51 protein-coding genes, 1 tRNA gene and 1 pseudogene (1 of these 53 running past the window's edge) are annotated in these 57671 nt (G+C 51.3%); 41 read left to right on the forward strand and 12 right to left on the reverse strand.

Translation table 11 applies throughout. The features are described from left to right. Positions 1-278 precede the first annotated feature (278 nt). The 15 genes from OSC10802_RS0125390 to OSC10802_RS0125455 all read left to right on the forward strand — a co-directional run bounded on the left by OSC10802_RS0125390 (position 279) and on the right by OSC10802_RS0125455 (position 16420). Positions 279-1163 (forward strand): alpha/beta fold hydrolase, encoded by an 885-nt coding sequence (locus tag OSC10802_RS0125390; protein ID WP_017719587.1) that lies wholly within the window; start codon positions 279-281, stop codon positions 1161-1163. 2 nt (positions 1164-1165) lie between these two features. Continuing rightward, complete coding sequence (locus OSC10802_RS55850) at positions 1166-1297, forward strand: hypothetical protein (protein ID WP_255349173.1); 132 nt, start codon at positions 1166-1168, stop codon at positions 1295-1297. A gap of 427 nt (positions 1298-1724) precedes the next feature. Then, on the forward strand, positions 1725-3971 hold the full coding sequence (locus tag OSC10802_RS0125395) for a GumC family protein (RefSeq protein ID WP_017719588.1): 2247 nt from the start codon (positions 1725-1727) through the stop codon (positions 3969-3971). Between the two features lie 62 nt (positions 3972-4033). Continuing rightward, complete coding sequence (locus OSC10802_RS0125400) at positions 4034-4996, forward strand: GDP-mannose 4,6-dehydratase (protein ID WP_017719589.1); 963 nt, start codon at positions 4034-4036, stop codon at positions 4994-4996. Between the two features lie 157 nt (positions 4997-5153). Continuing rightward, positions 5154-5939 (forward strand): glucose-1-phosphate cytidylyltransferase, encoded by a 786-nt coding sequence (gene rfbF / locus OSC10802_RS0125405; protein WP_198525300.1) that lies wholly within the window; start codon positions 5154-5156, stop codon positions 5937-5939. Continuing rightward, positions 5936-6940, forward strand: coding sequence for a GDP-mannose 4,6-dehydratase (locus tag OSC10802_RS0125410; protein ID WP_017719591.1), 1005 nt, complete (start codon positions 5936-5938; stop codon positions 6938-6940). The genes rfbF and OSC10802_RS0125410 overlap by 4 nt, the downstream gene beginning before the upstream one ends. A gap of 25 nt (positions 6941-6965) precedes the next feature. Continuing rightward, the gene (gene rfbH, locus OSC10802_RS0125415) at positions 6966-8318 is read left to right on the forward strand and encodes a lipopolysaccharide biosynthesis protein RfbH (protein ID WP_026098796.1); all 1353 of its coding nucleotides are present in this window, start codon (positions 6966-6968) and stop codon (positions 8316-8318) included. Between the two features lie 19 nt (positions 8319-8337). Further along, positions 8338-8880, forward strand: a complete 543-nt coding sequence (gene rfbC, locus OSC10802_RS0125420; RefSeq protein WP_017719593.1) for a dTDP-4-dehydrorhamnose 3,5-epimerase — start codon at positions 8338-8340, stop codon at positions 8878-8880. Positions 8881-8883: 3 nt separating this feature from the next. Next, positions 8884-9765 carry an SDR family oxidoreductase gene (locus OSC10802_RS0125425; protein WP_017719594.1) on the forward strand — a complete coding sequence of 294 codons (882 nt, stop codon included), beginning with the start codon at positions 8884-8886 and terminating at the stop codon, positions 9763-9765. Then, entirely contained in the window at positions 9752-11320 is a 1569-nt protein-coding gene (locus tag OSC10802_RS0125430; protein WP_017719595.1) for a lipopolysaccharide biosynthesis protein, read from the forward strand. The genes OSC10802_RS0125425 and OSC10802_RS0125430 overlap by 14 nt, the downstream gene beginning before the upstream one ends. Continuing rightward, positions 11317-12438: a glycosyltransferase family 2 protein gene (locus OSC10802_RS44820; protein ID WP_071593352.1), complete on the forward strand. Its 1122-nt coding sequence runs from the start codon at positions 11317-11319 to the stop codon at positions 12436-12438. The genes OSC10802_RS0125430 and OSC10802_RS44820 overlap by 4 nt, the downstream gene beginning before the upstream one ends. Further along, a complete protein-coding gene (locus OSC10802_RS0125440; protein WP_017719597.1) occupies positions 12431-13522 on the forward strand; it encodes a glycosyltransferase family 2 protein in 1092 nt (363 codons plus the stop codon). Before OSC10802_RS44820 ends, OSC10802_RS0125440 begins: the two co-directional genes overlap by 8 nt. A gap of 349 nt (positions 13523-13871) precedes the next feature. Continuing rightward, positions 13872-14828 (forward strand): NAD-dependent epimerase/dehydratase family protein, encoded by a 957-nt coding sequence (locus OSC10802_RS0125445; RefSeq protein ID WP_017719598.1) that lies wholly within the window; start codon positions 13872-13874, stop codon positions 14826-14828. Further along, positions 14821-16029, forward strand: a complete 1209-nt coding sequence (locus OSC10802_RS0125450) for a glycosyltransferase family 4 protein (protein ID WP_017719599.1) — start codon at positions 14821-14823, stop codon at positions 16027-16029. The genes OSC10802_RS0125445 and OSC10802_RS0125450 overlap by 8 nt, the downstream gene beginning before the upstream one ends. A 7-nt stretch (positions 16030-16036) precedes the next feature. Next, positions 16037-16420 (forward strand): hypothetical protein, encoded by a 384-nt coding sequence (locus OSC10802_RS0125455; protein ID WP_017719600.1) that lies wholly within the window; start codon positions 16037-16039, stop codon positions 16418-16420. Between the two features lie 176 nt (positions 16421-16596). Here OSC10802_RS0125455 and OSC10802_RS47920 read toward each other — a convergent pair. Continuing rightward, positions 16597-17304: pseudogene (locus OSC10802_RS47920) on the reverse strand (IS1 family transposase). A gap of 1186 nt (positions 17305-18490) precedes the next feature. On the opposite strand from OSC10802_RS47920, the gene OSC10802_RS0125470 reads away from it, so the two are divergent. From OSC10802_RS0125470 to OSC10802_RS0125510, 9 genes are all read left to right on the forward strand, one after another. Then, complete coding sequence (locus OSC10802_RS0125470) at positions 18491-19483, forward strand: hypothetical protein (protein WP_017719603.1); 993 nt, start codon at positions 18491-18493, stop codon at positions 19481-19483. Between the two features lie 27 nt (positions 19484-19510). Then, positions 19511-20884 (forward strand): glycosyltransferase family 4 protein, encoded by a 1374-nt coding sequence (locus OSC10802_RS0125475; protein WP_017719604.1) that lies wholly within the window; start codon positions 19511-19513, stop codon positions 20882-20884. Positions 20885-20905: 21 nt separating this feature from the next. Then, positions 20906-22003 (forward strand): glycosyltransferase family 4 protein, encoded by a 1098-nt coding sequence (locus OSC10802_RS44825; RefSeq protein ID WP_017719605.1) that lies wholly within the window; start codon positions 20906-20908, stop codon positions 22001-22003. A gap of 17 nt (positions 22004-22020) precedes the next feature. Next, the gene (locus OSC10802_RS0125485) at positions 22021-23160 is read left to right on the forward strand and encodes a glycosyltransferase family 4 protein (protein ID WP_017719606.1); all 1140 of its coding nucleotides are present in this window, start codon (positions 22021-22023) and stop codon (positions 23158-23160) included. Between the two features lie 196 nt (positions 23161-23356). After that, positions 23357-24604, forward strand: a complete 1248-nt coding sequence (locus tag OSC10802_RS41770) for a hypothetical protein (protein ID WP_017719607.1) — start codon at positions 23357-23359, stop codon at positions 24602-24604. Positions 24605-24611: 7 nt separating this feature from the next. Further along, positions 24612-25742, forward strand: a complete 1131-nt coding sequence (locus tag OSC10802_RS0125495) for a glycosyltransferase (protein WP_017719608.1) — start codon at positions 24612-24614, stop codon at positions 25740-25742. Between the two features lie 7 nt (positions 25743-25749). Next, on the forward strand, positions 25750-26934 hold the full coding sequence (locus OSC10802_RS0125500) for a glycosyltransferase (RefSeq protein WP_044171559.1): 1185 nt from the start codon (positions 25750-25752) through the stop codon (positions 26932-26934). A 3-nt stretch (positions 26935-26937) separates the two neighbouring features. Further along, positions 26938-27591 carry a class I SAM-dependent methyltransferase gene (locus tag OSC10802_RS0125505; protein ID WP_017719610.1) on the forward strand — a complete coding sequence of 218 codons (654 nt, stop codon included), beginning with the start codon at positions 26938-26940 and terminating at the stop codon, positions 27589-27591. Positions 27592-27607: 16 nt separating this feature from the next. Next, positions 27608-28387, forward strand: coding sequence for a glycosyltransferase family 2 protein (locus tag OSC10802_RS0125510; RefSeq protein WP_017719611.1), 780 nt, complete (start codon positions 27608-27610; stop codon positions 28385-28387). Positions 28388-28430: 43 nt separating this feature from the next. Here the strand turns inward: OSC10802_RS0125510 and OSC10802_RS0125515 are convergent, their stop codons facing one another. Further along, positions 28431-29165: a Uma2 family endonuclease gene (locus tag OSC10802_RS0125515; protein WP_017719612.1), complete on the reverse strand. Its 735-nt coding sequence runs from the start codon at positions 29163-29165 to the stop codon at positions 28431-28433. Between the two features lie 191 nt (positions 29166-29356). On the opposite strand from OSC10802_RS0125515, the gene OSC10802_RS0125520 reads away from it, so the two are divergent. The 3 genes from OSC10802_RS0125520 to OSC10802_RS51035 all read left to right on the forward strand — a co-directional run bounded on the left by OSC10802_RS0125520 (position 29357) and on the right by OSC10802_RS51035 (position 31727). After that, complete coding sequence (locus tag OSC10802_RS0125520) at positions 29357-29989, forward strand: WcaF family extracellular polysaccharide biosynthesis acetyltransferase (RefSeq protein WP_232731753.1); 633 nt, start codon at positions 29357-29359, stop codon at positions 29987-29989. Between the two features lie 166 nt (positions 29990-30155). Next, positions 30156-31484, forward strand: coding sequence for a glycosyltransferase family 4 protein (locus OSC10802_RS0125525; protein WP_044171562.1), 1329 nt, complete (start codon positions 30156-30158; stop codon positions 31482-31484). A 99-nt stretch (positions 31485-31583) separates the two neighbouring features. Continuing rightward, the gene (locus OSC10802_RS51035) at positions 31584-31727 is read left to right on the forward strand and encodes a hypothetical protein (RefSeq protein WP_155968371.1); all 144 of its coding nucleotides are present in this window, start codon (positions 31584-31586) and stop codon (positions 31725-31727) included. 161 nt (positions 31728-31888) lie between these two features. Here OSC10802_RS51035 and OSC10802_RS0125535 read toward each other — a convergent pair whose 3' ends face one another. Then, positions 31889-32080, reverse strand: a complete 192-nt coding sequence (locus OSC10802_RS0125535; RefSeq protein WP_017719616.1) for a hypothetical protein — start codon at positions 32078-32080, stop codon at positions 31889-31891. On the opposite strand from OSC10802_RS0125535, the gene OSC10802_RS0125540 reads away from it, so the two are divergent. Continuing rightward, entirely contained in the window at positions 32079-32495 is a 417-nt protein-coding gene (locus OSC10802_RS0125540) for a thiol-disulfide oxidoreductase DCC family protein (protein WP_017719617.1), read from the forward strand. The genes OSC10802_RS0125535 and OSC10802_RS0125540 overlap by 2 nt on opposite strands. A gap of 130 nt (positions 32496-32625) precedes the next feature. On the opposite strand, the gene OSC10802_RS0125545 is transcribed toward OSC10802_RS0125540, so the two are convergent. Beyond that, positions 32626-33045 (reverse strand): Tery_1686 family protein, encoded by a 420-nt coding sequence (locus OSC10802_RS0125545; RefSeq protein WP_017719618.1) that lies wholly within the window; start codon positions 33043-33045, stop codon positions 32626-32628. Positions 33046-33181: 136 nt separating this feature from the next. On the opposite strand from OSC10802_RS0125545, the gene OSC10802_RS0125550 reads away from it, so the two are divergent. Continuing rightward, a complete protein-coding gene (locus OSC10802_RS0125550) occupies positions 33182-33568 on the forward strand; it encodes a hypothetical protein (protein ID WP_026098798.1) in 387 nt (128 codons plus the stop codon). Positions 33569-33875: 307 nt separating this feature from the next. Here OSC10802_RS0125550 and OSC10802_RS41775 read toward each other — a convergent pair whose 3' ends face one another. Continuing rightward, positions 33876-35030: a hypothetical protein gene (locus tag OSC10802_RS41775; RefSeq protein ID WP_017719620.1), complete on the reverse strand. Its 1155-nt coding sequence runs from the start codon at positions 35028-35030 to the stop codon at positions 33876-33878. A gap of 734 nt (positions 35031-35764) precedes the next feature. On the opposite strand from OSC10802_RS41775, the gene ffh reads away from it, so the two are divergent. The 3 genes from ffh (at position 35765) to OSC10802_RS46655 (ending at position 38042) form a co-directional block, all read left to right on the forward strand. Then, entirely contained in the window at positions 35765-37207 is a 1443-nt protein-coding gene (ffh, locus tag OSC10802_RS0125560; protein WP_017719621.1) for a signal recognition particle protein, read from the forward strand. A gap of 174 nt (positions 37208-37381) precedes the next feature. Beyond that, positions 37382-37630, forward strand: coding sequence for a 30S ribosomal protein S16 (gene rpsP / locus OSC10802_RS0125565; protein ID WP_017719623.1), 249 nt, complete (start codon positions 37382-37384; stop codon positions 37628-37630). Beyond that, the gene (locus OSC10802_RS46655) at positions 37623-38042 is read left to right on the forward strand and encodes a KH domain-containing protein (protein WP_071593353.1); all 420 of its coding nucleotides are present in this window, start codon (positions 37623-37625) and stop codon (positions 38040-38042) included. The genes rpsP and OSC10802_RS46655 overlap by 8 nt, the downstream gene beginning before the upstream one ends. Before the next feature lie 367 nt (positions 38043-38409). Here the strand turns inward: OSC10802_RS46655 and OSC10802_RS0125570 are convergent, their stop codons facing one another. Then, the gene (locus tag OSC10802_RS0125570; protein WP_017719624.1) at positions 38410-38658 is read right to left on the reverse strand and encodes a CVNH domain-containing protein; all 249 of its coding nucleotides are present in this window, start codon (positions 38656-38658) and stop codon (positions 38410-38412) included. Positions 38659-38877: 219 nt separating this feature from the next. Between OSC10802_RS0125570 and OSC10802_RS0125575 the strand changes: the two genes are divergently transcribed. From OSC10802_RS0125575 to OSC10802_RS0125585, 3 genes are all read left to right on the forward strand, one after another. Beyond that, a complete protein-coding gene (locus OSC10802_RS0125575; RefSeq protein ID WP_017719625.1) occupies positions 38878-39831 on the forward strand; it encodes a PhoH family protein in 954 nt (317 codons plus the stop codon). Positions 39832-40065: 234 nt separating this feature from the next. After that, complete coding sequence (locus tag OSC10802_RS0125580) at positions 40066-40497, forward strand: ChuX/HutX family heme-like substrate-binding protein (RefSeq protein WP_071593354.1); 432 nt, start codon at positions 40066-40068, stop codon at positions 40495-40497. Positions 40498-40561: 64 nt separating this feature from the next. Beyond that, on the forward strand, positions 40562-41425 hold the full coding sequence (locus OSC10802_RS0125585; RefSeq protein WP_017719627.1) for a DUF6816 family protein: 864 nt from the start codon (positions 40562-40564) through the stop codon (positions 41423-41425). Between the two features lie 217 nt (positions 41426-41642). On the opposite strand, the gene OSC10802_RS0125590 is transcribed toward OSC10802_RS0125585, so the two are convergent. Together OSC10802_RS0125590 and OSC10802_RS0125595 are read right to left on the reverse strand one after the other, a co-directional pair. After that, positions 41643-43790, reverse strand: a complete 2148-nt coding sequence (locus OSC10802_RS0125590; protein WP_017719628.1) for an MASE1 domain-containing protein — start codon at positions 43788-43790, stop codon at positions 41643-41645. A gap of 233 nt (positions 43791-44023) precedes the next feature. Further along, positions 44024-44737 (reverse strand): pentapeptide repeat-containing protein, encoded by a 714-nt coding sequence (locus OSC10802_RS0125595; RefSeq protein ID WP_017719629.1) that lies wholly within the window; start codon positions 44735-44737, stop codon positions 44024-44026. A gap of 501 nt (positions 44738-45238) precedes the next feature. On the opposite strand from OSC10802_RS0125595, the gene OSC10802_RS55855 reads away from it, so the two are divergent. The 3 genes from OSC10802_RS55855 to OSC10802_RS0125620 all read left to right on the forward strand — a co-directional run bounded on the left by OSC10802_RS55855 (position 45239) and on the right by OSC10802_RS0125620 (position 48777). Further along, the gene (locus OSC10802_RS55855; RefSeq protein ID WP_255349174.1) at positions 45239-45367 is read left to right on the forward strand and encodes a hypothetical protein; all 129 of its coding nucleotides are present in this window, start codon (positions 45239-45241) and stop codon (positions 45365-45367) included. A gap of 100 nt (positions 45368-45467) precedes the next feature. Then, complete coding sequence (locus OSC10802_RS54825; protein ID WP_026098800.1) at positions 45468-45692, forward strand: hypothetical protein; 225 nt, start codon at positions 45468-45470, stop codon at positions 45690-45692. A 1693-nt stretch (positions 45693-47385) separates the two neighbouring features. Further along, positions 47386-48777, forward strand: a complete 1392-nt coding sequence (locus OSC10802_RS0125620) for an NAD-dependent malic enzyme (protein ID WP_017719634.1) — start codon at positions 47386-47388, stop codon at positions 48775-48777. Between the two features lie 328 nt (positions 48778-49105). Here OSC10802_RS0125620 and OSC10802_RS0125625 read toward each other — a convergent pair whose 3' ends face one another. Continuing rightward, positions 49106-49762: an MBL fold metallo-hydrolase gene (locus tag OSC10802_RS0125625; RefSeq protein ID WP_017719635.1), complete on the reverse strand. Its 657-nt coding sequence runs from the start codon at positions 49760-49762 to the stop codon at positions 49106-49108. A gap of 3 nt (positions 49763-49765) precedes the next feature. Here OSC10802_RS0125625 and OSC10802_RS0125630 point away from each other — a divergent pair, with 3 nt between their 5' ends. After that, complete coding sequence (locus OSC10802_RS0125630; RefSeq protein WP_017719636.1) at positions 49766-51265, forward strand: site-2 protease family protein; 1500 nt, start codon at positions 49766-49768, stop codon at positions 51263-51265. A gap of 90 nt (positions 51266-51355) precedes the next feature. Continuing rightward, positions 51356-52696, forward strand: a complete 1341-nt coding sequence (gene trmFO / locus OSC10802_RS0125635) for an FADH(2)-oxidizing methylenetetrahydrofolate--tRNA-(uracil(54)-C(5))-methyltransferase TrmFO (protein WP_017719637.1) — start codon at positions 51356-51358, stop codon at positions 52694-52696. A 484-nt stretch (positions 52697-53180) separates the two neighbouring features. On the opposite strand, the gene OSC10802_RS0125640 is transcribed toward trmFO, so the two are convergent. Both OSC10802_RS0125640 and OSC10802_RS0125645 read right to left on the reverse strand, forming a co-directional pair. Beyond that, complete coding sequence (locus OSC10802_RS0125640; protein WP_017719638.1) at positions 53181-54554, reverse strand: protein kinase domain-containing protein; 1374 nt, start codon at positions 54552-54554, stop codon at positions 53181-53183. A 142-nt stretch (positions 54555-54696) separates the two neighbouring features. Next, complete coding sequence (locus OSC10802_RS0125645) at positions 54697-56448, reverse strand: bifunctional serine/threonine-protein kinase/formylglycine-generating enzyme family protein (RefSeq protein WP_017719639.1); 1752 nt, start codon at positions 56446-56448, stop codon at positions 54697-54699. A 636-nt stretch (positions 56449-57084) separates the two neighbouring features. Here OSC10802_RS0125645 and OSC10802_RS0125650 point away from each other — a divergent pair. Continuing rightward, positions 57085-57157, forward strand: a tRNA-Arg gene (locus tag OSC10802_RS0125650). 195 nt (positions 57158-57352) lie between these two features. Here the strand turns inward: OSC10802_RS0125650 and kaiC are convergent. Beyond that, positions 57353-57671, reverse strand: the final stretch of a protein-coding gene (gene kaiC / locus OSC10802_RS0125655; protein ID WP_017719640.1) for a circadian clock protein KaiC. The gene runs 1250 nt beyond the window's last position; the window shows 319 of its 1569 coding nt (coding positions 1251-1569); its start codon lies beyond the right edge, outside the window; it ends in the stop codon at positions 57353-57355.

The raw sequence follows: 57671 nt of genomic DNA on the forward strand, positions 1-57671 counted from the left end.
CAGTTCTGAGATTAACAGACGGTTGGACTCTGGCCTCAAAGATAGAGCAGAGTCTGCTTTAGATATTTTAACATCAGTTTAGCCTGGTGTGGAAATGTTAAATATGTTGAGCGATGTCCTGAGGGTGGTGCTGCTTTGTCTGCGGACGGCGCAGACAAGGGAGCGACTTGCCCCCACTGGCCGGGTTTCCCGCCCAAAGCACAGCCCGCTACCCTCTTTCCCAGTTTACCAGAGAACCTCTAAAATGAATAAAGTTTAAAAATCTTCATAAAAGGATCGTGCTCACACAACAGCTGACACCGGCAACAACCTTTGAAAAGCTCACCTGGACTTGGCGTGGGCACAAGATTCAGTACACCGTCAAGGGAACCGGTCGCCCTCTGGTGCTGATTCACGGCTTCGGGGCCTCCATTGGCCACTGGCGCAAGAACATTCCCGTGCTAGCTGCCGGTGGCTACCGAGTGTTTGCCCTGGATCTCCTGGGATTCGGTGCCTCGGACAAGCCTCCGCTGGATTACTCCCTCGAACTGTGGCAGGAACTTCTCAAGGATTTCTGGGAGTCACACATTCAGGAACCAGCTGTGTTCGCCGGCAATTCCATTGGAGCTCTGCTGAGCTTGATGGTGGTAGCCGATTATCCCGAAATGGCAGCCGGCGGCATCCTGATCAACTGTGCCGGCGGGCTCAATCACCGGCCCGAGGAGCTGAATCTGCCCCTGCGGATGGTGATGGGTCTGTTTACCCAGATGGTCAGTTTGCCGGTTGTGGGGGCGTTCGTATTTGAGCGCATCCGCCAGAAACACCGTATCCGAAACACCCTGCGGCAAGTGTACCGCAACCGTGAGGCCATCACCGACGAACTGGTGGATCTGCTCTATGAACCTTCCTGTGACCCCGGTGCCCAGCAGGTGTTTGCCTCAATTCTCACAGCGCCTGCAGGTCCATCAATAGCACAGTTGCTGCCAAAAGTCAAGCGTCCGCTGCAGGTGATTTGGGGAGCCGATGACCCGTGGACGCCGATTGCCGGTGGGCGGATTTTCCAGCAGATGGGTGAGGATCGACTCATCGAGTTCATATCGATTCCCAACACCGGCCACTGTCCCCATGACGAGCGACCGGAGGAGGTCAATCCGCTGATTCTGGACTGGCTGGCAAAACTCTGAGGATGCCGGTTGATTGCACTCGTTCCCAGCAAAGCCTGGGAACGAGTCCCTCTGGCAGCAGTCTAGGAAGGAGTCCCGACGATCCCAAGCCGGCGATCGCCCACCGACTCTCAGGACAGGTGCGTGCGATGTGAAAAGAGGTAATTTTAAGCAGCTTTACGGCCTAATAACTGAATGATTTTATATTGATACATAGCCGACAGCGCTGTAGTAAAATCGGCTCTTAATGGCAATGGCAATATCCTCGGACAGGGGGACGGTTAGCCGGCTTGATGAGTTTTGGGCTACTGGCGTTGCTAGTCATGTGTTAGGAACAAACGAAGCGCCCCGCCTTCAGAGTCTTAATCAAAGATTAAAGCGGTAGTTGATGCCAAAAGTGTCCGGATGGACTAGGAGAGGCGGGTATTAAGGGGTAGCGCGTCGGAAGTGAGCCAATTCAGGTTCGCCCTCGTCAGCGTGTGGGAGAGGAGTTGACAAACCCTGGCTGAGACTGGGGTAGCTGTCTTTTCTAGTCGTTTGTTGAACAGTTATGCGTTCTAGTCAGGGAATGACTTTTAGCTGATGAGAGACGATTTCGTTAAGCTTGACACGCTCAGTCCTCCTGCCGGCGGAACTGACCTATCTGACTTGATGCGGACGCTGCGCAAACGCTGGCTCGTAGTGGTTGCAGTGGGGGCGACGGTTTTTGGCGGGGTCGCTTTCTCGACGCTGACAACGATCCCCAAATACCAATCGGAAACTTTAATTCTGCTGGACAATAAGACGGCTGTGCCGGTTGTTCCCACAATAGTCCCACAAGATGTTGCTACTGGCAAGGATCTTTCGACGGAAATTCAGATTCTGCAGAGCCATTCTTTAGTGGCTAAAGCGATTAGCGAACTTCAAGTCCCCTACAAAAATGTCTCTGTGCCAGAAGTAGCAGAAAACTTATCTATCCGTCAGGCGGGGCAGGCGGATGTTCTAATTGTGTCATACACCGATACAGACCCGAAAAGAGCCAAGGCTGTCCTGGAGGCTTTAGGTTCTATTTATGTGGATTATAGCTTAGAGAGGCAGCGCTCGCAAGCGACCAATGCGATCAAGTTTATTCAGGAACAGCTGCCGGCAGCCCAAAAGGCGCTCAACGAAGTAACCGAAACCATCCGAACCTTTCGCCAGCGCTATGGCATTGTTGACCCTGACTCCTACGCGGCGGAAGTGGTTCAGAGCAAGCAATCGCTACAGCAAGAAACTCAAGCCTTAGAGGCGGCTATCAGCAAAACCCAACGGCAGTATCAAGAGCTGCAGCGCCAAATGGTGGCAGTTGGCCAAAATCCTCAAACCGCTCTGGCAAATGCCCTGCTCAGCCAAGATTCTGTCTATCAGAAACTAGCCAGCGATATCAAAGAGATAGAAACCAAATACATGCAAGAAAGCAGCAGGTTCACGGAAGATCATCCTGTGCTGGTCAACCTGAGAAAGCAGCGAGATAGCCTGCTGAGGTTGCTGCAGTACCGCACAGGGCATGTGCTTGGCAATGCCGCCGCCAAAGCTGAGACTAGCGATGTTTCTGGATATGGAGGCACTCAGCAGAAGCTTGCCGAGCAGTTGCTGCAAGTGCAGACGGAGTTGACGTCCCAGATGAGTCAGTTAGAGAGTGTGCAGCGTTCGGCTAAAGAAACTGCAGTTCGGTTTGAGCAAATTCCTCAGCTGCAGCAGACTTACGCCGAGCTGCAGCGTGAGTTCAAGGTTAAATCGGAGGCGGTCAATAACTTTTTGGCAAAGCTGCAAGAGTTGCGGATTTCTGAGGCGCAAGAAACAGCTCCCTGGAAAATTATCGAGCAAGCCTATTTGCCAGAGACGCCAGTCTCGCCGAATGTGCGGAGGAATTTGTTACTGGGTTTGATTGCCGGTGGGTTGCTGGGTGTGGGGGCTGCGGTTTTGCTGGAACGCACAGACCAGCGCCTGAAGCGGGTGGAAGAGGCGAAGGAACTGACTGGACTGGCCTCTCTGGGCACGGTTCCCCAGGTTGAGCTGCCGATTTTGGTGACTCACTCTCGGGAGAATGGCCGGTTGCAGAGTTATAGCGATTCCCGATTTACGGAAGCTATCCGCTCGCTGGCACTGAATTTGCGCTATCTGGGTGCCAATGGCCAGGTAAAGACTCTGGCGTTCACCTCATCGACTCCCTCGGAAGGGAAGAGCACGCTGGCCTACAACATAGGACGGGTGCTAGGCGAATTAGGCCATCGGGTGCTGCTTGTCGATGCTGATATGCGCAAACCGACGATTCATCAATTTTTGAAAAGGCCGAATATGTTCGGACTCAGCAGTGCGATCGCAACCGACACACCCTGGCGTCAGCTGGTCTATTCAGCTGACGGTGGGCATCTGGATGTGATTACCTCTGGCCCAACGCCGCCGAATCCGGTGGCTTTGCTCGACTCGGCCAAAATGACCCAGTTGCTCAGTGAATGGCGTCAGGCTTATGATTATGTGCTAGTAGATACCACACCGCTATTAGGGGTCACAGATGCCCAAAGCCTTGCACCCAAGGCAGATGCAGTGATTTTAGTTGCGGCTCTCGAGCGCTCGACCCGCTCATCTCTGGCTCACACGATGGAGGTGCTGCAGAGAAGCCGGTGTAATGTGGCTGGATTGGTGGCCAACTTCGTGGAGCAAGAAGAGGACGGCTCCTACTATCCCTATTACTATTCGTACTACACTAAAACGGAGCTTAACGGCAATGGCAATGAGCCCGATGGAGACGGTGACGGACCTGCTTCCGGAGAGCGAGGGATTTTGGGCAAATTCCTCGGTCGTCGCTAATGTAAGGTTATCTGCCGTGGGTTGAGAGTGGTCAGAGGGAGACTGTCTGGAGTGTGAAAAGCATGAAAAAAGCGCTCATTTGTGGGATATCTGGTCAGGATGGGGCCTATCTGGCGCAGTTATTGCTGAACAAGGGCTACACGGTCTGCGGGACTTCACGGGACGCTCAGATGTCCTCTTTCGGGAATTTGGTGCGTTTGGGCATCCGGGACCAGGTAAAGTTAGAATCTATGTCCCTGACGGATTTTCGCAGTGTGTTGCAGGTGCTGGCGAAAATTCAGCCGGATGAGGTGTACAACTTGGCTGGGCAGAGTTCGGTGGGCCTGTCTTTTGAGCAGCCGGTGGAAACTCTGGAAAGCATCGCCACCGGCACCGTGAATTTACTGGAGGCGATTCGGTTCACCGGCGCACCCATCAAACTTTACAATGCCGGTTCGAGTGAGTGCTTTGGGGACACTCGCGAGGGATCGGCGAGCGAAACTACGCCATTCCGCCCCAGAAGTCCCTACGCCGTGGCCAAAGCGGCGGCGTTTTGGGAAGTGGCCAACTACCGGGAGGCTTACGGTCTGTTTGCCTGTTCCGGTATCCTGTACAACCATGAGTCTCCCCTGCGACCGGAAAGGTTTGTGACGCAAAAGATTGTGGCAGCTGCCTGCCGAATTGGCCAAGGCAGCCAAGAGAAGCTGCTTTTGGGGAATATTTCTGTGAAGCGGGACTGGGGTTGGGCACCGGAGTATGTTGAGGCGATGTATTTGATGTTGCAGCAGGATAAGCCGGATGATTATGTGATTGCGACTGGGGAGAGCAATAAGTTAGAAGACTTTGTGGCCACGGCTTTTTCCTGTGTGGGCCTGGACTGGCGCGAGCATGTGGTGACAGATGCCGGTTTGTACAGACCTACGGATATTGCCGTGGGCAGAGGGCACCCAGCTAAGGCCAGGGAACAGTTGGGCTGGCAGGCGAAATATAAGATGCGGGATGTGGTGCGGATGATGGTGGAAGCGAGGATGGCAAAATCTGCTTAAGCATCAGAGTAGGGGCAGGCCAGGGAACCAGCCCCCAATTTTTTATAGAAGTGAGGGCGAGAACCTGCGCTATTTATCCTGATGTCAGCTAACAGGGCTGTATTTAGACAACAGTAAGTTCTCTGAGTAGGAATGTATGCCTTGCGAACAGTCAAAGATTCCAGTTGCTATCCTCTGTGGTGGTAAAGGGACTCGACTCCGCGAAGAAACAGAATTCCGGCCTAAGCCCATGATTATGGTGGGCGACCGTCCGATGATTTGGCACATCATGAAGACCTATGCTCACTACGGGTTTACAAACTTCTTGTTGTGCCTTGGCTACAAAGGCGAGGCGATCCGCGAGTATTTTTTCAACTACGACTGGAATCACAGCGATGTCCTGCTAGAGTTGGGAAGTAAGCGAGTCACAAAGCTGCACAACGGGCATGGAGAAGAAAACTGGCAAGTCGCATTGATTAATACCGGCCAAGAAACGCTGACTGGCGGTCGTCTAAAACGCATCGCCCCCTATTTGGAGCAGATGGAAAGCGATTTATTTTTTGCGACCTATGGGGATGGCGTAGCGAATGTAAACATTTCAGATTTGCTGGCATACCACTACAGCCACGGCAAATTAGCAACAGTGACAGCTGTGCGACCGCCGTCCCGATTTGGGGAGCTGATTATCCAAGACAACCTGGTGAGCAGTTTTAAGGAAAAGCCACAAACCAGTGAGGGCTGGATTAACGGAGGTTATTTTGTTTTACATCGCAAAGTTTTAGATATCATTGAAAGTGACAGCACCATATTTGAAGCTGAACCGCTCAGGACTTTATCAGACATGGGTGAGTTAGCGGTCTACCAGCACAATGGCTTCTGGCAGTGCATGGACACTTACCGAGAATTAGAACTATTGAATGAGTTGTATAACTCTGGAAAAGCTCTTTGGCAGGTGTGGGAATGAGTTCATTTTGGCAAGATCGGTCGGTTTTAGTCACTGGATGTACCGGCCTGTTGGGCAGCTGGATGACCCAAGAGTTGGTAAAGCGCGGTGCCAAGGTAGTTGGATTGGTTCGAGATTGGGTGCCGCAGTCCCGCCTATTTACTGAAGGTTTATCTAAAAAAATTACAACTGTCTGCGGTCGTCTTGAAGATTTGGCCACCTTAGAGCGAGCCATTAATGAGCATGAGGTCGATACGGTCTTTCATTTAGCCGCTCAGACGATTGTCGGGCTGGCCAATCGGGAACCCCTAGCCACATTTGAAGCCAATATAAAAGGAACCTGGAATATTCTAGAAGCTTGCCGGCGGGTAGGTGGTGTCAGCCGGATTGTTGTGGCGTCGAGTGATAAAGCTTATGGCGATCAGGAGATTTTGCCTTATGACGAGACGACCCCTCTGCAAGGAGAGCATCCCTACGACGTTTCTAAAAGCTGTGCGGATTTAATTTGTCGCACTTACTTTGTTACCTATGGGTTGCCGGTCTGCGTGACTCGCTGCGGCAATTTTTACGGCGGTGGCGACCTTAACTTTAACCGGATTGTGCCGGGTACGATTCGCTCTATCCTGCGAGGGGAACGCCCGGTCATTCGCAGCGATGGCAGCTATATCCGGGATTATTTTTACGTCAAAGATGGGGTTTTGGCGTACCTTCATCTGGCAGAACAGATGAGTCGGAGTGAGATTTTGGGAGAGGCGTTTAATTTTAGCAATGAGCTGCAAATCTCCGCTCTAGAGATGGTGCGAAAGATTTTGTACCTGATGGACAAGACTGATTTAGAGCCGGTGATTCTCAATCAAGCGAGTAATGAAATTAAGCACCAATATCTTTCCGCCCAGAAGGCTCGCACGGTTTTGAATTGGCAATCCCAATACTCCCTCGACGCCGCTCTGATAGAGACGATTGAGTGGTATCGGAATTTTTTGATGCCTGCGCCAGTGCCGGTTTTGACTCGCACTCGTTAAAAACTGTAGAATTTTCCTGAGGACAATGACACAATCTATCCCGATGCATCGCCCAGCTGGTGCTTCTGACCAGGAGCGAGAACTGCGAGCGCAAGTCTTCACTGCCGTTGAAACTTACTACGAATTCAAATTTAAAACTAGGCAATTTATACCTGGCGATACCTATATCCCTGTTTCCGGAAAGGTTTTTGATGACCGGGAATTGGTGCAGCTGGTTGATTCCTCCCTGGATTTTTGGCTAACCACCGGCAGATATGCCGCTGAGTTCGAGCAGCGATTTGCTGATTGGGTGGGGGTCAAGCACTGTCTGCTGGTCAATTCTGGTTCTTCGGCGAATTTGCTGGCACTGACGGCGCTGACTTCGCCCAAACTGGGAGATAAGCGGCTGCAACCGGGAGATGAGGTGATTACGGTAGCGGCTGGGTTTCCTACCACGGTGAACCCCATCTTTCAAAATCAGCTGGTGCCGGTATTTGTGGATGTCCAGTTTCCTACCTATGACATCGATACTGACCAGCTGGAAGCGGCTTTGTCTGAAAAGACGCGAGCCATCATGATTGCTCATACGCTCGGCAATCCCTTTAATTTAGAGGCAGTGGTGGCTTTCGCTCAAAAACATGACCTCTGGGTAATTGAGGATAACTGCGATGCGGTGGGAAGTCTTTATGCTGGCAAGAAAACCGGCACATTTGGGCACTTGGCTACCGTCAGCTTTTATCCGGCGCACCACATGACGATGGGTGAGGGGGGAGCGGTACTCACCAGCGATACTCGTCTGAAGAAGATTGTGGAGTCATTCCGAGACTGGGGACGAGATTGCTGGTGCGCTCCTGGTGTGGATAACACATGCAATAAGCGGTTTGGCTGGCAGCTAGGAGATTTGCCTTTTGGCTACGATCACAAGTACACCTACTCCCACGTTGGTTACAATTTGAAAATGACCGATATGCAGGCGGCGGTGGGCTGCGCCCAGCTGGATAAGTTGCCTGAATTTGTGGCGAAGCGCCGGCATAATTTTGAGTTTTTGCACCGGCAGCTGCAAGATTTGCAGGATGTGTTAGTGTTGCCGGTGGCGACTCCCAATTCCGAACCCAGCTGGTTTGGCTTCCCCATATTTGTCCGGGAAGACGCTCCCTTTACCCGCAATGAGCTAGTTCGGCATCTGGAGGAGAAACGCATCGGCACCCGACTGTTGTTTGCGGGGAATTTGGTGCGGCAACCGGCTTACAAAGGATTGAACTATCGCGTGGTGGGGGATCTCACTAATTCTGACAGGGTAATGCAAGGCGTCTTCTGGGTTGGGGTGTTTCCTGGCTTGACAGAAGAGATGTTGGCCTATACGGCGTCCACGATTCGAGAGTTTTGTCGCAGTTTTTAGTCGCGGGATAGAACCAGGAATGCAAATCCGTGAGACAAAGATTCCTGGGTGTTACGAAATTACCCCGGATGTCTTCAAAGACGAACGGGGCAGTTTCGTAAAAACCTTTCACCAGGATATCTTCAAGACCCATCAACTTGAAACCAAGTTTGCAGAGGAATACTATTCTGTCTCTCACCGCAATGTTTTGAGAGGTTTGCACTTCCAACTGCCGCCCGAAGCACACACCAAGATGGTATACTGTGTTCAAGGTCAAGTTATTGATGCGGTGGTTGATTTGCGGGTTGGCTCTCCGACTTTCGGCCAGTTCGCTCTGTTCGATTTGAGTGCGGAGAAAGCCAATACGCTCTACATACCGCCCGGGGTGGCGCATGGGTTTTATGTGACCGGCGAAACGGCTATTATGATGTACAAGGTTTCTACGGTTTATTCGCCGGAACACGATACGGGGATTCACTGGGATTCAGTGGGGATACCCTGGCCTTGTACAGAGCCAATCGTCTCGAAGAGGGACAGCAGCTTCGCAGCTTTGTCCGAGTTCAAGAGTCCATTTATTTATTAAGTGATGAAAGCACTGATAATTGGAGCGTCGGGGCTGGTTGGTTCCCATCTCATGCAAGCTTGTCACCGGCGCGGTTGGGACATGGTGGGAACTTATCACAATTTTTCTCAATCTGGATTGATGCGATTGCAACTGACGGATGCTGCCGGTGTGCAGTCGCTCGTGCGGCAGTCTCAGCCAGAGGTGGTGTTCCTGCCGGCTTTTCGCTCAAATGTGGATTACTGCGAGCAACACCCAGATGAGACTTACCAGATTAATGTCGCCGGCAGTTTAAATGTGGCCACAGCGGCTGGTGATGCCGGCGCTCAGCTGGTGTTTTATTCCTCAGATTATGTCTTCAACGGCAGAGGTGGGCCATATCGGGAAGCGGACGAACCAGACCCGATCTGTGCCTACGGTTGGCAGAAGTTGGAAGTAGAGCGGAAAATTTCAAAGTTATTGGAAAACTTCCTGATTCTCCGCGTCACGGTTGTATACGGACATGAGGCGCAAGGCAAGAATTTTGTCAGCCGTCTGGTTAAAACGTTAGAAGGTGGTCAGGTGCTGAAAGTCCCTCAAGATCAGGTAGGTTCTCCGACGCTGGTGGATGATATTGCAGAGGCTAGCTGCCGTCTGGTAGAAGCCGGTGCCACCGGCATTTTTCATGTGGCAGGTCCAGAGCGAATGAGCCGGTATCAGTTTGCAGTGGAGGTGGCGAGAGTGTTTGGGTTGCCGGCAGAGAATATTGTGCCGGTGACGACGGCAGAATTGGGGCAGGCGGCACCGCGTCCACTTGAGGCGGGGATGCTGTGCAGTCGCCTTGTGCAAACTCTTAATTGTAATTTGCGCGGCGTAGTTGAAGGACTGGAGTATCTGAAGCAAAATCAGGCTTATGTCAGCATCTAAGCGGATTGCATTTGCGGTTGGTAGCTCTTGGCTGAGTCGGGCAGTTGCGATTATCGCCAACCTATTTTTGATCCCCATCCTCTTTCGCTACATGGGGAAGGAGGAACTGGGACTCTGGTTTTTACTAGGGAACAGTCAAGCTTTTTTGGGTTTGCTGGGGATGGGGATTGCGCCCACGCTGACGCGGCACATTGCCTTGGCAAAGGGGAAAAGCGGTGCTGACCCAGGGGTAGAGCTGACAGAGGAGAGTAAGCAGCACATTGGGGATTTGGTCGTTACAGGTCGGATCATCCTGCAATGGCTGGCAATAGTTGTGTTTTTTATTGCCTGGGCATCTGGTTATGGCTTGATTGGTCAACTGGAGTTAAAAGAGATATCCCCCCAGACAGTTTTTTGGGCGTGGACGCTGATGTGTGCGGGGTATGCAGTGGGGGTTTGGGTATCGTACCTCAACTGCTGGCTGGCGGGAATTGGATATGTGGGCTGGGATAGCCTGATTGGGACAGTGCTGGCTCTGCTGACTATCTTGGCCAATATTGCAGCAGTGCTGTTGGGGGGTGGGCTGCTGGTGCTGGCAGCGATTTCGGTCGTTAGTAGCCTGGTGCAACGGATTACGATCTTGGAATTCATTCGCTGGCGCAAGCCTGAATTGTTTGGAATTAAGGGCAAGTGGAATACCCGATATGCTAAGGCAATGATCAAGCCCTCTTTCTATTTCTGGTTAACTGCTCTGGGCGCATTTCTTATTTTACGCACCGATGCCTATTTTATTGCTTTACTGAAGGGCACTCAAAATATACCCAGCTATCAAGCGGCGTATTCATTAGTTTCTAATCCTTATCAATTAGCGGTGAGTTTAGGGGGAGCATCAGCAGTTTTTATCAGTCAAGCATGGCAAGCTGGAGACTTAAGCCTGGTTCAGAAAATCACACTCCGCAATGCTCAACTTGGGCTGTCAGTTATGGCAGCAAGTGTGGCTTTTTTGCTAGGCTCAGGCAAGGAGCTAACGGATTTATGGTTGGGTCATGGTAACTTTATTGGCTATAGAGTTTTATTGGTTTTTTGCATCATGCTGACTCTAGAAGCGCAGCATGTGGTTTTAACCCAGAGTTCTCGAGCCACTGAAGATGAAAAGTATGCGCCTTGGGCCTTGACTGCTGGCGTTCTCAATATTGCTTTTACATGGGTTTTAATTAAACCTCTGGGATTGCTCGGGGTGGCAATGGGAACTATGCTGGCTCAAATGCTGACTAATAATTGGTATGCCGTCTACAGACCGATAGAGCGTCTAAAGCTGAACTTTGGAGTTTACTTGCGTCAGGTTGTTTGTTTATGGGTGATTATCTTAGTATCATCTCTAGTTCTCTCCTGGTTACTGAAAAAAGGTCTGGCGCTATCCGGATTCACTTCTGAGTGGTTGGTAGTAGCAGGTACGGCGGCAGTTAGTGGCGGTGTCTTCCTAGTTGTGTTTTGGAAGGCAATTTTAGAAGGGCATCAGAGAGAACGTATCCAGGTAACTCTAGTCAGCTTGGTCACTTTGAAGAATTATCTATGATTAATCTGTTAAAACAAAAGTATCAACCTCAAGAGCAGCCTCGCGATCCTAAGGAGAAGCCAGTCATTGATACTGGCGTACCTTTCGGTGGGAAACATATCCCTTTTTTATCGGTTTGTATACCTACATACAATCGGTCGGAGATGTTGCCAGCAGCCATTGAAAGTGTGCTAGAGCAAGATTTCGATGATTTTGAACTGATTATTTGCGACAATGCTAGCACAGACAATACAGAGGAAGTTGTTAGAAAGTATAGTGACGATCGGCGCCTGCGTTATGTGCGCTATAAAAATCTTGTGAGTATGTATGCAAATCACAATCGCTGTGTGGATTCAGCAAGAGCTGGCTGGATTGTTTTTCTTCACAGTGACGATAAATTAGTGCCCCATGCGCTTCACACAGTTAAAGATTTAATTAATCGTTCCGATCCCCGGACATCCGTAATAGTTTCCCAGGCAAACCATATAAAAGAGCGATTGAATTCATGGGGTGCGCCCTGGGATAAAGAGCAGGATCTATGCTATCCAGAAGCGCTAGATTTATTTATAATTAGCGGGGGGCTCTCTCCTTCTGGAACCGCTTATAGAAAGGTAAAAAGCTTTGATACTATTGCTCAATTTTATGAACAGACAATTACCTCAGATCATTTATATTTAATGAGAGAGCTTCTTGAGTATAACATTATAAAATGGTCTGGCACAAAAACAGTTGAAAGATTAAGACATGTAAACGCATCATCAACGGTTGCAACACGGTATGGCATTAACTGGCATTCTGGATATTCTCTCACTTATAAGCAAGTTAGCAATCACAATAATTTTCAAAATTACATGGGTCATTTAAAGGGGGTTTTTCCATCATGGCCCCAGGAATATCAAATTATTTTTTTAACAAGATTAGCTCAAGCAAACTGTACAAAAACAGTTAAAGAGTTTGAGAAAATAGCCAATTTTAAAGCGCTAATACGCTCGAGAGCATACGGCCATGTATTTTTGCTAAAAATGAATTATACCTTTTATTGGAAGCTGTTAACTTTCTATAAGTCACTTAAATTTTACTTCCAACATTTTGCGCTTTTTTTCGGCTTGAACAAGGGAGGCAATAAAAAATATGAATAACTTAGTCAAAGTTTCCATCATTATAGCAACGTTTAGACGCGGGAATCAACTTCTTACTGTTTTAGGCGATCTGGAGCGTTGCAAACAAGACTGGGTAGAGATAATAGTGGTAGATCAAACGCCCAAAGAGGAATATTCTCAAGAGATTTATAAAAAGCTTCGAGAATTAGAAAATTTAGGTTTATTTAGGTGGATAAATTATCCTAGAAATTATGTATATGAAGCCCGTAATTATGGAGCTGCTGTTAGTCTAGGTGATTTGCTTTGGTGGCTAGATGATGATGTAAGAGTAGGAGCTGATACACTTGAAAAATTAGTAAGCTATTTTAATTCTTACGAAACCCTCTCTGTAGTGCAAGGAAATTTAATTCCGGAAGAACTATTTAACCGAATGCGTGCTATGTACCAAGAGGCTGATTTAACTTTTCAAATTAATAGAGCAACAGAGTGGCTAAACAAAAGTCGCCCTATTCCTGAAAATATAAAAAATAAGCTCCTGAGCCTACCGCCTGAGCTTCAAGCATTTTACTGTGAAACTGGCTTTGCAGAGCCAGTTACTAATTGTGCCTGGATATCGGCTAACAATATGATGGTAAAGCGGGAAGCTTTTGAAGCTATAAATGGTTGGGATGAATACATCCTTAATTATGGAGATCGGAATCTGGGTATTCGTATTTCTAAAGCCAACTTTAAAATTCAGTGGGCACCTGAAGTGTCTATTGTACATTTACAAAACAAAACAGGGGGAAGTCGTATGAGCGATCCGAAAAATCCTATTCGAGGCTGGAGAAGTTGTGTTTCAATTTGGTATTTAGCTTTTAAATATCTCTACTTACATCCGGCAGCATTTGTAAAATTTGGCATATACAAAGCGGCCAGATACTCTTTTCTTTTGAAGCGAAATAGCGCCAGTTTATTGCTGCTAATAAGGAACTCAATTTCCTATATTATATCAGCTTTTATTGGACTTTATTGGAGCTGGAATAAGCCTCTATCCTCTTATAATAAATGGAGGGCTGAGTATTTGAATAATCAATGCAAAACTCTGCCAATGCCAGTACCATTGAAACGCTGTCCAGAATGAATAATAAGTCGGTATTCTATAGAGTGTATCTATTAAAAAAAGATTAAAATCAGGAAGCGTCAGGAATGCAGATCAGATAATAGAAGGACTTGCCCCATGTTAAGAGTGAGTGTATGAATCGCAAAGCCTACCCTACTGACCTCAGCGATCAGCAGTGGGAACTTATCGCCCCTCTGTTGCCAGCGGCTTGCATCGGAAACGGCTCAAGGCCGCAATGCTACCTCATTCAGTCACTGCAACTAAGTCATTGGTGATTACAGCCATCTCTGAGTAATTTTTCCGGATGGGCTACCGCAGACTCCGTATGTATTACTAGGTAGCTCCCCTCACAGGCACAAGCCTTAACTCAATGGAAAATCTGATGCACTCTATAGTAACGGGTTGTGCGGGCTTTATCGGTTCTAATCTCTGTGATCGCCTCTTGGCAGAAGGTCAACAAGTTATCGGTATCGATTGCTTTACAGACTATTACCCGAGACACATCAAGCAAGCCAACATGGCTCAAGCTTTGCAGCATCCTCACTTCCAATTTATCAATCAAGATATCCTGGATTTAAATTGGATTGAACTGCTGAATGGATGTCAAGTGGCGTTTCACCAGGCTGCTCAGGCAGGCGTGCGGTCAAGTTGGGGAAGTAAGTTCGCTGAGTATACCCGGAACAATATCGAAGCAACTCAAGTCATTCTAGAAGCAGCAAAAGACAGTCCAAGTCTTGAGCGGTTAGTTATCGCTTCCACCTCTTCAGTTTATGGCGATGCTGAAACCATGCCAACCCCAGAAACCGCCTGTCCGAAACCCGTTTCTCCCTATGGCATCACTAAACTGGCGGCAGAGCGATTGGCCAGCTTGTACCACAAAAACTTTGGGGTGCCGGTGGTGATGTTGCGATATTTTACAGTCTACGGTCCCAGACAGCGACCTGAAATGGCTTTCTCCAAATTCATTCGCGCCATCAGCCAGCAGCAACCCATTGAACTGTATGGAGATGGTGAACAAAGCCGAGACTTTACCTTTATATCAGATGTGATAGAAGCTAATTTAAAAGCCGCTCAATTTCCTAATACCGAAGGTGAAATCTTTAACATTGGTGGGGGTTGCCGGGTGAGTTTGCGCGATGCCATTGAGCAAATCGCCGCGATTATTGGCCAGCCAGCACATTATGTAGAGAGGCAACCCCAAGCAGGAGATGCTAGACACACCAGTGCTGATATTACAAAGGCGCAAAAAATATTGGGCTACGAGCCCCAGGTGGATCTAGAGACTGGATTGACTAAACAGATATACAGCTGCAAAAATTATGAATAAGTTTATAGCTGTTCAAATGGGCGCACGGCGCAACTATGCAGTGCCTAGCCTCTTAGAAGAAGCAGGAATGCTGGAAGCTTTTTATACAGATTTATGCGCGAATGCAGGACTAGGAGCTGTAGCATCTCAACTATTCCTGAATTGGTTAAAAGGCAATTTAATCAATAATTTATTAGGTCGCCAACTGCCTCCTAATTTACTCAATAAAACTTACAGCTCTGCTATTCCTAGCCTGCTATATTTCCTGCGCAAGCAGTTAGCTGGACATCATCCAGATCGGGCCGCACGAGCAATGGGTAAGTTCAATACTGAATTTGGTAATGATTTGATCGCGCATGGAATCGGAGAAGCAACCCATCTCTACACTATGCTGGGAGAGGGTACTCCCTTTCTGAGATTTGCTAAGGAGAAAGGGCTGACTACAGTTACAGAATTCTTTATCATCTTAAACGCTCACTATATTGTCAAAAGTGAGCGAGAAAGATTGCCCGAATTTGAACCTGAGCCTAATGAGAGCTTAGTAGAGGAAGCTTTTTCCTGGCTGAGGGAAGTTTGTTCCTTGACTGACTGGGGAATCGCTCCATCAGAAGCAGTTCGTCAAGACTTAGTGCTGAATTTTGGCATTCCCGCTCATCGGTGTTTTGTAGTTCCCTACGCGGTCAGTTATTCTTGGTTTCATCTGGAAAATACTCCCAGGAAGGGTCAGATATTATTTGTGGGAACTGCTGGGCTCCGCAAGGGGATTCACATTTTAGGCATGGCAGCTCAGAAGTTGAACCATCGCAAGTACGAATTTCGCGTGGCTGGCGATGTTTCTGAGATTGTGCGTCGGAATAGTCTCACCCATAATCTCAACTTTCTGGGTCGAGTTCCTAGAACGGAAATCAAGCAAGAGTACGCTCAAGCAGATATTTTCGTTTTACCGAGTTTAGCAGAGGGGTCAGCAGAGGTTACTTACGAAGCGCTGGCAGCCGGCATACCTGTGATTACTACTGAAGCGGCTGGATCAGTAGTGCGAGATGGCATCGATGGATTCATTGTGCCAGAGCGAGATGCAGGGGCACTAGCCGAGCGTATAGAAGAACTGGTGGAGAATCGAGAATTGCGCCATCGCATGGCTGCTGCCGCTAGAGAACGCGCCAAGGACTACACCTGGGACAAGTATGCGGAGCGATTATTAGCTGTTTTTCAAAGTGTGTGAGCTTCAAATGAAAACCGATCCATTTGCTATCAAACAGTATTATAAGTGGCATCTTAAAAGACTGGCTTTCACTGCGAAGGCTAGACTGATTGAATGGGAAGCTCGGCGGAACTTTCAGAAATACGCCTTGCCGGAAAAGGTGATTCCCAATCTCCCTTCCGCTCCCGATGCCGATTACTCGAACACCGCTGTCACACCTGTGCAGATGCAGCATCTTTTACATGCTTTATCGGCCACTGAGCATCTGAAAGATACAGTTGTAGTTGAGGTGGGTTGCTATCGCGGAGTGACAACTAAAATTTTAGCGAACTCGACATCCCGTAAGGTAATTGCCGTCGCTCCTTATATTGGCTATGGAGGTAGCGATGAGGACTACCGCCATTTTCAATAAAACATTGCTGGTTTACCAAATGTCATCCACGAGCGTGTAACTTCAGGAGAAGCAGTCAGAACTTGGCAGTATGGCTCTGTCAGCCTTGCTTTCATTGATGCAGTTCACTATTATGTGAATACGGCGTTTGACATTCATGCGGGTGGTGCTGCAAAGTAAGGATACAGGAATGTGCTTCACTTCTGTAAAGAAAGATTATGAGGATGGATGAAATACAAAATTGCCCCAAGATGATTCGAGAGTTTTTTAGAAAAAGCCAGAGTTTTTTAAACTAATCTTGACACTCTTTGCCTCAGGGTATTGTTAAACCGTTATATATAGGAAGTCTTGCCGGTTTCTTTCCCTACTGCTTTGTGCCGACTTTGAGGAAAAACTCTGGAATAAGCACTCCAAAAATCTGTGTAACTAATAGCGCATTGGCGATAAACTGGTGGGAGAGAATCCCAAAGAGCTTTAGCATCGGCTTCATCTCTGCTCCCAATATATACTCCTACAATCTCCTTGGTAAACACATCAATGGCCAGCCAGACCTACTGTTTGTTGCCCTTCTGGACTACAAATGACCACATTTCATCGCATTAAATTGTTAGCTTGCCCTTGTTTTTTGACTTGACTTGAACCTGTCTGGTAACTGAGGCAAATTTTTGATTGATATAGTATTGCAGCCACCGGAGAGACACTCCCGTGACTCGGGCAATTCCAGCTAAAGATATTTTCTCTAATAAAAGCTTATCTATCAAGGCTTTGGTTTCTTCTGTAATAGGTTGATGTCTGGGGGGGTGAACAAACTGTTTGCCACATCCTCTACATTTAAAGTTTTTCTTACCACTATGAGTCAGGCCATTTTTAACGATGTTTTCAGAACCGCAGCGCGCACAATTCATAAAATTAAAGTGTTCTGGCGAGAGCTAGCATTATAGCACGCATGTCCTTGCAGCACTACCTGCGTGGTTATTACTGATGGATAAAGGCAGTATTTTAGCGATGCCCGACACGGATCAAGTTTGTTTTGCTGGGACTGGGAAAGTAGTTTTTGAGGCTTGTGCTGCTTTACCTGCAGTTACGGTATTCGGTCACACAACTACTCGGTCTTTGTTGATTAAAAGTTGAGCCAAAGGTAAGAAATCTCTCATTATTCGCTATGCTGCGCTCTTCGATGATGCCGATGCTGGTTCAGAAAATATTAGAATAAGGGCTAAATTCATAATGTCTCTTTTGACAGATTTTTTGTTGCCTAGACTGCTGCCTAGTTATTTAGACTTTACAAAAATAGGCAAATCGGTTAGAGGGAATTTTCACAGCTTTACATAAAATTTTAAATTTCTTTTCTGGAACAGCCAGGGCGATCTAAAATTTGCTGACACGATAGAACACTGCTCTTCGATTGACCGAATCTGTATTCGACGAATGCTAGCAGATTTCCGAGAGCTGCCGTCTGATAAATTTCGGTGGCTTATGTGAACAGATTGTTACTTTTTTCGCAGCGCGCAATAGATAATTCCCTATACTTGTAATTCTAATCATGAGCGGAAATTTTTGTACATGATTGATAACCACACTACCGGCGGGAAACCCTATCGTTTGAGGTACTACAGGCCAGAGATTTTAGGTGGCCTACACGGAGATTTTTATTGCCTTGCTCCAGGAGTTACTTTACAAGCCGAATCAATCAAGTCATGTCTTAAGTAGATGATTGGCCCCTCTATCGAAGATATCTGCCTGATTTACCTAAAGGTCTTAAACAAATGGTTTTTTCCTGCGAACAGCAGGCAGCTAGTATGTTGCTGGGTCAATATCCGGCTAAAATGCTTCCTCCTCTTTTCTACAATCATATGGGTTCCTAAACTAACCAGTTATTTTACATATTAAAAAGCCGTTGCTGATGCCGCGTAAAGTACCCGCTGGTATCATGGATCTGATGAAAGATATCTGTAAATGCCTGGGTAAAAATTTTAAAAGTGGACAAAACACAAAAAGCCGAACTCCATAAAATGAAGCATCACAGGCAACTTAAACATGTGCTGTGATAATTAACAGGTTACTGGAAAATCATCTAATTTTTCACGCTCAATGAATAAACCAATCCCACCCCAACTTACTGGCCATAAAAATTCGTTAGTCATTCGCTACAGCGCTTTGTTTGATGGTAGCAGCGAGAACCCCAAGGATATCCAGCGGATGGCTCAACTTGTTTTTTCTTTGCTAAGTCTTAAGCTTTTTGTCCTTCCCTATGCTGGTGCCTGCTCTATAATTATTTATACCTTAGATAAGTATATACCCCCGCTGAAAAAAAACCTTGATAGTCTCAGTATAGCCAACTATGATTTTTATATTTTGGACAGCCCCTCAGATATAGATTTTGCAGAAAGCCTTGAGAATTGCTCGGAAGTAGACAGGATTTGTGTCCGCAGAATGCTGGCAGATTTTAGAGTGCTGCCTGTAGACAGCTTTAGATTGCTTTTAGGTAATGATATTTATTTTTTTTCTCCGCCTCAAGAAATAATAAGCTGGACTTTTAATTTGAATCCTAGCGTTAATGTTCTATATATGATAGATGATTTTTTCTTTAAGGAGCAGCCTTACAAATTAAGGTATTACAGGCCAGAAATTTTAGGCGGTTTGCTTGGGGATTTTTACTGTATAGCTCCTGGGGTCAGTCTCGAACGCACATCGATCGTGTCATGCCTGAGATTGATTGATGATTGGCCTCCGTACCGGCGATGGATTCCAGAGCTACCCAGACACATGACAAAAATGGTTCATGCGTGCGAGCAACAAGCAGCAGCTATGCTGCTAGGGCAGTTTGTCGGTAAAGCTCTGCCATCTTCTCTATACAATAATTATGTACCCCGTAAAAATTGTGTCGTTCTACATACAGGCCATCCGTGGCTAAATATTTCTTTAGGTCAGATACCTCCAGAACTTGCCAGTCAAGTGTTAGAGGTTTGGAAGCAGCTAGGTTATCATCATATTCTTGAAGCTGCAAAACCTATCCAGATTAACAGGGCAACCCGCCTCTACAGGGAAATTAAGCAGTTCCTGTGGCGGAGATATAGGAGATAGTGTGCCTTTTAGTGAATTAACCAGCAAATGCGAATAGCGATCGCCACTCCCTACGACACTAAACTCCGCGCCGGTGGCGGAGCAGTGATTGTTCGCTACCTGATGGAAGCGTTGCAAGCAAATGGGATCGAAGTCCTTCTCTGGCTCTGCCGCGATTACCCGGCACCCATTCAGGTAAAGCCCTTGGAAGGTTCCCCTGATCGCAGGGACTGGGAATTTATCGGTTTACCGCCCCAGACAGCTTTCCGTCTCGATCGCCTCGCTCCCGATCAATTCCAGCAGCTTTACCAGCAAGTGCGGGACTTGCAAGCGCAACAGCCTGTCGATGCCTTGCTCATCTTTAACGCCCTCACCCCGGGCCTTTGGCTGATGGAACTGGCTCAAGCACTGGGGATTCCCTATATCCTCACCCTGCTGGACTACAGCTTTCTTTGTCCAAAATTCAATCGCATTAACCAGCACGGTAACTTCTGCCAAGGAGAAATCCCTGAGTCCACCTGCCTAAACTGTGCAGTTGCTCACCTGCCACCGGCCAAACGTCCTGTCTTCCAGCTGCTGCGGCTTGTGCCCGATTCTTTGCGCTCAACTGCAGGCAGGAACCTGCGTCCTTTATTTCCAGCTTACGGACGCTATCATGCCGGTTCGCTGTCTGCCCGCTTGATGCGGCGACAAGATATGAAAGATTTGTTTGCCCGGGCAGCAGCAGTGGTGTACCAATCTCCCACCATGCAAACCCAGTTTCATCAGGCTGGCTGGCAACACCCCAACGAATTTATTGAGTGCTATGGCGTACCAACTGCCGCCAGTCAAGTCAAGTCTGTGACCCATCTCGATCCAGTGGTGCAGTTTGTCTACCTTTCTCGACCCACGCGGGAATGGGGGATAGAATTTCTGCTTCAAACTTGGGCGACCTACTGTGCTGACAAAGACGATCGCAAATTAACGGTTCTGAGTCCAGGCATTTCGACTTTACTGGCACAACATCCAGAATGGCAGACTTTACCCAACGTCGAATTTTCTGGAGAAACAATTCAAGGTCGAGTGGCTAAGTTTCACGCTTGCTTCCACATCCTGATTCTACCAGCGCAGTGGCAAGGGATTGTGGCGCTGACTGCCCTTGAGGCTTTGGCTCACGGCACTGCTGTGATTGAACCCGATCTGGGAGGTCTGCCGGCATACTTTGCCAACTCTCCGGAAAGCTTAGGGTTGACCGTGTATGAATGGGGCGATGCAGAAAGTTTGGCAGCGTGCATCAGCAGTTTGTGCGCTGAGCGCACAAGGCTAAAAAGCCTGATGGATAAGACTCAGCAGGTGCGCTTGCTTGAAGAGTGGGGAAACACATACCTTAAGCTCTTCAAAGAAGCTCCTCAACTATATAGTAATAAAAAAATATTTGATTAACTCGATCGCTTTGGAGGTTGCATGAAAGTTATCCATATTTGCCAGCGCGACGACCCATCTACTGGTGGAGCCGTGCGAGTCGCAGTTGAGTTGGTCAAGCGTTTGCCCAAATACGGCATTGATGCTCGCTTATTATTTCTCTATGGCGATCGCGGCCCTTTTAGCACTCTGCTTGGAAATCGCTGCGATTATTTGGGGCTGAGCAACTCCCGAGATGTCTTTCGTTTTCCTCATTTGCTACAGTATATTAGCCAGCAACAGCCCAACATTGTTCACCATCACGATGACCTCCTCTGGCCTCAATTGCTAACCCTGCACCATCCGCACTACAAAAAAATTATTCACGCTCATGGCGGTGGGACTGCTAAACCACAACCGCTGAAAACTCGTTTGCTGTATGCCGGCCAACGCTATTCAACCGATGCAGTTGCCTGCATTACCCAGGAAGCTCAGGCAAGTCAACATATAAATGTGGGGTTTGCCAAAGATATCCTCCATGTTATTTCCAATGGCGTTGACCTGAACCATTACACCCCACTTTTACGAGAAGAAAAGTATTGTGCCCGTCAAACCTTAGCTTTACCCCAAGATGCTCCAATTGTAGGATTTGTGGGACGGTTGCACAACGCTATGAAGGGAGCCGACGATTTTCTGCGCGTCATCGCTGCCCTTCCCTCGGAATTTTGGGGGCTGATAGCTGGCAGCGGCCCGGATCTAGAAAATCTGAAACACCAAGCACAGACGTTGAAGATTGCTGAGCGCATTTGCTTTGCCGGTTTGTTGAGCGATCCGCTGATTGCCTACCAAGCAATGGATGTATTCTGTCTCACCTCTCGCCACGAACCTTTCGGCCTGACAATCCTGGAAGCAATGGCCTGCAACGTGCCGGTTGTGGGCTTTCGCTGCCCGGGAGGTTCTGGTGAAATCTTAACCCCTACTACCGGCGCAGTCATCGAAAACCGGGATATCCATCAGATGGCAGATGCCATTAAATCTGCCTGTCGCCAAGACCCACCCTGGCCAGAGAGTACCATTGCCGCCCGCAGTGCCCTCGAAACCTGCTATAGCTGGGAAGTCTCCGCTCAGCTTCTGGCTAACCTGTATCGTTCCTTAGTGTGAGAGCAAAATCTGGAATTATGGCTCATCGAGCTGTCGCAGCTATCGGCGACCCCAACGATATCAATTGTTGGAGCAATATCCCTTACTTCTTCCTACAGGCGGGGAAACGGGCAGACTTCTTGAATACCGGACTTGCCCTCAACCCCAAACGGCAAAAGCCACAACGGCTGCTCTGGAACTTAGCCGCCCCCCTGCGCGGCGAACGTCCAGGGGGCTTTCAATACACTCGCCGCGCCAATGAAGCCCTGCTCAATCAAGCCGAGTTGAGTGATATCGGTGAAATCATCAGCCACTTTCAGCTATTCCCACCCTACGAGCTTTGCCACAAAAAAAGCATCCCCTTTTCCCACTACATAGACTTCCCACTGCCTTGCCTGTTTGACGACTACAGCATTGCCAAAACGATTGGCCATCGCACAGCTCAGTATGCCCTAGCCCGTGAACGCGAGCAGTACGCCGCTGCTCGCTATGTTATCTGCATGTCTCCCTGGGCGGCTCGTCAAGTCATCGAGCGATGTGATGTCCCAGCTCATAAAGTCCACGCCATCATCCCAGGGGCTAACTTGCCCGAGTCCGCCTTCCCCACCCACAATTCAGAACTCCCAGAACTAGATGCCCCCCCGGATGGTAAGCGCATCCCCCTCCGCATTGCCTTTGTTGGCAAAGTTCCCCTCCGTAAGGGATTAGACCGACTCCTTGAAGGTGCGCGCCTCCTGCGACAGCGCCATTATAAAACCATTATCCGCGTCATCGGTCCGCGTGAGAATCTCTTTCCTCACGATCCTGAAGTTGAACATCTAGGCTTTATCAACAAACTCCACGAACCTCTCCGCTTAGTTAAGGAACTGCAAAACTGTCACATCGGGGCACTCCCCTCCTATCAAGAAGCTTTTGGCATTGCTGCCCTAGAATACCTCCGCTGTGGGCTACCGGCCCTGATTACCAAAACCGGCGGACTTGGTGACAGTATACCCCCCGAGTGCGGCCTGATTCTGCCAGATAACTGCACCGGCGCTGACATTGCCGATGTCCTTGAGAACTTGCTCAACAATCCAGACCAGTTCCAGAAACTCAGGCAAAATGCCCGCCGCAAAGCCCCCTACGCTTCCTGGGAGCGAACCATCCAGGACTTTCAGCGTCTGTGGGAGTCAGGTTAGCGGGCTGCACACTGCTGATAACCCGCTTTGGCCATTATATTGAAGTCATGAGTAATTGCCGCAATCTCTGAGCCGGTTCGTCCTGATAGACTCCTAGAGTTCCTGTATCACTAGGTATTACTTCTAAATTCTCAGCTCGACCTTTCCAGTCCAGGGCTGGACTGGTCTAACTTGTTGCTACAAGTTCCAAAACTATATGGTTGACGTTTATTTGTGGCTATTCATTGCCATTTGCACGGGGCTGCTATGCTGGGGAATGACTCGACCCGATCGGATTTATCAATATCCCTTCTTCATGGGTGCAATTTTTCTCTCCTTTATCCTGCCTCAGGCGATCTCTCTGATAAACAACCCGGGGCCGGTGAGTCAAGAAGCGCTAGAAAGAGTTTTACTCATGTCATGTCTCTGTGCGGGGATGTGCTGGCTGGGCTATCAATTTCCACTCAGCACAAATTTTATCAAAAGAATTGACATCTCACTTGAGGGAGATCGGCTTTTGAGAGGCGGCATTTTTTTTGTTCTCATAGGGTATATATTCTCTTTTTTGATTTCGCGATTGCCCGAATCCGCAACAGAAAACAGCCAGTGGACTGGTCCGGTAACAATTTATGCTTTTTTTGCCGGCTTAATATATCCCGGGCTGACGATTATTTTGTCATCTACACTAAATCGTCCAAGCAAGTTTAAAATTATTTTAACAATATTGGCTGCTTGGATACCTCTTCAAACCATTATTTTTTTTGGACGCCGCCAAACTGCTGCGACTTTCATCCTTACAATAGGTCTTTGCCTTTACTATTACCGCCAATCGGTTCCTCCCAGATGGATTGCTATTGTTGCTATCTTGGGGGCTTTAATTATCATACCTCTTACAAACGACTATCGGGCAATTGCTGGCAAGGGCCAGTGGGATCAGTTGCTGGAATTGCGCCCCGTAGAAACTTTAAATAATTTAGTAGAAGAAGGAAAAGTGTTGGAACTTAGAAATGCCGCTATTTTAATAGACGCTACTGTAAAAACAGGTCAGTACGGTTATGGGGCAGATTATTGGAACTCTCTAATTTTTCGTTTCATTCCAGGACAGCTAATAGGAAAAAAAATTAAAAAAGCACTTCAAATTAAAAAAGAATATGGGGATTTATCCTTACTGTATAGCTACAGAATACCTACGGGTTCTACTCCCACAGGAATAGCAGATTCGTTTATCCAGTTTGATTACCTAGGATGCCTATTTTTTGGCCTTGTAGCCTATTTATTTAAAAATTTATGGTTTTCTGCCATTTACAGGCAGAGCGTGGCCGCCCAACTCTTTTATGTCAGCCTCACCAGTCCAGCAATGGTATCTCTTACTCACGGAACAGTCAGATTTACTTCTGACCTGGTATTTTACAGCATTTTCATAGGTTCGTTAGTTTTATATTCGTCGCAAAAAACAGTAAAATAATATAATTATGAAAAAGATAGCCCTGCTATTTAGCCATTACGGGCCCTATCATTTAGCCCGAATAGAATCCCTCTTTAATCGCTGCCAAGAAAGCCAGTGGGAAGTAGTAGGAATTGAGCTAGCTCGCTCCGAAGGCGAATATCCTTGGAAAACTCAGCTCACCAACTTCCCTTTCCCTATAGTGTCTTTATTCAAAGATCGGGATCTCGAGAAAACTAGGCTTGACCAGTTAATTTGGCACCTCTATGTTACGCTTTCTCAAATTCAGCCAGACATTTTAGCCATTTCTGGATATTTCAGACCGACTATGATAGGGGCTCTTATTTGGTGCATATTTAAACGCAAAATTGCTATTGTTTTTTCTGACTCAAAAGAAGATGACTCACGCCGCTTTTTGCTGAGAGAGACTCTCAAGGCTTGGATATTAAAATGTTTCCACTCTGCGGTTGTAGCTGGGCGACCTCACAAGCATTATTTTATAAAATTAGGCATGCCGGCAAAAGCCATTTTTTTGGGTTATGACGTAGTAGGAAATGCCCAGTACCATCCGGAAAGGATTCGATTTCTACCTCAGCCTCTTGACCAGCCATTTTTTTTAACAGTCAGTCGCTTTATTTTGAAAAAAAATCTTTTATTTCTTATTTTATCCTACGCAGCCTATCGTCGGACTGTAGGCTCTGATGCCTGGGATTTAGTTCTTTGTGGTGATGGTTCACTTCGCTCACAGATTGAACAATATATTGCTGAGCTTGGCTTAAAAGATGTCGTTCACCTACCTGGCTTTCTTCAGCAAGATGAACTCTTACCTTACTTCGCCCATGCTCGCTGCTTTATCCACGCCAGCATTCAGGAGCAGTGGGGTCTGGTGGTCAATGAAGCGATGGCAGCTGGTTTGCCCGTGCTAGTCTCGGACCGCTGTGGCTGTTTTGAGGATTTGGTCGTTGAAGGTGTTAACGGTTTTGGTTTCGATCCAGAAAATAGCCAACAGCTGACGGAGTTGATGGTCAAAATCAGTTCAGGAGAAATTGACCTGGAAAAGATGGGTCAAGCGGCACTTGAACACATACAGAAATTCTCCCCAGATTACTTTGCTCAAGGCTTGATGCAAGCAGTTGAGTATGCTTTGGCACATCGTTAAGTTGCTTATGAATATTTTAATTATCATTCCCGCTCTAGGAAGCGTTTATGGTGGCCCTTCCAAAAGTGTCGTTGAGCTAGCTCAAGCACTCGGCAGGCAGGGTATCAGCGTTGACATCGTAACCACCAACGCTAATGGCTCTTCCAGCCTAGATGTTCCGCTTCATACATGGATCGCTGAAACATATTACCGCATTCAATACTTTCCTTACTGGTGGCTGAACGACTATAAATTCAGCTGGCCTTTAACTAAATGGCTATTCCAGCATGTAGCTGATTATAATTTGGTACACACTAACGCTATCTTTTCTTCCTGTATTTTGCCCGCTTACTGGGCCTGTCAATGGCATCATGTCCCATATATCATAACCCCTCGCGGTATGTTAGAGCCTTGGGCGCTCTCCTATAAGGCTTGGAAAAAGGCCTTTTACTATGCCCTATTTGAAAAGCCAGCTCTGAACCGTGCCGGTGCCATACAAATGCTCGCTTCTACTGAGGCAGAAGGTGCTAAACCACTTAATCTCAAGCCCCCCATAGTCATTGCTCCCAATGGAATTCACCGACAAGACTTTGAAACTCTACCAGACCCAGAGCTTTTTTATCAGAAGTTTCCGGACACTCGCCATAAAACGCTGATTATCTTTCTAGGCCGGCTCGATCCGAAAAAAGGGCTGGACTTGCTTGCACCTGCTTTTGCTAAAGTACACGCCCAGTTTCCTCAAACCCATCTCGCGATTGCCGGTCCCGACAACATCGGATTTCTCCCGACTGCTCAGGGTTACTTTGCTGAAGCTGGATGTCTAAATTCTGTCACTTTCACCGGCATGCTCACCGGCTCCCTCAAATATGCGGCTCTTGCTGCCGCCAGTATCTACGTTGCTCCTTCCTATTCTGAAGGCTTCAGTATGTCTGTATTAGAAGGCATGGCATCAGGACTTCCTTGTGTCATTACCACTGGCTGTAATTTTCCGGAAGCAGCAGCAGCTCAAGCTGCCCATGTGGTTAGTATTAATGCTGGTGAACTTGCCGGTGCTCTAATTCAGTGTTTGAGCACCCCTCAGGAAGCAAAAGCAATGGGCGATCGCGCCCGTAAGCTAATATTTGAAAGCTACACTTGGGAGCGGATTTCCTCAAATATGGTTGAGGCGTACATAGCTATTCTAAAGGGGCAGCATGTCCCTGAAGTTTGTTAAATTATGAAAGCAAGTTTTAGGCAGGACGATTTTCTATACACAGACAATCATTCAGCACACCACCACGCATATTTAATATCTCCCTTACTGGAAATGCTATCTCAAAAACCGCTCTCCAGCCAGCAAAAGCTGCGGGTTTTGGATCTTGGCTGTGGCAATGGCAGTCTGAGCCACCTGGTCGCACAGCAAGGGTATGAGGTTGTTGGCGTTGAACAGTCCGAAAGTGGTGTGGCACTTGCTCGCCAGAGTTTTCCCGATTGCCATTTCATCCAAGGTAGCATCTATGACTTGCCCCCTGCGGAATTAACACATAGTTTTGATCCCGTAATATCTGTTGAAGTTATAGAGCATCTGCTGTATCCGAGAGAATTATTAAAAGCAGCTAAAAGTTTTTTGAAGCCCGGGGGCCGTTTCATTATCACAACTCCGTATCACGGCTACTTAAAAAATCTTGCACTAGCCCTCACAGGCAAAATGGACTGTCACTACACAGTTCTTTGGGATGGGGGCCATATCAAGTTTTTTTCTGTCAAAACTTTAACGACTTTACTTAAACAAGAAGGATACAGAGATATCCATTTAAATTTTGCGGGTGGTGTGCCCTATCTCTGGAAGTCCATGTTGTGTTCCTGTTATGTCAAAGACAGGGAAAGTTAAGAGGAGCTTAAATTCGATGCTAGAAGTCATCACTCCTCTCATCCTCACCTTCAATGAAGCGCCCAATATTGGCCGCACTCTCCAGAGCCTTACTTGGGCCAAGAGGATCGTAGTCATTGACAGCTACAGTACTGACATAACCCTAGCCATCCTGCAATCCTACCCTCAAGTCCAGCTATTTCAACGTCAGTTCGACACCCACGCAAATCAGTGGAATTACGGTTTACAAAAGATTACATCGGATTGGGTGCTATCACTGGATGCAGACTACACTCTCACTGATGAGTTAATTGCTGAAATCGAAGCCCTACCAAAAGAATCGGTAGTAGATGGCTACTTTGTCAGGTTTAAATATTGTATTTTTGGCAAACCGCTGCGCGGTACATTGCTCCCCCCTCGCCAAGTCCTCTTCAGAAGGGAGAAAGCGGTTTATATCGATGACGGACACACACAACTGCTGCAGGTGGATGGAAAGTCTGGCATGCTTTCCTCCTACATCTATCATGACGACCGCAAGCCCCTGAGCCGGTGGCTGTGGGCGCAAGACCGCTATATGATTATCGAAGCGAAGAAATTACTGGAGACTCCGGCTAGTGAACTCAGTTTTGGCGACCGTATCCGCCGGCAAAAAATTCTGGCTCCTTTTGTAATCCTGTTCTACTGCTTAATCCTCAAAGGAGGAATCTTCGATGGCTGGGCCGGCTGGTATTACGCTTTCCAGCGAACTCTCGCTGAACTTATTTTATCGATTCGTTTGATAGAACAAGACAAATTACAAAAATCTTTGCCTCAATAAGGCGATCGCCTCCCGCATTAAGTGCGATGGCGACCGCCTGGTTTTAAGCCTCTGGCTCAGCTCCCAACGCTCGCAACTGAGCCGCCAGACGCTCAGCTCGCCGGCGCTCTTGTTCCAGTCGTTCCTCCGCCTGTTCAGCTCGCCGGCGCTCTCGTTCGGCCATTTCCTGCGCCTCAATTCGCGCCTGAGTTTCCTGCTGCAGCGCCCGCACTAGCTCATCAGGAATCAGCAGTTTCTCCCCCGTATCCTCCCGGTAAAATCCTATCAGTTTTTCCTCCACCTCTAAGCGCAGCTGCAACGGCTCACTCCGTTTATCTGTAATTGCTTGGTAGGTTTCTCCTTGGAGCCGATACCCGCGCAATTTTTCCTCTATCCACTCCCCTTCAGGGTCAAACAGCCAGTATTCCCGCACCTTTAACTGTTCGTACAGAGTCTTTTTAAATACTTGGTCTTGGTCTTGAGTCCCTTTGGAAGTCATCTCAAAAATCACCGAAGGGACTTGTCCTTCTTCCCAAATTTTGTAATTATCCCGTCCTCCAGGCGTCACGTCAAAAATAACCATCACGTCCGGGGCCACTCGCAAGGAAGGAAAGCCCTGAGAATAGTAGAGAAACTGGTTGGCTAGAACAGTGGCCTGACGCCCCGCTAGGTATTGTTTCAGGACTTCCAAGGTAGTGAGCATGGCGTAGAGGTGATCGTAAGTTTCGGCCACAGGTTCACCATCCTCACTGGGGTAGAAAATTTCCGATTGTTGGGCTGTGGGCAAAATAGCGGTCATGGTCGCACAGCAAGTTGAGTGACAACTCTATGCTAAATCTTTTCCAACCGGCTTGCCGGCTTTGAAAATCCTGTTTTGTCGAATCTGGGGTGAAATAAGGAGTGTTCTTAGCGCCAGCAGACGCTGGCGCTGCTTCCCGTAAGGGGCGTCATATCATGTCCGCTTGATTGCCGAAATTTGAAGAAGCAGCTATGCACCGGCACTTATCGCCTCTCGAAAGCGCCGGCGTCCTAGCGCGTATCCCAGAAATCGCCTCAACTCCACACTTAAACCCCATGCATCTAGACCACTACACCACCGGCACCTACACCCCCGGCGCTCGCCTCTGCAAACAACTCCTCTGGTACTTTCTCGGAGATCCGCTGGTTCGCAGCCAAATCCTCCCCTTTTCCGCCCTCAAAGTCTGGATTCTCCGCCGTTTCGGCGCTCAAATTGGACAAAAGGTGCGGATTAAACCGGGCGTGCGAGTCAAATTCCCCTGGCGGCTGATCGTGGGCGACTGTGTTTGGATTGGCGAAGACACCTGGATTGACAACCTCGCCACCGTTACCCTGGAAAGCCACGTCTGCATTTCTCAGGATGTCTATCTGTGCACCGGCAACCACGACTGGAGCCATCCTCACTTCCAGCTCATCCCAGCTGAAATTCACATCGAAGAAGGCAGCTGGATCGCCGCTCGCGCCGCCATTGGCCCAGGCGTCACGGTGGGCAGAGGTGCTGTCCTCACTCTGGGCGGCGTCGCCGGTCGCTGCCTCGAGCCGATGACTATCTACTCAGGCAATCCAGCTCAACCTGTCAAAAAGCGCATAATTACAAAATTTTAAGGCAAATTTACCTCAACAGCATGGCGTAGCAGAGATTTTCTCCCGCTCCACCCAGAAGTCCGGATGTCAGTAGCTATCTCTGTAGAGGGGAAAGGAAATTCACTGCCAGATATCTACCATGCTCGGGTTCTTCGAGAAATGGATACCAAAGCCCACTCTAACCAAAGTGAAAACTTTACAAGAGAGCAACGGACACAGCGCCGACCGGCAGCAGCCCGTTAAATTGTCGATCGTCACGCAGTTTTATCCGCCGGACTATGCCGCAACCGGCCAGTTTATTCAGGAGCTAGCCACTCAGCTGGAACGGCAAGGCATGCACATCCACATCTTCACCGGCCAACCCGGGTATGCCTTCCAAACAGATGCCGCTCCACCGCTGGAATTTTCCGAGAAAATCTTAATTCGGCGAACGCGCACATCTCGTATGTGGCCCAAGCGGATTCGCGGCAGAGCCTTAAATGGACTCATGTTTTGTCTGCGTTCCGGCTTGCATTTACTCAAAGCTTGCTGGCGGGGAGATATTTTGCTGATCACCACCGAGCCCCCCTACTTGCCGGTGCTGGGGTTATTAGCTAATATATGCTTTAATGTCCCCTATGTTTGCCTGCTCTACGATTTATATCCCGATGCGGCAGTCGAGCTAAAAGTCATCCACCCTAAACATTTTATCGTTCGGTTCTGGGATACCCTCAACAGATGGATTTGGAAACGGTCACAGGCAGCGATCGTCCTCAGCTCCACGATGCGAGATCGCGTCGCAGCCAAATGTCCCGAGATTAAAGACAAGATTTCCGTCATTCACAGCTGGGCAGATGCCGACTGGATCAAACCCATTGACAAGAAAGATAATTGGTTCGCACGACAGCACAATCTAGCTGACAAATTTACGGTTCTATACTCTGGCAACATGGGCCGATGTCATGACATGGATACCATTCTAGATGCAGCTGAATATCTGCAAAATGACCCCATTCAGTTTGTCTTCATTGGGGCGGGTGCGAAGCGGCAATTTTGTATAGATAGAGTTCGCGAATCTGGCTTAAAAAACTGCATTTTTTTGCCCTATCAAGACAAAGAAACTCTCCCCTACTCGCTGACTGCTGCTGACTTGTCTTTAGTCAGCATTAGTCCCGGACTGGAAGGTGTGATTGCCCCCAGCAAGCTTTACGGCATCTTAGCAGCTGGGCGTCCCGTTGCAGCCATCTGTGAGAAACATTCGTATTTACGTCAGCTTTTGACTGATGGCAAATGCGGTGCGGCCTTCAATAATGGAGATGGAAAAAGTCTGGCGGATTATATTCGCTTTCTTGCTGCAGATCCGCAGCTAGCAGCTCATATGGGCAAGGCGGGCCGGCGCTACCTCATGTCCCACTTTACCCCGGAAATTATTGCCCAGCAGTACGCGCAGGTCTTGAACCCCCTTGCGAAATCCAGAACTCAGAATTCAGCAGACAGAATTCAGCCGAAAAAAACATTCCTAACTCCTGACTCCTGAGTGCTGACTCCTCTGCAACAGCTGCTCGATCTGTGTGACAGGCATTATCAGATATAATAAAACGCCAGGGCTGAGGAAAGAATTGAGCAGATCCCTGCCGTGGGTGCTTTGCCATTTGGGTTCGGACGATACGAAGTCAGCGGTCACAGCCTCTCACTCGGTAGCGACAGAACGGATGGCCGGGTGCGCTCGGAGTGGCCAAAGCAGACTGTCGCCGGTTATCGCGACCGCCAAAATCTATGAAAGCAAATTGCCGGTCTTAATTGCGCAGCACCACCGGCAATTTGGCAGCTTTATCTTTGGCGCTCTGGGAAATATGTCAATTGGCCGTGTCATTCCTTGGGTTACCAGAAACCCGGTTTCTTTAAGAAACCGGGTTTCTTAATGTTCGCGTAAACCCGCCCCTAATTGACCGCTTTGAGGGTGGCCTGCACACTGGCATCTCCCTGAATCATCGGCATTTTGTGAGCGGGAGCGGTGGGAGTCCCGCGTGCGCCGGCATCTGACGGGCATTTTTTCAATTGGAAAAACCTAAAAGCCTGTTCCACAATAGTAGTCAGTTCTTCATCTGTGCGGACAGCAACTGCTACTCCCATGACTTACCATGTAATTTACGACGGCAATTGCAACCTGTGCGTCACGCTGGTGCAGCTGCTGGAAAGCTTAGATAAGGGGGAGCGGTTTACCTACATCCCCATGCAAGACGAACCGGCTCTCAGTGACTTTGGCATCACCCCCTCTGACTGCGAGCTGGGCATGATTTTGATTGACGCCGGTGCCCCCGATCGCCGATGGCAAGGCAGTGACGCCGCTGAGGAGATTGGGCGCTTGCTGCCTTTGGGCAGCGTGTTTGTGGCAGCCTATCGGGCCCTGCCCGGGCTGAAGTGGGCAGGCGACCGCGTCTACGAACAGATTCGCGACCACCGGTACGCTTTGTTCGGCAAGCGCTCTGCTGCTTATCGCTCTGTTTACCCATCCTGCTGCAGCTTAACGAAACGGGCTAGAGGCTAGGGCTAAGGTGCGTGAAGGGCTGTAGGGGCGGGTTCACCAATAATCTTTGCCAGCAGCAGATATGTGGGGTAAACCCGCCCCCACGCTGTGAAAGTGCGGTGGGGTTCTCGCACTGCGGCACCCTACTGCTCTAGCCGTTGAACACCTCGAATATCTGCCGGCAAAACTGTTTCAGCTTTTCCGCCGCTGCCGGTGCCGGTTGGGCAGAGCCCTCAAACCGCCAGTCCTCGACCGTTGAGAATCGCCACTGTTTGCCTTGATGGTCAAATCCAGCAGCCTCCACCCCGATGGCGCGCCGGTGGCCATTCAGTGGGTCGTCGTAAAAGCGGATCTGAACCAGAATGCTGCGGCTCTGGAACGACCTGCTCCAGCCCGGGAAATGGAAACCGATGTCGATGGAATCGGGATCGACCAGTTCCTGAGTGTCCGGGTCATTGATCCAGGGTTTGAGATCGGCCCTGGCACCGGGAAACTCGGATTTGAATAGATTAACCACTGCCGCGATCTTGCTGGCCACTTCAAAGCTCCGGGCCTTCTCAGCTGCGTTCACTCAAAACACTCCTACAAACGTGCTATCAGATTGTGATCTAATGGTTTCAGATGGGCAGACTGAAGTTTTTCATATCAAGATAGCCCATCTCACCGCCCGAGCGAGCGGCAATCAACGGAACCTAGGAGTCAAACAGATGGCCACCCCCTGTCACATTATTGTTGAAGGGAATCCTGCAATCATCTATGCCAGTCGGAATGGCAGCCCCGACAAAGTGCGGCGCATCCTCAAGCCATTCCTAGAGAAATTTTTGCAAGAGAGAGAGACCGCTGGTGAATACTGTGATACAGCTGAGTGCTTAGTGGCTCAGATTATCGTCCGGTTTGGTTTTGAGATTTGTGAGGACGATTTCTCGAATTTGAGGGTGGGCTTGAATTACGACCCAACGGTGGCATACCTCTATTCGGTCGCGTCCAATGGGACCATCAGTGTGTGGGTGCCAGAGGAAGAATATCGCAATAATCCCAGTTTGGGTCTCAAAGGCTGTCGCCGGTTGGACAATGAAGTCTGGCACCTGGAGTAGTGCGGCGGGCTAACCGTCAGAAGCAAGCTGAGTTTTGCCTTAAATTTGCATATTAATGTTATGCAATTTTGGGATATAGCAGTAGGCACTTAGGTTCGTACATTTCGGCCTCTTTTGCACCCCCGCACTCCGGCTCCTATTGTCCTAACCCATATTACTACTGGGATATAGACGTAGGCCAGCGTCTGGCTGCCCTAAAGGTCTAATGTTTTAACCCAAGTGAATACTGCTATACAAGGAAAGTAGAGACTTGTAAATAGCCTTTTGCCCTCCGCTCATCACAGATAATTGTATGCAAATTAATAATTTATTTATCGGGCTGGCTGCTGGGAGCTGGCCCGTTAAGATTGGGGTCGGGCTGCTTTTCAGGTGCCGGCAGGACGCGAACGCGGGCAAACTTCAGACCGCTGACTCCTTGCAGTTGCTCCACCATGCCGCATTCTATTTCCGTATCCACCCAGCCCTCACGAGCTAAGTAGCGCAGGTACTCTTGGTATTGCGCCCACTCGGCCTCAGTGGAGTAGACCAAGGTCAGCACGCCCGGTTGGGTGATGCGAGTTTGGGTCTGGGCGTCAACAGCCTTGTCAATGCGCTTCTTGACAATTTCGTAGCGGGTGTCGCGCGTGCCCCGGACGTCAAAGAGGCTTTCGGTTTGTTCGTCGTGAAAAATGTCCACTGTTGCGTCCTGCACCAAGACCAGATGGGTGACCTGCATCTGCGTGCCGCACTCTTCTTGAATGTGGAAGGCCGTCCTGGCACAGTCGCAGACGGCCCGCAGTTGCTCGTAGCGCAGACTGCGCAGGTGGAAAGGGGTAAATTTCGGGTCAATCGATGCCCCCGCATAAATCATGTGATCGATGCCGTCGGTACACTCTATATCGCAGTAGTGGCGGGTGATTTGCTGCATGCGCACTTGCCAGCGATCCCAAGTTTCCCGCAACAGCTGGTTAATCTGGTTTATCGTCTGGTCATAGCGGGCGCGGGCGGTGTAAACACACCCGCGATCGTTGGCACAGCCCAGCCGGTAGGCTTCCACAGCCGCTAAAGCAGCCGGCCCGCACTGGGCAAAGTAGTCAAAGTAGATTTCCAGGTGATCTTTAAGGTACTGGGTAGCGGTGACTTCAGCGTCAACAGTCACTTGGCCCTGCAACTGCTCCATATAGTGGAACACATCCAGGCGCAGCTGTTCGCCGAAAGCACTTTCTTGGGATTGGCAAACGGCTTCTACCACCGCTAGCCCCAACCGAAATTGTTCTAGCAAATCCGCTTGGATGGCCTGGTTGCGCTCTTCTGAGGAGCCCCGAATGTCAGAAATGCCATACAGCGGGTAGACATCCGCAAAGACAATCGGTTCGGGCGGCAGTCCCCAGCTGCGCCGCTCTGCTTCCTGCAAAAACCGCCACTCGACGGCTGGGTGGATATTGTGGAGTCGCGTCACTCGCTGCTCAATCGATGCGAGCATTGACTTCGATAGGTTTAGTGACTTGATTGGATTCACTGAGGGGCGTGCCAGATACCGACCTGATATTTATACCAGGCAATATGCCGGTTGACGCTGCTCTTAACTGTTTTGTTGCTACTAGCAGAGCAACAGGCTTTTTTGACAGAGAGCAGAATCATCCGCCAGAGATATTCAGCCGGCTGGTAAGGGCAATGGGCGAGACCAGTTTTGTGAGGAGAGGTACGGCGGAGCTTCACGGCTTGCGCCCTGAATGTCACACCGGCTCAAAGCCCTCGCGGTTGTTTTGTGAATATAGATGCATCCTTAGATTAAGAGAGTAACACACCACGCCCCAGTCAAATCTGCCGGCCCGTCTAGGATCGCTTGGCAAGTGGAAAGCGCCCGCCGGCTTTCTGTTCCGGGCCCAAAACGCTGCGGTCGCTGGCGGGAGTGGGGAGAAATTGTTCGCGCAGCGCCTAAACCTGCCACAAAAGCTGAGGGACCTCCCAGAGAAAGAGGAGTGAGAGCCCCGGCAGCTAGGTTCTAGGTTTTGAAGCGTGCTATACTTTCTGTGCGGTATCGAGACAAGTCAAGAGCGGGTGTGGGGTTTGGCCCAACTGCCTCAAAGGCCAGCACCGTTAAGCTGCAGGGGCGGGGAGCGCCCGAAATATCTGTCAGCCAGCGAGAGGGTGGGATAGGCCCGCCCCCTCGGCAGTGTCACTAGAGTAAAGAAATTAGCTAGCCCATATCGATTTATGTTTGACGCCCTTGCTGAACGCTTAGAAGGTGCCTGGAAAAAACTGCGGGGTCAGGACAAGATTTCGGAGTCCAACATCCAAGAGGCTCTGCGGGAGGTCCGCCGCGCCCTCCTGGAAGCGGATGTGAATCTTCAGGTGGTCAAGGAATTTATTGCCGAGGTGGAAGCCAAGGCGCAGGGAGCAGAGGTGATCTCCGGAGTGCGACCGGCACAACAGTTCGTCAAGATTGTCCATGACGAACTGGTGGCGGTGATGGGGGAAACGAATGTCCCTCTGGCCACAGCGGATTCCCCTCCCACGATTGTGCTGATGGCTGGGTTGCAGGGCACCGGCAAAACAACGGCGTCAGCTAAGCTGGCTTTACACCTGCGCAAGCTCAATCGCAGCGCCCTGCTTGTGGCGACTGACATCTACCGCCCAGCTGCTATTGACCAGCTGCTGACTCTGGGCAAGCAGATCGGGGTGCCGGTGTTTCAAATGGGCACCGGCACAGACCCGGTAGAGATCGCTCGCGCTGGCGTCGAGCGGGCTAAAGCAGACGGTGTGGATACCGTGATTATTGATACTGCCGGTCGCCTGCAAATCGACCAGGAGATGATGGCAGAGCTAGCACGGATTAAGCAAACTGTCAAGCCCCACGAAACCCTGCTGGTGGTGGACGCCATGACGGGTCAGGAAGCTGCTTCCCTCACCCGCACCTTCCACGAGCGGATTGGTATCACCGGCGCTATCCTCACCAAGCTGGATGGGGACAGCCGGGGGGGTGCGGCGCTGTCTGTGCGGCGAGTTTCGGGAGCGCCAATTAAGTTTGTCGGCGTGGGCGAAAAGGTGGAGGCGCTGCAACCGTTCTATCCAGAGCGGATGGCCTCTAGGATTCTGGGCATGGGGGATGTCGTCACCCTGGTGGAGAAAGCCGCTGAGGCGGTGGATCTCTCAGATGCCGAGAAGATGCAGGAGAAAATCCTCACGGCTAAGTTTGACTTCACCGACTTCCTCAAGCAGATGCGGCTGATGAAGAACATGGGGTCGCTAGGCGGTCTGATCAAGCTGATTCCGGGGATGAACAAGCTGACGGATGACCAGCTGCAGCAGGGAGAAGCCCAGCTGAAACAGGCTGAGGCGATGATTAATTCCATGACCCCAGAGGAGCGCCGCAACCCGGATTTGCTGGCGGGAACTCCGGGCCGCCGCCGCCGCATCGCTCGCGGATCTGGCTACAGTGAGGCAGAAGTCAGCAAGCTGGTGACGGATTTCACCAAGATGCGCACGCTGATGCAGCAGATGGGCCAGGGTCAATTTCCTGGACTCGGCGGGACCGGCGGCGGACCTTGGGGCGGCAACCGCCCGCCACAGCCCGGCTGGCGAGGCTACCCCGGAGGCGCTAACCCTCAGAAGAAAAAGAAAAAGGAAAAGAAAAAGAAGGGGTTCGGGACGCTTTAGCAGTCCGTCTCCAGCAATGGAAGCCAGAAACTTTCCGCCGGCAGCTGTGTTAGGCTTGCGGCTGCTGGCTTTCTCGTGGTATAATAGAGGGCTCAAGCCGGTGAAATTTAAAAGCTGGTAGCGGATAGCTGATAGCTTAAAATCATAACTGGAGTACAAGGCATCAACATCAACATGATCAAACTGCGATTGAAGCGATACGGCAAAAAGCAGGAAGTCAGCTACAGAATCGTAGCGATAAACAGCACCTCTCGCCGGGATGGGCGTCCTCTCGAAGAACTGGGCTTCTACAACCCCAGAACGAATGAAACCAAGCTCAACGAGGCAGCGATTGTCAACCGGCTGAAACAAGGAGCCCAACCGACGGAGACGGTGCGCAGCATTCTCAAAAAAGCGAATATCTTCGAGCAAGTCAGTGGCTGATTTATCTGCGAACTTCGAGTCCCCACCCGCCAGTGCCGGCGCAGACTACGCTGGACTGGTACGGTTTTTAGTCGAGCCCTTTTTAGACTCGCCGGATTCCTTGAAAGTGGACTGCGAAATGTCACCCAGCAGGCCCAAGGTCTGGCTCCGCGTGGCCTTGGAAGGTGAGGATAAAGGGCGTGTTTTCGGTCGGGGCGGACGCAACATTCAGGCGATCCGGACAGTGCTGGAAGCGTCGGCTCGGACACTTGGCCAATCGGTCTACCTGGATATCTACGGAGGCGCGGCGGGGGCGCGGGATATTCCGCCGCCAAGCCGACCACCGGCACCTAGGGGGCCAAAACCTCAAGCCCGCCGGTCAAGTGCCCCCAGGTCTTCTTCTTCGAGATCCCGCCCTCACGGATCGAGTTAACTCGGGAAAAGGGTCGCTATTTGGCAGGCTATGTCGGAACCTCCCTGACATTCCCAGGCTTGCGGGGCGACCCTTGCGGTCGCCCGGAACAAGGGGGTGGGGAGAGCCGGAATTTGTTGAGTCATCTTTGATTTTTCCAAAGAGTTTCTCTGGCTTTCGTGCGCTTCGCACCGCGAGCCCGCGCCGCAACTTTTTGAAATGTTTTGGGTGTCTGGAGCGGGCGCAAAAATGCCCGCCCGGTGCGCCTAGGCGGGTTTCTTTTCTCAAAGTATGACTTGTGGAGCCAACCTTTAACCTAGGGCTCGCCTGTGTACATCAGGACTCCATCAATATTCTCAATTCCATTTAGGGCAATCTGGCTAGGCACCTAGTCACCATCTATTTTGCGACATTCAGCAGACAGAACATCTCCATCAACAGAAATATTTTCGGAACTGAGATGGAAACTCGCCTCTTGGCTGGGGTCAGTAACTCTCAGGACTCCATCAATGTTTTCAATTCCCATTAAAACTAGAGAGGTTTCATTCCACGACCCATCCCGCCTTTGGCAAACGGCTGACAGCACGTTGCCATCAATTGTTATATACTGGCAAGTCAATTGATAGCTGCTACTCATTATTCTTTAATTCCTTTAAAATTGACGCGCTACAATTCAGGAAACCAGAGTAAAAAAAGCGCTGTTAACGACTGAAGACGGGACAGTTATAGTGAATTTTCATCCTGAAAAAGACGCCAGAGAGGCTCTAAAAAAGGCCACTAAAGGCGTATGAGCGCAGGTTTTGGGTGGCCAACTGGGAAGGTAAAATTGGGCTAAAGTTTGGAGAAGAATGTTGGCATGACAGACGGCACAACGATTCAGTTGCCGAGCATTGATAGCGCTATCGCGCTCAGCGGTAATCAAGAAGAAAATCTGAAGATCCTGTCCAAACAAACCGGCGCGGCGCTGGTGCTGCGGGGGCAAGAATTGCTGATTTCCGGAACGTCCAATCAAGTGGAGCTGTGCCGCCGGCTAGTGGGCGAACTCGAAGACTTCTGGAAATACGGCAAGAGTGTCTCCGAGGTGGATATCCTCACCGCGCGCCACGCCATAGACACCCACCGGCAGGAGGAATTGCGCGATTTGCGGCAAGACGTCCTGGCCAAAACCCGTCGCGGTGACGAAATCCGCGCCAAAACCTTCCGCCAGCGACAGTACGTGCAAGCGGTGCGCACCCACGACCTGACCTTCTGTATCGGTCCCGCCGGCACCGGCAAGACTTTCCTGGCGGCAGTCCTCGCTGTTTCTGCCCTGCTGGCCAATCAGTACGAGCGGCTGATCCTCACCCGACCGGCAGTAGAAGCCGGTGAGAGACTGGGTTTCCTCCCCGGAGATTTGCAGCAGAAAGTCAATCCCTACCTGCGCCCCCTCTATGACGCCCTCTACGAATTTATCGAGCCGGAAAAAATTGCCGGTCTGATGGAACGGGGGGTGATTGAAGTGGCTCCCTTGGCCTACATGCGGGGCCGCACCCTCAATAACTCTTTTGTGATTTTGGATGAAGCCCAAAATACGACGCCGGCTCAGATGAAAATGGCGATCACCCGCCTGGGGTTCCGCTCCCGCATGGTGGTCACCGGCGACATCACCCAGACCGATTTGCCGGCTAACCAGCCCTCGGGTCTGGACGTGGCCCTGAAAATCCTGCAAAATGTTGAGGGGATTGCTTTCTGCCACCTCTCTAAGGCAGATGTGGTGCGCCACCCGCTGGTGCAAAAGATTGTAGCGGCTTACGAACAGTACGAAAAGTAAGAGTCTTTTGGCGAATCCCATCGGGATAGGGGCGGGTTTTTCAGCGGAACGGGCTGTGCCGCACAGGTTGTTGGTGAACCCGCCCCTACATAAACAAACAACTCACAATCCGTTCAGGCATGGCGCATTTAATTTATACTATCCATCTCTACCGGACTTTTCGGGGTAAGGCACTCTGAACCGCTCCTAAAGGGTGGTTACGCCAAGAAAACCGGCTCTGTCAGCGTCACAAAAATAAGCGAATTAGAAGTAAAAAATCTTATGGCTGCTACTCTCAAAGAATTTCTAGAAGCTTGCGAGACTTTGGGCACCCTGCGTCTGATTGTCACCAGCAGCGCCGCCGTGCTGGAGGTCAAAGGACAGATCCAGAAGCTGTTCTACGCCGATTTGCCCAAAGGCAAGTACGCCAATATGCACGCAGAAGGCTTCGAGTTTCACCTGAATATGGACAAAATTAAACGGGTCAAGTTCGAGACCGGCGAGGCAAAACGCGGCAATTTTACCACCTACGCGATTCGCTTTCAAGACGAGAGCGACGAGCCGGCCCTCAGCGCCTTCCTGCAGTGGGGCAAACCGGGAGAGTACGAACCGGGACAGGTAGAAGCCTGGCACCAGCTGCTGGAACAGTATGGCGAAGTTTGGGCACCGGCACCTTTGGAAGGATGATGTTTGACAGTAGGGTGGAATTTCCCCCTAAATCCTTGACAAAATAAAAAATGTGTGCTAAGAGATGAGGGCAAGTGGCGGAGAGTGCCGGCAGGTGCGCTGGGGACTGAGATGGATTTGGGGTTTGTGTTTGCTGGTGGCGGTGCTGCTGTGGGGGGCTGCCGGCACCCAGGCGGGCCCTTTGCTCGACCGGATGGCCAGATTTCCCAACTGGGAGAGCAAGCCGCCGGTGATGCCGGCTTATGGGGATTTGGCCTATCCAGATTGGATGGCGGGCACCTGGAAGGTGACAAGCACGCTGGTGGATATGGTGGCACCCCTGGCACCGGCAATGGTCAGCCCCGGGTTTGAAAGCAATCGCCGCTATATAAATGTGCCGGTGAGTTTCCCCGTCCGGTTTGGGCCCGCACCGGCGAGAAGCCGGAGGGGTACGATGTTGGGAGTGCCGGTGCCGGTGCCGGTGGTGCCGGCAAACAGGGGATTGCGGGGGAAAGGGGTGCCGGTGGTGGCGGACCGGGGGTTTAATGGGTTGAGCATTGCCCGGGCTTATCTGGGCGAGGGGGCGGTCAAGTCGGTGAAAGTCGATCCGGATTCCCCCAACCGGCAGGTGACGCTGCTGCAGTCGAGCCAGCTTGTCTCGACTGTCACCGGTCGCTTGAGTGAGAGGCCGGCAGCGGACAGGTTTGTGGCCACCGAGATGTTCGTGCAGCAGTTTCGGGCGGGGAGTCGAGTTTACCTTAATGAAGTGGAGACGGCGACGGCGTACCAGAAACAGCAGCAACCATTGCCTGCGATTGAAGCAGATCAAGTGACCGCTATCTATCTATCGCCGCAAGATCCGGATTATTTTGCTGCCGGCGGGCGTCCTGTAGCGCTTTATCGCTATCGCTTGCAATTTTTCCCGGAATCGGATGGGGATGCTTCCTGATAAACTGTTAACTTTAAATCCGCTTGTGTCTGAAAGAGAGGCAGTCACGATGAACTTCGCACACCGCCACCCATGAAAACTTGGCCGACAGCGGGAGATCTGGTAGGGCTAAAGCCCAACTACGAACCTTTTCAAGTCAGAGCCTCCCGATATGCGTTCCCAGGCTCCGCCCCGGAACGAAGGGAATGCCCAACGCCTAGTGCGCTATAGATATTAATCAATCGGATTTAACCGGAGTTTGTGTTAGGGGGGCGCTGACTGTAGCTGGCAAGCGGATGGTGAAGGTGGAACCCTTGCCCAATTGGCTGTCAGCGGCGATGTCCCCACCCATCATCTGACAGAATTTCTGGGTGATGGTCAGCCCGAGTCCCGTACCGCCATACCGGCGCGTGGTCGAGGAGTCGGCTTGGGTGAACGGCTGGAACACCTTGGCGATTTGCTCGGGAGTCATGCCAATGCCGGTGTCGGTGACGCGGAAGACGATCCAGGAGGAGGGGGAAGTTGTGGGGGTGATGGGGTGAGCCGGTGAGAGGGGTTTGTCTGGGCGGAACCCGCCGTCTCCCTGATAAGACGAGATTCGGCGCTCTGCAAGACTGTCCACCGCTTGGGCGCTCACCGCGAGACGAATCGTGCCCCCCTCGGTGAATTTGGCGGCATTGCTGAGGATGTTGAGCAGGGCTTGCCGCACCTTGGTCGGGTCGGCGTGCATGCAGCCGATATCCTCAGGGCAGTAAACCTCCAGAGTATTGGCGTTTTTTTCCACTAGGGGCCCGATAGTGAAAACAACTTCCTCGATTAGGGTCTGGATCTGGAAGGTTTCCAGATGCAGGTCCATTCGTCCCGCTTCGATTTTAGAGAGGTCGAGAATGTCGCTGATCAGCGCCAGCAGCTGTTTGCCGGCAGAGTTGATTCTCTTGAGGTCGTCAGTGAACTCTTGCTCGCCGAGGTCTTCGGCTTCTTCTTGCAGCATTTCACTGTAGCCGATAATGGCGTTGAGCGGCGTGCGCAGCTCGTGGCTCATATTGGCCAGAAAGGCGCTTTTGGCTCGGTTGGCTTCTTCGGCGGCTTCTTTGGCTAGGCGGAATTCTTCGGCTTTGGCGCGTTCTGTGATGTCTTGAACTGTGCCGGTCAGGCGAGTGGCCTCTCCCGCCGCATTGAGAATAATTTCCACTTGTTCGTGGACGATCCGTTCTGTGCCGTCAGGCCGAACAATGCGGCAGTCAATGCTGTAGGGTTTTTTTTGGCTGATTGCTGTTTGAATCGACGCCCACACCCGCTGCCGGTCGTCGGGATGAACCGCTCTCAAGAACGTCTCGTGGCTGGGCGGGAGGGCCGTCCGGACCAGACCGAGAATGGGATACATTTCATCCGACCACGACAGGCGGCGATCGGCCAGGTCTAGGTCCCAATTTCCCAACTGAGCGATGCGCTGGGCGTTGGCGAGACTGGCTTTACTCTCCCGCAGCGATACTTCTGCCTTCTGCCGCCCGATAGTCACCGCTGCCAAGACCAAAGAGGTGAGTGCGACCACAGCCATAAAGGCTTGCAGGGAGAGGAGGGCTTGGCTGGTCGTGTTCGCGTGCTTGAGAAACGGTCCACTCTGCCGCACCACGCCCCAGATGGCAAGGCCAGAAATGATTAGGTTGGCTACGATGCTGCCTTTTAGCCGAAATCGCAGGGCTCCCCAAATCACAAAAGGAAAGGGCAGGTACTCCATTGGATATTTGGCGATATAGACGCGGGTTCTGGAGCAGAAGACAATCCAGCCGATGCTAACTAGCAGGCTCACCCACAGACCTATCTCCAGGAATCGATCGGGCTTTGTCTTGCTGTGCGTCCACTCACGCCAAGTCAGCAGCGCCGGCGTCACCAGCAGCACCCCCATCACGTCCCCCACCCACCGGCTCCACCAAAGCGTCTCAAAATCACTCCAATCGGCGAGATCCGCCACACAGAGACTGAAGGCTCCCAAGGTGGCGCTGACAGCCGCCGATACCATCGCTGCGACAAACAGCTGGATCACATCTCGCGGGCGCTCCAGGGCGGGATGGAACCCGATGCGCTTGAGCAGCCTCAGCCCGATGACGGCTTGCAGGGTGCTGCCAGTGCCGGTGGCCACCGCTACGGCTCCAGACACCCCCTGCGAGAGGGCAAAGAAAAAGGCCCCAACCCCAACCCCAGGCCAGAGGCGCTCGCCCCCCAAAAAAAGTGCGGCGAGGGCAAGGCCGGCAGCTGGCCCCACCGGCGATGCCTTCACATCCAGCCCCGGAATCAAGGTTGCCAGTTTGGCCGCCCAGTAGCAGGCGACAGCGAGTGTGCCTGCTTTGATAAAATACTGCCAGGAGCGGGTGCCGATGAAGGTCATAACGTTTGGGGTTTCAATAGAACTTAAGGTTAGAAGATTTTTTGAAATTTTAGAAAGCTTCCGTCGCCCCCGCCCCTAACAGAGGGGGCGAGTTTATCCCACTCTCCCCTTGGGTGAGAGATATTTCGGGTCAGCCCCGCCCCTACAGATATGGTCTGTGATGCCCGATCCTGTTGCGGAACCGCACTGCCACCATTCTGTTTTAACTCAACAGGCTGCCAAAGCTGCTGGGTTCAGGTGCTTCCCGGGTGGATTGTGCCATCTGGCATGATCGCTCCGTTGAGAGAGGCACCGGTTAGGTTGGTGTGGTCCATGATGGCATCTGTGAGATTGGCATCCCACAGGATTGCTCTCACGAGTTTTGTGCCGGTCAGGTGCGTTCGCGACAGGTTGGAGCGGGTGAGGTTGGCCTCACTCAGGTCTGCTGCGGTTAGGTTGGAGCCGGTCAGGTTGGCTCTGAGCAAGGAAGCTTTCGCCAGTTTGCTGTAGGAGAGGTTTGTGCCGGTTAGGTTAGCCCCTGTTAAGTCGGCACCCTCCAGGTTGGCTTTGTGCAGGTCCGACCCTGTGAGGTCTGTCAGTTTCAGGTTCGCTCTAGCTAGATTGGTGCTGAACAGTCGGGTGCCCATTACCTGCATTCCGGAAAGGGACAGTTCAGCGAGGTCTGCGCCGGTGAGATCCGCACCGTTCAGGTTGGTTTCTCTCAGTTTGGCTTTGGTGAGTTTTGCCCCAATCAGGCAGGCGCTTGCCAAGTTGGTGCCGGCTAACTCGGCTCCAAATAGGCTGGCTCCTGTTAAATTCGTACCAATCAAGAAGGCTTGATTCAGTTTTGCCCCGTTCAGGTTTACGCCGCTGAGGTTAGTAACTCGAAGGTCTGCGCCGGTCAGGTTTGCGCCGCTGAAGTTCCTTTCCCCCGCTATATATCGTTTGAGCAGTTCATTAACGTCCATAGGGTCGCGTCTTGTTTGTGATGTCTGTCAGTGGGAAATGGGCAATGGGGAATGGCAGCATTTGATGCCAATAGGCGTGAAATTTTATTAGAAATTGCAACTGACAGGGAACTGCGGACAGCTGACCTGCAATTGGCTCCCACCGGCTGAATGTATGCCCGCCCGACAGGGGGATTGGATTTGGGGCGAAAGGCGCTGCGGTGCGCGACGCGCTGCACTGCTCGCTTAGGTGACGCCGGTGATGACTTTTGAGGGTGGCTGTCACGCTCTTTGGATGTAAACCCAATTGGGTTGAGGTAGCCGTGCGGAGGGATCATCGTCTTTTAACAGATATTCTCGCGCACAATCTCGCCGACATCTCTTATCTCTTGGATTGTCTCCCATAGAGAATACCCTGAATTGAGGCAGTTGGCACACCAGAACCCCCCCGCCGGCAATGGGGATTGGCGCGATCGCCGGCGGCGGAAAGTGCGGTGACGTCTGTGCGGCGGAGGGGGACGTATGGGGGCTTCGACCGTGATGGTGCTGGCTTGTTGTGACTTTCTGCATGCTTGGTGTATAATAAGAGGCTTTGGCGGTGCCGGTGGTGCCGGTGGGGAAGATAAAGAATTTTTTGAACCGCCCCCGTGAGGGAACGCCAAGAAGAACGCCAAGAAGAACGCCAAGAAGGAGGGGCGATGGGAACTGCTACCTGTAATAATATTAGTGAGTGAAGAGGGAGTGGAGGGCTATGCTGACTGCTACCGGAACTGAAGGCTTTTCTCTAGAAGACTTTATGGCGAATCCCCCGGCTCGCATGGAGTGGGTGGATGGAAAACTTGTGGGGATAGCGGGGATGACGTTAAAGCACTTAATAATTCCTAAGAATCAGGCGCTTACCTGTCATGCTAGGGATGCGGTTGCCACGCAATTGGCAGTGAGGGAATTTAGTGTGTCTGATGAGTTGTTGGCTTAAACCCCCTGAACAGTCTCAGGATTATATTCCGCGTTGCTGCGAGGTTATAAAACTCTACTAAGAGAGATGGCTCTGAGACTTATTTAGCTCTGCAAACCAGCAGCATAAGCCTTGAAAATGGCAAATAAATGCTCCAAAAAATATAGAAAATTATTAAAATAATTCTAAGCTGTTAGGGGTTTAACCGACTTTTCCTTTGAAAGGAGGCGGAGCCTCCAGATTGCGTTTCCAGGCTCTGCCCCGGAACGAGAGATAGAAAGTTTCTGTATAACTAATTATAGCAGGGGAGGGATAGCCGGCGCAACTGCGTGAAACTGCAGGAGATTCGGGAATTCAGGAATTTGTGTGGCCACTGACAGTGAGAGAACCTCTTCTAAACTATAGAAGGTCTAAATAATTTGTGAGAACTCTGTCTCGTTTTTTTTCTTGGCGTAACCGGAACGGCGGCAGTTTATTTAAAACAGAATTTTCACTCCTGAAGAACGAACCGCTATAGATAACAGAGAGAGTCCAGCCAGCCTTCTGCGGTGGGGCGTCCTGCGGTGGGGGACACCGGCGATATGTCCAAGGGCAGAGGGCGGGTGGGGTTATAGCAGTAGGCCAGTGGCCATCTGCACGAGGGGGTGGGGCCGGTGGGGTGGGGGGAGGCCGGCGATATGTCCCTGGACAGAGGGCCGGTGGGGTGGGGGGGCTGCCGCCATCCGCCCAGGGGCAGAGCGGCGGGAAACCCCAAACACCTGCAGCCACCAGCTTAGAGCCACCAGTCACTTTCAAAATAGAAAGCCCGCTCGCCGGCTGCGATCGCTAAAAAATAGCACAAATGTTTGGTTTCCGTTGTGCTGCAGCTCACCTCTCTCCGCGCTGTTTTATAAAGAAAAAGTGAAGCTGCCCGCTCCCGGGTTTCGTGCGGTGCCCGGGCCGAACCAGAAGAAACCGATTTCTCGACCTAACAATCTTAATGATTCCTTTATAAAAAAAGGTCGAAAAAGACTTGCTTGGCAGAAAAGAGATTGATATGATTGCAGAGGAATAGGAACATGAATATCGGTCAGAACTCGTGCTGATATTGGCTGGAGGCGAGGCGACTGTCTTGCGGAAGAGCCTGTTTCAGGATTTCAGAATAGACCGGTTCAATTCCTAAACCATCCGTTCCACACCTCGGCGCGCAGCGGAGGAAGGGCAGAAACAGCTCACGCTCGCCGCCCTGAGGAATTTTCCCTGTGGGGGGATTGGGTTGAAGCCCACCCCAATTTGCAGCAGTAAAAAAACATGATCGTTGTTAAAGCCTGGAAGAACAGAAACCCACTTGAAGCTGACAGCCGGCTGCTCTCAAGTAACCGCCGGCGCAAACTCGGTTTCTGCCTTTCCAGGAAGACTCAGCAGAGAGAGTGGCACTTTTTACCCGGGCTCAAATGGCTGTGTGGGATCGCCAGCGAACAAAAAAGTGTTCCAGTTCCGCCACGGCTCTTTTTGGAGGCGCTCTTGCGACAGGCGCTGCTTGGGATCATTAATGGAGATTTGGACGTAGAGAATGGGCGCAGTGAGTGAGAGCGTGCGCGTTTTAGAGATAGCGAGAGTGAGAAATCAGTCGCTCCAATGAGCGAGAAACCGCTGCCGCAGTGACCTACAGCGCTATGTCGCTGGGCAAAAATAAAGTAGTGAAATTGCAAATCATTGCCAGGAGACAAGTAGAATGGTACAGCTTACACCAACCCCGGGCTATAGCTTAGCAGTTCGCGTGCAGATTCCGAATCAAATCGGGATGCTCGCCAAATTGATGCAGGCGATCTCCGCTGCTGGCGGCGACTTGGGTGAGATTAGCTTAATCCAGCAGACGCCTCACCTAGTGGTTCGAGATATCACCATCGATGCTAGCAGCACGGAACATGACGAGCAGATTGTGAATGCGATCAAAGAAGTGCCAGAAGTGCAATTGCTGAGCGTCTATGACCGCACATTCAACCTGCACAAAGGCGGGAAAATCACCGTCGAGAACCGAATACCGCTGAAAGCCCAAGACGATCTGGCGATGGCGTACACCCCAGGTGTGGGGCGGGTATCGAGTGCGATAGCGGAAGACCTGGAGCTGGCATACAAATATACGATCAAGAGCAACATAGTAGCCATTGTCAGCGATGGCACAGCGGTTTTGGGTCTGGGAGACCTGGGTCCTGAGGCAGCGATGCCAGTGATGGAAGGCAAAGCCATGCTGTTCAAAACCTTTGCCGGTGTTGACGCCTTCCCGATCTGTCTGGCAACCAAAGACACCGACGCCATTGTGCAAACGGTGAAATACCTGACCCCCGTATTCGGAGGAATAAATCTCGAAGACATTTCCGCGCCGCGCTGTTTTGAAATTGAAGAGCGCCTGCGCAAAGAAATAGACATCCCCGTATTTCACGATGACCAGCACGGCACCGCTATTGTCACCTTGGCAGCGCTAATTAACGCGCTCAAGATCGTCAAGAAATCCATCTCAGATGTCCGCATCGTCTTTAACGGTGCCGGTGCCTCTGGCATAGCCGTCGCCCGCCTGCTGCGCACCGCCGGCGCTAAGAACATCTGGATGTGCGACTCCAAGAGCATTCTCTCCACCAGCCGCACCGATCTGACACCGCAAAAGAAAGAATTTGCCGTTGAGCAGTCCGGCACCCTGGCAGACGCCATGAAGGACGCTGATGTGTTTGTTGGCCTCAGCGTTGCCGGTGCGGTGAAGCCGGAAATGGTGCGCTCTATGGCCAAAGACCCGATCGTGTTCGCGATGGCCAATCCCGTGCCGGAAATCCAGCCGGAATTGATAGTTGACGATGTAGCGATTATGGCCACAGGCCGCAGCGATTACCCGAACCAGATCAACAACGTTCTGGCCTTCCCCGGCGTATTTCGCGGAGCCCTCGACTGCCGCGCCCGGTCAATCACCACCAAGATGTGTTTGGAAGCGTCCTACGCCATCGCCTCCCTGGTGAATGCCGCCGATCTCGACAAAGAACACATCATCCCCTCTGTGTTTGACGAGCGGGTGTCCTCCGTCGTCTCCGCTGCGGTGCAAAAAGCCGCCCGCGAAGATGGCGTAGCCCGAGCTTAAACATCGCCGGGATTGGGGGATTAGGCGTTGCACCCACAGGGGGAATGAAGAACCCCACCCCCCAACCCCCTCCCCGCTTGCGGCTGCCGTTTATACACATCTTGGCTATGTGACCACAGCAAACCCCTCACCCCCCCAGCCCCCCTCTCCCACAAGGGGGAGAGGGGGGAGAAAGAGGTTCTTCCAACTTCATGGAAAAATGGGCTCAGAGGGATTTGTGTATAAGCCGTAGCGCTTGCGGGGAGGGGGAGAAAGAAATGGGAGTTTTGGTGGCATCATCTGGCCACTCTCAATCCCCAAATTCCCTAATCCCTGCCCCTACAAGCCCTCACAGCAAGGGCTGCAGCTCCCGAATTGCGGCTAAGTCCAGACCGGCGAGCCGCTCGTAAGCTCGGTCTATAACCCGCTTGCCCCGCAAGTAGCCGGTATTGGCACCGGGACAGATGTACGCTAGGGTGGCCGGTGTGAGGCGGTCGATCAGGGACTGCACGCTGCGCAGCTGTCGCAACCAGTGGAAGGTTTTGGACGTGCGCAGGGGCACCGGCTCGCCCTGCTGGTTGGGCAGCAAATGACGCCCGGCAAACAGGACCCCGCCGTGGCCGGTGTAGTGCAGGCAAGAAGACCCGGGAGAGTGGCCCGGTGTCCAAATTGCTGTGACTTCCGGCGTCAGGGCAAATTCTTCCCGAAAGGCGGTCACCTCTAATCCGGGCAGAAGATAAGCTTCTTGCTCCTGAATGGCAATCGAGCAGCCAAAGGCTTTTTGAATCTCTTCCGCTTTGCCAATCGCGCCCCGGTGGGTGATAAACAGCCACCGGACGCCGCCGCACTGCTGCAAAAATTCCAAATTCACCTCATCGACAGCCGGACAGTCGATGAGGATATTGCCTTGGTTTTCTACAATGAAATAGGCTGTTGCTCCCAAGGTGTCCCGGTTGGGTGAAAACGCAAAAACGGCATCAAGGACAGCCTGTGGTTGCTTGGGCATAGCATGGTTTTTAGGTTACTTCTACTTCTAGGACTGATCGCACTAGGACTGCTCACATATTTCATTTTGCAGCGCAGCGCCACCCGCATCACCCGGACGCCGGTGTGGATTTTGTGGCTGGTGGTGATGGCACCCTTATTTTGGGGTGTCTGGCTGCTGAGCTACTCTCAGAACCCGCCGCTGCCGGCGGCAGTCCTAATTGGGCCGTTCGTGGTTTGCTTTTTCCTCTACTGGGTTTTGATTCTTTTGGGGCGCACCGGCACCCCAGAAAAGCCGGTGCCGCCCTCCGCTGCCGCCTCGGAGTCGGGAGCGCCACCTAATGCCGAGCAGCCGTCCCAAGCCCCACCGCTGCGCCCGATTGATCGAGCCGAAGAAACCAGGCTGCGAAACTGTTTTCCGGCGAATATCTACGCCCTGCAGCAGCTGGAGTTCCGCCCGCAAGCGGTTATCTGTTTGGGCCAGCTGCGCTCTAACCCTGAGGAGGCGTACAGAATCATTGAAAAAAATATCGAGGCGCAATTCGGCGATCGCTTCTTGGTGCTGTTCCGAGAGAACCTCAATGGCAAGCCGTTTTTCGCGATGGTTCCCAACCCCTACCGGGCACAGGACTCCGTGCGGGAGGATGAGTCGCTGGCTCGCCCCGGTTTGGCCACAGGACTGCTGTTCATCACCCTGTTCACGACAGCGGTTGCCGGCGCTCAAATGGCCGGCGTCACCCGCACCGCCCTGCAATCTGACTCCAGTTTGCTGCTCAAAGGGCTGCCCTATGCTCTGGCGCTGATGGCGGTGCTGGGCGCTCACGAGTTGGGCCACTACTTCACCGCCCGCTTCTACAAGCTTCGCACCACGCTGCCCTATTTTATTCCTGTGCCTTTTTTCCTGGGCACCTTTGGGGCATTTATCCAGATCCGCTCGCCGGTGCCGCACCGCAAAGCCCTGTTTGATGTCGGCATTGCTGGGCCTGCCGCCGGTTTGGTGGTGACGGTGCCGCTGTTGCTCTGGGGTTTGGCTAATTCGGCGGTGGTTGACTTGCCGGCTCAGTCAGGGCTGTTAACTGTGGAAGCCCTCAATCCCAGCTTTTCGCTGCTGCTGACTTTGCTGAGCAAGCTGATGCTCGGAGGTGCTCTGACTGCCGGCAAGGCGATCCATCTCCATCCCGTGGCGGTGGCGGGCTATGTGGGACTTGTGGTGACGGCTTACAATTTGATGCCGGTGGGCCAGCTGGATGGCGGCCATATCGTTCACGCCATGTTTGGCCAGCGCACCAGCATCCTGATCGGCCAAATGACCCGGTTCTTGATGCTAGCGCTGTCCCTGATCCGCCCTGAACTGATGTTCTGGGCGCTGCTGCTGTTCTTGATGCCCATTACTGATGAGCCGGCGCTCAATGATGTCAGTGAGTTGGACAACCAGCGCGATTTCTGGGGATTGATGTCTCTAGCCCTGCTGGTGGCAATTATGCTGCCGGCTCCTGAGATGCTTATAAAGTGGTTAAATCTTTAGGTGGTTCATATTAGTGAGGTGCGCCGCCCTCCTCACTTAAATGATTTTGGTTCTGAGAGACGAGAGCAAGCTGAGAGGTGAGAGCTGAAAATGACAGAAAAACAGCCCATTCATGTGATTGGCGGCGGACTCGCCGGCACGGAAGCTGCTTGGCAAATTGCCCGAAACGGCGTGCCGGCAATCCTGCACGAAATGCGCCCCGAACGCCAGAGTCCAGCTCACCACACCGGCGAGCTAGCTGAACTGGTTTGCAGCAATTCTTTCGGCGCGAAGGCAACAGATAAAGCTGCCGGTTTGCTGCACGAAGAATTGCGCCGGCTGGGTTCTATTATTATCAGCAAGGCGGACGAACATCAGGTGCCTGCCGGTGGGGCTCTGGCGGTGGATCGGGCAGTTTTTAGCCGCGATTTGACGGAAACTCTCGCCAGTCACCCTTTGATTGAATTGCGCCGGGGTGAGGTGCGGGAAATTCCGCCAGAAGGGATTGCGGTGCTAACTTCTGGTCCTCTGACGAGTTACGATTTGGCGGAAGATTTGCGCCGGTTCACCGGCATGGAATACCTGAGCTTTTTTGACGCCGCCAGCCCGATTGTTGTGGGGGAATCTATTAATTATGATATCGTTTTTCGCGCCTCTCGCTACGATAAGGGAGAAGCTGCTTATCTGAATTGCCCGATGGCTAGAGAGCAGTATCTTGACTTTTGGCGCGCGCTGTGCTATGCAGAACAGGCGGAATTGAAGGAGTTTGAGCGGGAGACGGCGAAGTTTTTCGAGGCGTGTTTGCCCATTGAGGAGATGGCGAAGCGGGGCGAGGATACGATGCGCTACGGACCGCTGAAGCCGGTGGGGCTGGCGGATCAGCGCACCGGCTTTCGCCCCTATGCGGTGGTGCAGTTGCGCCAGGAGGATAAGGCGGGGCAGTTGTGGAATATGGTGGGTTTCCAGACGAATCTGCGCTGGGGCGAGCAAAAGCGGGTGTTTCGGATGATTCCGGGGCTGGAAAATGCGGAGTTTGTGCGGATGGGGGTGATGCACCGCAACACATTCATAAATTCGCCAGAATTGCTGTATCCTACGCTACAGTTCAAGAACCGCCCGACGCTGCTGGCGGCGGGACAGCTGGTGGGTACGGAGGGGTACACGGCGGCGGCGGCGGGTGGCTGGCTGGCGGGTACGAATGCGGCGCGGCTGGCGCTGGGGTTGGAGCCGGTGAGTTTGCCGGCGACTGGGATGATGGGGGCGCTGTTTGCCTTCATCAGTTCGGCTGAGCCGAAGCATTTCCAGCCGATGCCGCCGAATTTTGGGATTTTGCCGGCGCTACCGCATTTAATTCGCAATAAGCAGCAGCGGTATGAGGGGTATCGGGATCGGGCTTTAGCGGATTTGGAGGAGTGGCGTGCCGGTGTGGCGGGGGTGCCGGTGGCTGGGTGAAGGGGAGCATCCCACTTTTGTATTCCCGCTTTCCGTCCAACATAAGAAAGTTTACCCGCCTCTTTCTTTAGCCCGCGTAGGCGGGCTTTGTCTGTATAGCCGCGATTTCTAATCGCCTGGGCCCACTTGCCAATGCAAAAACGGGATGCTCCCGAGTGAAGAAACCGGGTTTATAGTCAGTCTTCCGGTAAAATCAGAGACTGTAAAAAGAAGCCTGGTTTCTGGCATCCATGCCCTCGTTCCGGGGTTCGGGGGCGATCGGTGTCAACTTAAGTTCCCCGGCGATTGAAATCGCGGCTACACAAACAAAGTCCGCCTTCGCGGACTAAAAGAAGAGCCTCCTAGCCTTCGTTCCCAGGCTCTTTCTGGGAACGAGGTCAAGGGGAGAATATTTTCAAAACCCCCCTTTTTTAGGGGGCAAGGGGGTATCTGGATGCTTAGACTTGTAGTAGCAACTAAGGTTATTTAGCACCACCGGCAATTATCACCGGCACACGGCACTCAGCAGCGCCTGTTTGAAATCGGCGGCGTTTTTAAAGTGGATTTCTGGGTTATCCACGAGGGCTAAATCAATAACTTCTGCTAGGGGTTGGGGAATGGAGGCGTCGCGATTGCGGATGGGAATGGCATTTGTGGAGAGAATAACGAGAAAGGGATCGACACCGGCAACGTTTCGGGGGAGTTTGCCGGTGAGCATGGTGTAGAGACAGGCGGCGGCTGTCCAAATATCGACTTCTGGTTTGGCGTATTTAAAGTCTATCACTTGCTGTCGCGGCATGAAACTGGGGGTGCCGGCTTTTTGTCCGGTGAGGGTTTGACCGCTCAAACCGGCTAAATCAAAGGCTTTGGCTAATCCATAATCGCCGATTTTGGCGGTGGGGTAACAGCCGGCACTGTCCAGTAAAATGTTAGCCGGTTTGAGGTCGCGGTGGACTAAACCCTTGCCTTTCCCCAAACTGCCATCCGCTCGTTTTACGCAGGGAATTTCGGCACTGTGGGCGTAGGTTAATCCGTCTAAAACTTGCAGGATAATGGGAATAGCTTCACCGGCAGCCAATTTGCCACCCCGCCGGTGCATTAAATCGGCAACAGTTCCCCCGGCACAGTATTCCATCGTGAAGAAAAAGGTGCCGTCTGAGTATCCATAATCGAGCATATTGACGACATTGAGATGTCGCAAAGCTTTGCTGTTTTCCACCTCGCGCATGAATTTATCGACAGCCCACTGATTGGCAGCGACTTCTGGCAGCATCACCTTGAGGGCGACCTCGTTTCCTGTCTGGTTGTGGCGGGCGAGATAAACCGCACCGAATCCTCCTTTGCCTAATAATTTTAGCACAGTATAGCCGCGAATGGCAAGCAGATTTTTTTCTCCGGCATTGGCTCGGTGCAGCAAGCGTTTGAGCCAGTCAAAGAGGTTAATCTGGGTGGGGGGTTGGGGAGTCTCAGCAGCTTGCGCCACGGGAATTATTTGGGTGGGATCTAGCTGTCTCTCCCTCTCGACGCTGACTCGAAATACTATATTTCCCAGTTGGATTTCGTCGCCTTCTTGCAAGTCGTATTCTGGGAAATTCAGCTTCGCCCCTTCTTCTGGGGTTTGGTTGGACTGGCGCTGTCCGATTTTTTTGCCATTGACACAAGTGCCGTTTTTGCTGCCAAAGTCGCGCACGCGGATATCGGGAGGGTTGATATCGAGAAAGCAGTGATAGCGGGAGATTGTCAGGTGATTTTCGTCATCCGGTATCCGGGGATAGCAATCTTTGGATCTGCCAATAATGCCGGTGGTGCGCTCTTCAAAGACAAATTGCTGCCCTGAGAGACTTCCTTGAGTGACGGTGAGGGTAACTTTTGCTGGCATCTTTTCGGGGTGGGTAAGTTCTAAGGTTTAAAAAGGTTCGTAGTTGGGCTTTAGCCCAAAGTTCGTAGTTGGGCTTCGTCTCATCCCTCGTTCCCAGGCTCTGCCTGGGAACGAGAGAACCACCCTTACGGGAACCCTGCGGCTACAGGCTGGGAAGGCTGGGAACCAAAGGGCTAAAGAGTCGTTGCCGGAAAACACTAAGAAGCAACGAGCTACGACGCCCCCGCACCACCCGAAACCCCAAATACCCGTGCCGGTAGCCCGCAGAGCTCCCGAAGCGGGGGGCACTGCGGCAATAGACCGCAGAGAGGTCCCAGGAGCCCCCACGCAGCACTCGGCTATCTTGATTTCCCCCAGATTCCCAAACACTCCCACCCGCCGGCGCACCCTGGTAATTTTCATGCCAGGTATCGGCACACCACTCCCAAACATTCCCGTGCATATCGTACAGTCCAAAGCCGTTAGGCGGAAAACTCCCCACATCGGTTGTCTTTTGGCGATAGATTCCTTTCGGTTCAGAGGCGTAGGTAACGCTCCCGTTGTAATTAGCCAAGTCAGTTGTAATTGTCTCGCCAAAGTGAAAAGGCGTTGTGGTGCCCGCGCGACAGGCGTATTCCCACTCTGCCTCGCTGGGAAGCCGGTAAGTCTTGCCGGTTTTTTTGGCAAGGCGAGCGCAGAATTCCACAGCTTCATCCCAGGATACATTTTCCACCGGCCTGTTCGCCCCTTTGAAGTAAGACGGCTCGGGATTGAGGTCGATATTGATTTTAGGAAAAGCTGCAACCGCTTTCCACTGCGCCTGAGTCACGGGATATTTTGCCATAAAGAAAGGCGCTACTCGTACTGTGTGCTGCGGACTTTCATCATCGTATCGCCCCTCCTCAGTTTTCGGGGAACCCATCAGGAAAGTGCCCCCTGAGATGGCGACCATTTCCAGGATTACCCCGCCTCCCAGATTTTCCGCAAAAAACTGCGCTTGGCTGCGCTTCCGGCTGGTTATTTCCCCCCGGCGGTTGACGATAACAATCTCGAATTGAAAGGTTGGCAATATCCCCCCCTGCGCCCCCTTTTTAAGGGGGGGTTCCAGGAGTTCCAGCCACTCCCGCACTGTCTGGGGGCGGTCCTTTGGTTGCAGCGCCATCCCTTTGAGAATCGCCTCACTCACCCTGTCGCTAATCCGGGGATTGTGTTGCTTGGGCGGCGTTAAGGGAATGTTAGCCTCTTGGCGGAATCTAGCCGGCACCGGCAGTTTAGCTGTCAGCAAAACATACAGCGTCGCCGCTAAAGCGTAAACATCAGTATAAGCCCCGCGCTCGGCTTTTTTTTCGTACTGCTCAACCGGCGCAAAGCACTCGGTCATTTGATTCGTGTGAGTCTGGGCGATGCCCGAGGTAAATTCGCGAGCCAGTCCGAAGTCAATCAGCACGGCGTCTCCCGTATCCTGGCGCAGGAGAATGTTGAGCGGTTTGACATCCCGGTGCAAAAATCCCTGGCTGTGCACGGCGGTTAGGGCTTCCCCAATTTGCCGGACAATCCGCAATCCTTCTTCTTCTGACAGGACACCGCGATCCTCAAGATATTGCCCTAAATTCTCGCCGGCAATGTATTCCATGACCAGGCACCACAAGCCTTGGTGCTGGAAGACTTTGTGAACTTTGACGATGTGGGGGTGGCTGCATTTGGCCAGACAGAGCGCTTCGTTGAGAAATTTTTCCTGATACTTGTCAAAATCGCTTTTTTGCTGTATTCTAGAGTTGAGGGTCTTGATGGCGACTGATTGGCCGGAGGGCTGCTCTCTGGCGCGATAGGTGACGCCAAAGCCGCCGGTGCCCAGGATGGCTTCAATAATATATTTGCCGTCGCTCAACTGCTGTCCTGATGTCCAATAGTGCATGGAGGAATAGGGGTAGTTTCAATTGCCGAGTCGGGCAGATTAATAGAATAATAGCCTTTTTCGAGCCTTTGCCGGCGATGGGCTGCCGGTGGGTTGGGTGGGGCTGGGGCCCAACTACGAACTTTTGGGCTAAAGCCCAACTACGAACTTTTGGGCTAAAGCCCAACTACGAACTTTTGGGCTAAAGCCCAACTACGAACCTTGGGCTAAAGCCCAACTACGAACTTTTGGGCTAAAGCCCAACTACGAACTTTTGGGCTAATTGGGCTGAAGCCCAACTACGAACCTTTGGGCTGAAGCCCAACTACGAACTTTTGGGCTAATTGGGCTGAAGCCCAACTACGAACCTTTGGGCTGAAGCCCAACTACGAACTTTTGGGCTAATTGGGCTAAAGCCCAACTACGAACCTTTGGGCTGAAGCCCAACTACGAACCTTTTGGGCTGAAGCCCAACTACGAACCTTTGGGCTGAAGCCCAACTACGAAACTTTGGGGCGGGGTGGAGTGGGCCAAGGGCCGGTGGCCTAATGTGGGCCAAAAGGGTGCCGGTGGGGCTGTGTGGGAAATTTTTCGGTTGCCGGTGGAAAATACTTGCGCAAATCGCCGGCAGGTGTGTTATACTAACAGAGTGTTCGAGGGCATGTAGCTCAGTGGATAGAGCATCAGATTCCGGTTCTGAGGGTCGGGGGTTCAAATCCCTCCATGCTCGTTGAGGATCAAGTCCATCAAATCCTTGTGGGATAAGGATTTTGGGGATTAAAAGGCCAGGTGCGGCTTTTTAGTGAGTGTTTCTAACGTAATTGTTGAGTCTGATTGGGCAAAATTGCACACCGGCACCCCCGTGAGAGCAGCGTAGAGGCGGATGGTGTATCTGCTCTCTACGTTCCGTCCAATAGGGGCCAATTTAGCGGTTGGAATCGTCTGACTTCTTACCCTGAACTCCCTTAAGAATTCGGCCAAGTTCGCTTTTTTCATCCACAGCAATGCGACTGGGTGAACCGCTGATAATCCGCTCGTAATTGCGGAAGGAATCCTTAATTTCTGGCCCGTTTTCAGTAATCGTGTATTCGCGAATGCCCTTGTCGTGCCAAGAACCCCGCATTTTGAAAACGTTGATAGCCCGCGCCATTTCGCCCCGAATTTCCACGTACTGCAGCATTAAAATGGTGTCTGTAATGGTGGAAATGTGGGAATCTGTAATGGAGTGGGAGCCCATGAATTGG

Origin of the sequence: Kamptonema formosum PCC 10802, from assembly GCF_000332335.1 — a bacterium.
Classification (GTDB): domain Bacteria; phylum Cyanobacteriota; class Cyanobacteriia; order Cyanobacteriales; family Oscillatoriaceae; genus Oscillatoria.

Excerpts from the sequence above, each read along its gene's own strand:
- OSC10802_RS55850 (WP_255349173.1), top strand. The coding sequence starts at position 1,166 with ATGCCGGTTGATTGCACTCGTTCCCAGCAAAGCCTGGGAACGAGTCCC.
- OSC10802_RS0125395 (WP_017719588.1), top strand. The coding sequence starts at position 1,725 with ATGAGAGACGATTTCGTTAAGCTTGACACGCTCAGTCCTCCTGCCGGC.
- OSC10802_RS0125400 (WP_017719589.1), top strand. The coding sequence starts at position 4,034 with ATGAAAAAAGCGCTCATTTGTGGGATATCTGGTCAGGATGGGGCCTAT.
- OSC10802_RS0125410 (WP_017719591.1), top strand. The coding sequence starts at position 5,936 with ATGAGTTCATTTTGGCAAGATCGGTCGGTTTTAGTCACTGGATGTACC.
- rfbH (WP_026098796.1), top strand. The coding sequence starts at position 6,966 with ATGACACAATCTATCCCGATGCATCGCCCAGCTGGTGCTTCTGACCAG.
- rfbC (WP_017719593.1), top strand. The coding sequence starts at position 8,338 with ATGCAAATCCGTGAGACAAAGATTCCTGGGTGTTACGAAATTACCCCG.
- OSC10802_RS0125425 (WP_017719594.1), top strand. The coding sequence starts at position 8,884 with ATGAAAGCACTGATAATTGGAGCGTCGGGGCTGGTTGGTTCCCATCTC.
- OSC10802_RS0125430 (WP_017719595.1), top strand. The coding sequence starts at position 9,752 with ATGTCAGCATCTAAGCGGATTGCATTTGCGGTTGGTAGCTCTTGGCTG.
- OSC10802_RS44820 (WP_071593352.1), top strand. The coding sequence starts at position 11,317 with ATGATTAATCTGTTAAAACAAAAGTATCAACCTCAAGAGCAGCCTCGC.
- OSC10802_RS0125440 (WP_017719597.1), top strand. The coding sequence starts at position 12,431 with ATGAATAACTTAGTCAAAGTTTCCATCATTATAGCAACGTTTAGACGC.
- OSC10802_RS0125445 (WP_017719598.1), top strand. The coding sequence starts at position 13,872 with ATGGAAAATCTGATGCACTCTATAGTAACGGGTTGTGCGGGCTTTATC.
- OSC10802_RS0125450 (WP_017719599.1), top strand. The coding sequence starts at position 14,821 with ATGAATAAGTTTATAGCTGTTCAAATGGGCGCACGGCGCAACTATGCA.
- OSC10802_RS0125455 (WP_017719600.1), top strand. The coding sequence starts at position 16,037 with ATGAAAACCGATCCATTTGCTATCAAACAGTATTATAAGTGGCATCTT.
- OSC10802_RS0125470 (WP_017719603.1), top strand. The coding sequence starts at position 18,491 with ATGAATAAACCAATCCCACCCCAACTTACTGGCCATAAAAATTCGTTA.
- OSC10802_RS0125475 (WP_017719604.1), top strand. The coding sequence starts at position 19,511 with ATGCGAATAGCGATCGCCACTCCCTACGACACTAAACTCCGCGCCGGT.
- OSC10802_RS44825 (WP_017719605.1), top strand. The coding sequence starts at position 20,906 with ATGAAAGTTATCCATATTTGCCAGCGCGACGACCCATCTACTGGTGGA.
- OSC10802_RS0125485 (WP_017719606.1), top strand. The coding sequence starts at position 22,021 with ATGGCTCATCGAGCTGTCGCAGCTATCGGCGACCCCAACGATATCAAT.
- OSC10802_RS41770 (WP_017719607.1), top strand. The coding sequence starts at position 23,357 with ATGGTTGACGTTTATTTGTGGCTATTCATTGCCATTTGCACGGGGCTG.
- OSC10802_RS0125495 (WP_017719608.1), top strand. The coding sequence starts at position 24,612 with ATGAAAAAGATAGCCCTGCTATTTAGCCATTACGGGCCCTATCATTTA.
- OSC10802_RS0125500 (WP_044171559.1), top strand. The coding sequence starts at position 25,750 with ATGAATATTTTAATTATCATTCCCGCTCTAGGAAGCGTTTATGGTGGC.
- OSC10802_RS0125505 (WP_017719610.1), top strand. The coding sequence starts at position 26,938 with ATGAAAGCAAGTTTTAGGCAGGACGATTTTCTATACACAGACAATCAT.
- OSC10802_RS0125510 (WP_017719611.1), top strand. The coding sequence starts at position 27,608 with ATGCTAGAAGTCATCACTCCTCTCATCCTCACCTTCAATGAAGCGCCC.
- OSC10802_RS0125515 (WP_017719612.1), bottom strand. The coding sequence starts at position 29,165 with ATGACCGCTATTTTGCCCACAGCCCAACAATCGGAAATTTTCTACCCC.
- OSC10802_RS0125520 (WP_232731753.1), top strand. The coding sequence starts at position 29,357 with ATGCACCGGCACTTATCGCCTCTCGAAAGCGCCGGCGTCCTAGCGCGT.
- OSC10802_RS0125540 (WP_017719617.1), top strand. The coding sequence starts at position 32,079 with ATGACTTACCATGTAATTTACGACGGCAATTGCAACCTGTGCGTCACG.
- OSC10802_RS0125535 (WP_017719616.1), bottom strand. The coding sequence starts at position 32,080 with ATGGGAGTAGCAGTTGCTGTCCGCACAGATGAAGAACTGACTACTATT.
- OSC10802_RS0125550 (WP_026098798.1), top strand. The coding sequence starts at position 33,182 with ATGGCCACCCCCTGTCACATTATTGTTGAAGGGAATCCTGCAATCATC.
- OSC10802_RS41775 (WP_017719620.1), bottom strand. The coding sequence starts at position 35,030 with ATGCTCGCATCGATTGAGCAGCGAGTGACGCGACTCCACAATATCCAC.
- ffh (WP_017719621.1), top strand. The coding sequence starts at position 35,765 with ATGTTTGACGCCCTTGCTGAACGCTTAGAAGGTGCCTGGAAAAAACTG.
- rpsP (WP_017719623.1), top strand. The coding sequence starts at position 37,382 with ATGATCAAACTGCGATTGAAGCGATACGGCAAAAAGCAGGAAGTCAGC.
- OSC10802_RS0125570 (WP_017719624.1), bottom strand. The coding sequence starts at position 38,658 with ATGAGTAGCAGCTATCAATTGACTTGCCAGTATATAACAATTGATGGC.
- OSC10802_RS0125575 (WP_017719625.1), top strand. The coding sequence starts at position 38,878 with ATGACAGACGGCACAACGATTCAGTTGCCGAGCATTGATAGCGCTATC.
- OSC10802_RS0125585 (WP_017719627.1), top strand. The coding sequence starts at position 40,562 with ATGAGGGCAAGTGGCGGAGAGTGCCGGCAGGTGCGCTGGGGACTGAGA.
- OSC10802_RS0125590 (WP_017719628.1), bottom strand. The coding sequence starts at position 43,790 with ATGACCTTCATCGGCACCCGCTCCTGGCAGTATTTTATCAAAGCAGGC.
- OSC10802_RS0125595 (WP_017719629.1), bottom strand. The coding sequence starts at position 44,737 with ATGGACGTTAATGAACTGCTCAAACGATATATAGCGGGGGAAAGGAAC.
- OSC10802_RS55855 (WP_255349174.1), top strand. The coding sequence starts at position 45,239 with ATGGGGGCTTCGACCGTGATGGTGCTGGCTTGTTGTGACTTTCTGCAT.
- OSC10802_RS54825 (WP_026098800.1), top strand. The coding sequence starts at position 45,468 with ATGCTGACTGCTACCGGAACTGAAGGCTTTTCTCTAGAAGACTTTATG.
- OSC10802_RS0125620 (WP_017719634.1), top strand. The coding sequence starts at position 47,386 with ATGGTACAGCTTACACCAACCCCGGGCTATAGCTTAGCAGTTCGCGTG.
- OSC10802_RS0125625 (WP_017719635.1), bottom strand. The coding sequence starts at position 49,762 with ATGCCCAAGCAACCACAGGCTGTCCTTGATGCCGTTTTTGCGTTTTCA.
- OSC10802_RS0125630 (WP_017719636.1), top strand. The coding sequence starts at position 49,766 with ATGGTTTTTAGGTTACTTCTACTTCTAGGACTGATCGCACTAGGACTG.
- trmFO (WP_017719637.1), top strand. The coding sequence starts at position 51,356 with ATGACAGAAAAACAGCCCATTCATGTGATTGGCGGCGGACTCGCCGGC.
- OSC10802_RS0125640 (WP_017719638.1), bottom strand. The coding sequence starts at position 54,554 with ATGCCAGCAAAAGTTACCCTCACCGTCACTCAAGGAAGTCTCTCAGGG.
- OSC10802_RS0125645 (WP_017719639.1), bottom strand. The coding sequence starts at position 56,448 with ATGCACTATTGGACATCAGGACAGCAGTTGAGCGACGGCAAATATATT.